This window comes from Chitinophagaceae bacterium, from assembly GCA_016713085.1.
GTDB lineage: Bacteria > Bacteroidota > Bacteroidia > Chitinophagales > Chitinophagaceae > Lacibacter.
Genome location: JADJPV010000002.1, coordinates 749,729 through 807,399, shown reverse-complemented (window position 1 = coordinate 807,399; position 57,671 = coordinate 749,729). Strand labels below are relative to the sequence as shown.

Genomic DNA, 57,671 nt, shown 5'->3' with positions numbered 1-57,671 from the left:
TACCATTCATCTTTACCGGGGATCTGCAGAATAGAATTATGTCCGGTTCCATAAATTCCTCCTGCAGTATCTTTTGCTATCACTAAATTATTTGCAGGAATACTGATTGGGCCAATAGGTGATGAAGATGTGCCGTAACGTACACGATAGTTTTCGCTTCTTGTATCATCTTCGCTCCACATAAAATAATACTGACCATTGCGATAGAATACCGTTGTGCCCTCACGGAATGTTTTATCAGTTGGTGTAATTATTTTTTGCGTTTCCTGCTTCAGCGAAATCATATCATCTTTCAATTCAGCAACAGCCATATAGCCGTTACCCCAATACAAATAACTTTTTCCTGTTTGCGGATCGGTGAATACTTCGGGATCAATTTCCTGGCCACCTTTTATGCCTGCAGGTTTTTGATCGATCAATGCTTTGCCCATATCAACAAACGGACCAGCCGGATCATCAGCAAAAGCCACTCCAATTTTTGTGCAGCAGTGAAATAGTAAAAGTATTTGTATTGTCCGTCGATCTTTTTTTCGATGATACAAGGCGCCCATGCATTGCGTTTTGCCCAGCTAACATCTTTATTCAGGTCAAGAATAATTCCTTCATCTTTCCAGCTTACCAAATCAGCTGAAGAAAATGTTTTGAAATATGTACCCGACCAGTTATTAAACCCATCACTGGTTGGATAGATATAGTACTTCTTTGTTTTTCTGAATACAAAATATCAGGATCGGCATAAAACCTTCCAACACCGGGTTATGATTTTCCTGTGCAACTACTTTCCATGCCTGTGTTTTTTGGCCCGCTATTCTAACAGCATACTTAACTCCTCCTTTGCTGAAATCCTGCACGGCGTTTGGCTTTACCTGCACACCCGGAAAAATTATGAACGAAGGATTGAACGCATTCAGCTTTGTACCGGGCTTTACGGAGAGATAAACAGTTTTATTCACCGTATCAACTTTAGTATTGATCTTTTTTATTTGCTTTGATGAAGCCGAACTGATTGCATCCTCCACACTGCCCCATTTCTTAATCAGTCTTTCTGCTTCTGCAGATGTAACCGGTATCACTGTGCCATGACGTGGATGGAAATTCATAGTTACATCCTGGTCAATAACCGTAAATGTTTTAAGGTCTTTTGTTTTGGTGAACTGATACTTTCCTTTGGTATACACATCGTACATCAAAATATAGCCTTCGCCATTATTCAGTTTAAATACACCGGCACCTTCTACCTGGTCTTTGGTTTGCTGCACATATTTATCCTGCAACACATAACCTTCTGTTAATTTATCTGATACAGCAATTTTAATTCCTGCGCCTTCTCCTTCAGTTTTAAAGAACAAATGACACTTACCTTCTTTAAAAACAATATCGCCATCAATACAGGAACCGTTAGTTGGACTGAAGAATAATTGTTTTGGCGCTGTTTCCAGATCGGTAAACGCTGCATTGGCATAAGCGTAATAAATGATGTCTTTACCTTTACCATGCTTCATCGACCAGTAGATCATGTATTTTTTTGCCGTTGCATCATAAATCGTTTGCGGTGCCCATACACGCAGCAAACTATCATTGCCGGGAAACCGCTTTTGAATATTGATGATACTTGACGTCCAGTTGATGAGATCAGTTGATTTCAACAATACCATTGCCCTGTTAGAGTCCCAACCTAATGCGGAAACCATATCGGTTACCACCATGTAAAACGATTTTCCATCAGCTCCACGTAAAATATGCGGATCACGTACACCACCTGTTTCACTGATTGCAGCTGATTGAATAACCGGCTGGTTACCGTTCAATGCACGGAAATTATATCCATCGTTGCTGATCGCAAACCGAATCTGCTCATCGGCTTTTGCATTACCTGTAAAATAAGTAAACAGGTAGTTACTGTATTTTTCAGTTGTACTTTTTCTGTTGCTGTGCAATTAAATTTATTTGCCAGGAAAAAAGCAGGAAGCTTACCCACAGTATTTTTTTTATCATCGTTCAATAACTTTAAATAAAACATCACTACTACTTCTTCAATTTGTCCAGGATTGGTTCTTCAAGGCCATTTAATTTATTTTCAAGCGGCTTTAATAATTCAAAAATGATTATTTCATTCTTCCCTTTTTTCAGCCACTCTTTGGGAACATACACTGTTTGTTGCGGGCCAACATTCCAATACTTTCCAAGATGATGACCGTTTACCCAAATAACACCTTTTCCCCATGCGCTCAGGTCAAGATAGCTGTCGCCGGTTTCTTTCAAATTGAATACTCCTTTCTTAACAGCAGGAATACCTGCGGTAAGTTTAGCTGTTGCAGTTAACTTTATTTTACCAGGTGCATTAAATGGTAAACCAAACATCTGCCAGTTTTCAACAGTCTTACCATTCAGCTCAACACCTTCAACAATTCCTTTTGTATTCTTCAACAGGTAGGGACCGAAATTAATACGTCCCATATTTTCAACCAGTATATCCAGTGTTTGTGTTTTAGATGAAGCATCGATCAGCAAACTGTCCTGGTATAAACGCCTGTCGAGTGTACCGGCGAGTTTTCCATTCAGCATTACAACAGCATAATCTCTTAGCCCTTTAATTTTTAATACTGCTTTCTCATGGGCATTAATTGTACTTCTGTACAATACATACCCATAAGGCTGTTTCAAATTCTCAAACGTTAAAGGTGTTATATTACTGATGGCTTTAGGTAAAATAGTAAGTATTGAAGCCGCTTCTGTAAACTGAATATTACTGATACTGATCGTTTTTTTCTTTGCAGGAACTTCAGGTAATACAGTATTGGCTGGAAGACTATGCTGAATTGCTTCTCTGAACAGCATGAATTTCGCTGTGGCATTTCCTGCTTCATCCAGTGGCGCATCATAATCATAACTGCTTATCTGTGGCTCATAAGGATTTTTATCATTAAAGTTGGCACCATTCATAAAGCCTCTTGTTGTGCCCCCATGAAACATGTACAGGTTGATTGAAATACCGGCTGCCAGCACAGTATCTAAACGATCAGCATATTGTTTTGCATTAACCGTATGATGTTTAGTCCCCCACCAGTCGAACCAGGCAGGATACCATTCAGCAATATAACAAGGTCCTTTACCATTGTAATTATCACGAACGATCTTTTTTACTTCAGCAGGTTTATCAATACCATTCACGGCAGGCATCAAACCGGGCAGTGATCCATTGGCAACATCTCTTGCAGGATCGCAGGTATACAACAATCCGTCAAATCCTGCTTCAATAAACAGCTGCTTATTCAATGCCAGGTATTCTTTATCATTTCCATAAGAGCCATATTCATTTTCAATCTGCACCATCAAAATATTTCCACCACGATTGATTTGCAAGGGAGCCAGTTGCTTTCCTACTGCCATTAAATAATTACGGTAGGCTTTTGTATAGGATGCTTCTTTACTGCGCACAATCAATCCTTTCTCGTTTTGTAACCAGTAAGGATAACCGCCGAATTCCCACTCAGCACACACATAAGGGCTGGGACGGAGCACAACCCATAAACCTTCTTCCTGTGCAATTTTTACAAAAGCTGCAATATCATTGTTGCCTTTAAAGTCATACATCCCCTTTTGCGGTTCGTGCAGGTTCCAGAATACATAAGTGCCAATGGTATTTAATCCCATTGCCTTAGCCATTTGCATACGCTGCCTCCATGCTTCACGGGGAACCCTTGGGTAGTGCATTTCACCCGAGATCATTAGGAAAGGGTTTCCATCCAGTAAAAAAACTGAATCGCCTAAAGCAAAACTGTGTTTCTGCTGCGCCCAATTATAACTGCTGCTCAGCATACACAGAAAGAACAACACTAAAATTTTATGTTTCATATTCTTAATTAATAAACTATTTTAAAACTGACACTGCACATCCTGCATTATTTTTTCTGATAAACTCTTACATAGTCCACTTCAAATATTCTTGGAAAAACGGTTTGTGACGGATCGCCACCATTCTGTCCGCCAATGGCTAAATTAAGCAACATATAATGCGGTTGTTTAAATGGATTAAATCCGCTTCCATCCTTATTCTCCAGTAATGCAAGGTCAACTTTATTCAGCAGCTGATCATCACAATACAACGCAATCATTTCTTCTGTCCAGTCCATGCGCCAGGTATGAAATTGACTGGCCCATGCAGTACCGCCTAAAGAATCTGTTTGAAATGTGTTGCTGAACCATTGAGGTTTCCGGTCGTTTCCCAGGCAGGCAATGTTGGCCAGCATTTTCCCCCGGTAATATTCCATAATATCAATTTCTCCATTACCGGGCCAGCGTTTATCAACTCCCAATGTCCACCATGCGGGCCACATCCCGATCCTGATATCAATACGGGCACGCATTTCAAAACGGCCGTACTGCCAGGTTCTTTTTCCAGCTGTCAGTAAACAGGCTGATGTATATTCTATGGTTTTTCGTTTTTTCTCCAGTCATTTGCTGCTGCATCATACCGTGGGTTTTCTTTCTGTTCCCGTTTTGCTTCTATTACCAGCAAACCTTTTTCACATGTTGCATTATCGGGTTGATACCATTGCAGTTCTTCATTACGTACAAATCCATGTTCATATTTCCAGTTAGCAGTGTCAGGTTTTCCTTCTTTATTAAACTCATCGGCCCACACAAGCTGATAGCCTTCTTTTTTGTACTGTGCTGATGATACTGAATGCCTGTTACATGCCGTTATAAGCAGCAAAGGGAAACAATACTTTATGAAATGAATACTCATGCAATAAAAAGAAACCCTGTTTTTATTTTTATCTGTAAATTGAATGATATAACTGTACGTATATTTTTTATCAAGTAAACGGTACTGATCGTGCGGTAAAGCTCCCCAGCTGTTATCACCACCAACCCCACGCTGTTTGTAATCGATATTAACTTGCACCCTCTGATCAGTATTAAGATTTGTTGGATGCTGTTGCTTCTTCGTCATGCCCGGATCAAGACTTTCAGTTGAATGATTTATTGCACTGAAACAAATAGCCTGCGCACCTGTAAACTTATATCCCCGGCCATCTTTATCTGTAAGCATAAACCATCTTACATCCGTTTTATAACCGCTTTCCTGCGGACGGATATAATTAACAGCATACTGATTCTTCACATCATCACTGTACAAACCAACAAAAGCTGATTCATTTCTGTCGAATAGTTTTCCCATGGGCCACGACCATAATATTGCAGGTTCCTGAACTGCTGTGGCAAATCCAAACGCATACCAAAGCGTGGAAGTTCAGGCAAATCTCTTCCGGTCATATCCATTGAAGCAGTTACTTTAATACTCCCATCATTTTGTATAAAATATTCAATGCTGTAAGGAACTGCAATACCGGTTAATTCATACTCAACTTTAACTGAAATACCTTCGCTGTTTTGCTCACCTGCAGTTATTGCTTTTATTTTTTTTGTTTGATGTGCTGAACGCCAGATGCCTAAATTGCTGGGCATACCACTTCCAAAATCATTATCGGTTGGGGCACGCCAGAAATAAGGTTCAGGAAACCTGTTCAATTGCATACCTTCTTTTGATTTATAATTTCTTACGGTTCCGCTTTTAAGATCTATTTCGCCGCTGATACTGCCTGATTGAAAACTCAGTTTGCCTTCCTCTTTCTTTATTTGCAATGTGCCGTTTACTGTTTGCTTTTTGCAAAATAATCTCCGCTTAATTTAAATTGTTCGGTTGCAATTTCATGATCTGCTGCAACCAGGTCTGTTGCTTTTTTTGTTGTTGCAATAATGGTTACATAAAATTCTGTTCCTGCTACAGACTTGATCATTGGAATTGCAAGTGTGATATCTTTTTGCTGATGCGGTGCTACTTCAACATTAAAACTTTCTTCTTTTATTTTTTCGCCATTACGTATCAACTGCCATTTAAAATTATATTGATCAAGATTTGTAAAATCAAATAAGTTTTTAACTGTAACTACTCCTGCAGCAATGCTGGCTGAAGAAAAATAAATACTTTGATATACTTTTTTTACTTCAAATAAACCTGGGTGCGGTGTGCGGTTGGCAGCAATTAATCCATTAGCACAAAAATTTTCATCATTACGTAAATTATAACTGCCCAAGTCACCTCCATATCCCCAGTAAGTATTTCCACTTGCATCTGTTGTTTTAAGCCCTGATCAACCCAATCCCAAATGAAACCTCCCTGCATATGTTTGCTGCTCATAATAACATCCCAGTATTCACGGAAGTTGCCATTGCTGTTACCCATTGCATGTGAATATTCACACATAATATACGGTCTTGTTTGAGTTGCATCAGCTGCATACCGTTTCATTGAATTTATACCCGGGTACATGGGACAAACAATATCTGTATTCCAATCCTGTCCTGACTGTTCAAACTGAACGGGACGGGTTTTATCTCTCTGTTTCATCCACAGGTAGGCATCATGAAAAGCTTTTCCATTGCCACATTCATTTCCCATTTACCAGATGATCACTGAAGGATGATTTTTATCTCTTTCAATTAACCGTTCAATACGATCCATATGTGCAGGAGCCCATAGTGGCAAATAAGCAGGGTGAATTGAAGTATCCAGTCCCTGATTGTAGGAAACGCCCATGCCATGGGTTTCAATATTCGCTTCATCAACAAGATACAATCCATACTCATCGCAGAGCTTATACCACATTACATCATTGGGATAATGCGATGTGCGTACTGCATTAATATTGAACTGCTTCATCAGCTGAATATCTTTCAGCATCAGTTCCCTTGAAGGAACATGTCCATTTATATCATCATGCTCGTGACGGTTTACACCCTTCACATAAACAGGAACCCCATTCACGTGTAGCTGTGCATTTTTTATTTCTACTTTACGAAAGCCAATTTTTGATCCTGTGTATATTTCATCAGCTCCGTTTTTTAATGTAATAACACAACTATAAAGGTTAGGAGTTTCAGCATTCCACTTCAATGGATTACTAATCTTGCCATCAAAATGTACCTGCTGCATACTGTCTCCGCTTATTACAACTTTCTGTTGTTTGCTGAATATTTTCTTTCCTGCTTTATCAAGAATATCAACCGAAACAATTGTTGGCCCTGCCTTACTACCTGTAAAATTTCTCAGTGTAATATCTGCACTAAACAATCCATTTTTATACTGTGCATCGAGGTCACTCTTCAAAAAGAAATCCCAGATAGTCGTTGACGGAGCTGCAGATAAAAAAACATCCCGTTCAATTCCGCTTAAGCGCCAGAAATCCTGATCCTCCATATAACTTCCGTCGTGCCAGCGAAACACCTGCACTGCCAGTAAGTTTTTTCCTTTCTTGAGATATTTAGTAATGTTAAACTCTGCCGGCGATTTAGCTACTTTCGACATCCCCACTTTTTCTCCGTTTACATACACGAATGCACAACCTGTAATTGAAGCAAAATGAAGCAATACTTCTTTGCCGCTCCAGTTATCAGGAATGGTAAATTCTTTCCGGTAAGTACCAACAGGATTATTGGGTCCGATAAACGGAGGATTTCTGGGATGCGGATAAGTAATATTCGTGTAGATAGGAATACCAAACCCTTTCATTTCCCAGTTTGATGGCACAGCAATATCATTCCACTTTGAAATATCCAGATCGCTACGATAGAAATCGGTGATACGATCAGCATATTTATCAACATAGGTAAACTTCCAGTTACCATTGAGGGATTGATAATAAGATGACCGGCTGTAATCATCGGCAATAACATCCTGCCGGTTGCTGAACAGCATAAATACAGCATGTGGTTTTTCCTTGTTCAATTCTATGTATGCCGGGTTTTCCCAATCGTTATTCTTTGACTGTGCAGGAACCAATACCGGCAACAGGAGCAATGCAAATAAAAGACTTTTGATAACTGCCTTATTCATCATGATTATATTAATTAATTCTGCCTTTGGTAAATCTCAACCAAAGTTATTCTCTTATACGATTCTGTTTATTCTTTATTCAACTCTTTGTAACGTTTCATTGCTTCAACAAAATAATAGTCTGCATAAGTAAGCGGCACATCCACTTCTGTTTTTTGAGGAATATGCCCTACACCATGCTGCAAAATAAATCCGCCGTTTGTTCCAGCTGCCGCTTTGTAAACGGGAGTTGAAAGGGACTTTAATATAGTTTCAGCAACAGCTACATATTCAGTTGCTTCTGTTTCGCCTACATACATTTTTAGTTCCAGTAATGCCGAAGCAATAATTGGTGCTGCCGAAACATCACGCAGTGCATTGGGAATATCGGGGGCATTAAAATCCCAGTAAGGAATTTTATCAGCAGGAAGATTGGGGTGTTTTAAAATAAACTGTGCAATTTTATTCGCCTGCTCTAAGTATTTTTTATCTTTTGTTTCACGGTACATAACGGTGTAACCATACAATCCCCATGCCTGTCCTCTTGACCATGCTGATTCATCTGCAAATCCCTGAGCCGTTTTTTTCTGCTGTACCGCACCGGTTTCTGAATTATAGTTGATGACATGATACGAACTGTTATCAGCCCGGAAATGATTTTTTATTGTTGTATTGGCATGTGTAACAGCAATTTTATAAAACGAAGAATCGCCCGTTGTTCTTGTTGCCCAGAACAGCAGTTCAAGGTTCATCATGTTATCAATGATCACCAAATATTCATTCTTTCTGCCATCCCATGATTTTATACATCCTACAGTTGGATTGAAACGTGTTACCAGTGATTTTGCACTGCTGATGAGAATTTCTTTATACTCCGGTTTTGGATCAATCTGTAATGCATTGCCGAAGCTGCAATACATCATAAAGCCAAGATCATGTGTACTGGTATTGAGTTTTTCTTTTTCCAGCACCTTCAAAATTCGGTTTGCTTCACTGAGCAATGCATTGTCTTTTGTTTGCTCATACAAATACAATAATGTACCCGGATAAAAACCGCTGCACCACCAGGCAGAATTGCTGAACTCATATTTACCTGTTAATGGAAAATAGGTTTTTGGAAATTTATCAGCCGGTAAATTCTGCGCCAGTACTTTGTACTGCGTATCTGCATCTTTAAAATTTTTTTCAATGATTTCCAGCAACCCTTTATCCTGATTGAATTTTATCTTTTTCTGAACCCTGCATGATTGTGTTGCCAAAGCCAAGCTGATTAAAACAACAATGCAAAGAGATTTACTATGCATGAACATCCGTTTAAATTTTAAACATTAAATTAATTTCCCGGTTTCCACTCTAATACCTGTACCATTTGCGGCTTCATATCCGATTTGCCTTCTCCATCTGCCTGGTCTGTTTTCTGTACAAACAAATGAAGGATACGTTTCTGTTTCCACAACTCTGTATCATAAGATGGTTCCCAGGAACCAACAGGCGTTTTCAGCAAATCTTTAATCACCCATTTTTTTCTATTAATATCTGAACTGACAGCTGCTGATATTTTTCCACCACGTTCTTCATCTCTGAAAATAACTGCTACGCTGATTGTTTTTCCTGATGTCCAGGCAATGATCTGCGGTCTTGATATGGGAATCCTTTTCGTTCCTGCACCGCTGAGGCTGAATGCAGTTTTCCTGAAACCAAGATTCTGTGCCTGCCATTGTTTTCCTTTTTTATAAATAAGATGATACTGCGGAATGCTGTCGCCCTTCTCTCTCCAGTAACTTGCTATATAAGGATTTCCCGAAGCATCAGCAAACATTGAAGTCTGATTGATCAATTCACTTTGCTGAGGAATCTGTAATGCATATTCTGCTGTTGCAGCAGTAATGGGCAGCTGATATTTTTTTCCTACCGAATTCATCCATGTTTTACCGCCATCTGCTGAACGTGCATAACACATATCATGATTGCTGGCAACATCGGGCGACTCACGCCAAACCCATGAAACATGAATGGTCCCTTTTGCATCAACACAGGCCTGCCAGTATGCATTGCGTTTTCCTTCTCCATCAATTAAATTGCTGTGAAGCTGTTTCCACTCTTTTGTTTTGATGCTGTACTGGTTGATGACCAGGTTTCCTTTGCCTGATCCTCCATCCCTGTAAAAAAAAAGCAGATTGCCGCCGGGCAGTTTATAGAATTCAGGATAGCTTACTTTCTTTTCATTTAATCCTGTCATGGAAATTTTATCTGTCATCTCCAGTGAACCGGGCTTATTGCTTTTACAGTAATTCAATGAGTTGTTATGATGATCCCATGAAAGATGCAGATACCCTGTGCCATCAATCATGATACTGATCATATTGTGTGCATCTGCTGTATTGCCTTTATAAACAGTTTGCTGAAGCAGCCAGTTTGCTGTTCCGGTTTTTCTCTTCCCTATAACTACAAACTGCTGTTCATTATAAAATGCAATGAACTGTGTATCCTTCCATGTAACTAATGAATTTTTTCTGAAGACGACCGTATTCACTGAATTATGTGCCCAGCCAAAATCTACATCAACAAGTGTAGTTTTTTTCACTGATTGCGCATTTACAACCTGTATAACAAAAGAGAAAACGGCTATGGCAATCCATTTATTCATTCACGAAATCTGTCTGTTTCAAACTGAACAATAAAAAATACCGGGAAACCAGAAGGCTTCCCGGTTTTTTGACCTAAACGACTGCTACTGATTAATATCCTGTATTTTGGTCCAGGACAGCGTCTTTATTTAAATTTATTTCATTTAAAGGTATTGGCATCAATAAATTTTTTGCTGAAATACCAATCACCGGGTTAATGGTTTGTGTATTGAATCTTGTTACCCTGTCAACAAGAGTTCCTGTACGCATCAAGGTCATTCTCCTGTTTTCTTCTGCCAGCAATTCTCTTGCTCTTTCATCAAGAATAAAATCAAGAGTAATCTGGGCACCTGTAACCGGAGTTGCATTGGCCCTTGCCCTGATAATATTAATGGTTGTGGCAGCTTCAGTTAATTTAGCTTGTTTAAACTGAGCTTCTGCTTTCAGCAAATATGTTTCACCCAAACGCATCAGGATAAAATCTTTGTTCACCATCGCAAAACCAAACACATCATTCGGGTTATACTCATACCATTTGGTTGTATGAGGTGCAATTTTGAAAACAGTATCTGCTCCTGTGTAAGGCACCTGCTGACCATAGTTAGCATTACCAACAGTGTTATAATAAAATTTCCTGCGCAGGTTGTAATGCGAGTTACGCATATCAGTTGTTTCATACAAGTCATAAGCAACCCAGTTGGTTAAGCGCATACGGGCAATACCTCTTCCTCCTAATGAATCGCAAATAGTCATGCCGGTAATCTGGTAATAAGCAGCACCCCAGTTACGGCGTTGCTGCGGGTTATTGGTAATACCGCCCGGGATAGTAGTTGGATTTTCCTGTTCCATTACCCAGATAGCTTCTCTGTTTCCCTGGTAGCGGCGCTGGTTTCCATACCAGAACATATCACTGAAATAATCGCCGTTAACAGTTGCTTTAACTCCATAACGTGCATTGGTAAGTGCATACTTGCCGCTATTGATGATTGCATCGCATTGTGCTTCTGCAAGATCTGGTTTTCCTGCCCTGATATATACTTCAGCTAATAACTGCATGGCCTGGTACCTGTTTGCTCTTGCAGTTGGTTTACCATTGGCATTTGTCTTTGAACCAAAAGCACCCGGCTCAGGAAGATTGGCTGCTGCATAAACCAGATCAGCAATGGTCAGGTTATTTACATCAGCTAATGCAGCCCTTGTAAAATCGGTTTTGGGAGCGGTTAAAGGCTCTGTTACCAATGGTACTTTGCCATAGCAGGTTGCAAGGATATTGTATGCATAAGCTCTGAAGAATTTTGCTTCGGCAGCCATGCTCTTTTTGTTTGCCTCGCTCATACCCGCTACAGATGGGTCTTCAGCATTTTTAATAATAATGTTGGCATTATTAATCATGCGGTAAGCCCAGCTCCAGGTATAAGAAGCTGCACCATCTGTTGAAATCAACTGTGTGTAATCGTAATAAGGAACTTCAATTCCCTGTTTCTGAGTTGGGGGAACAAAGGCAATATCGGTACCGGCATGCCATACACTTGGCCATCCCTGCGGATCACTGTAGGAAAAAAATGTGCTTAGATGATTGTACAAACCAACTGCTGATGCTTCAAAGCCCAGCGAATCGGTGAGTGTTACCGGCGAGTAACTCGAAAACAATTCTTCTTTAAGAAAATCTTTCTTGCAGGAGATATAAAATACCTGCATCGAAATGATTAAGGCGATCAGGATGAATTTATTTTTCTTCATTGTAATAAAGTTTTAATTGATCAATTAACGGAGTGTAACGTGTACACCAAACACAATCTGTCTTGTAATAGGATAGTTATTTGACCAGTCACCTGATCCCCTGAAGGAATAGTTATGTTCCGGATCCCAGCCTATCCAATTGGTGAATGTGTACAGGTTTCTGCCGCTTGCGTAAACGGTAAGATTTGTAAGCTTCATTTTTTCCAGTATTGCTTTTGGAAAATTATAGCTTAACGATACATCCTTAATTCTTGTATAGCTGTTATCAGAAGCATATCCATATCCCCTTGTATTAGTATAAGACAAAGCAGGGCGGGTATTACTCTTGTTCGCTGCTGTCCAGTAACCGGTTTCCTGTGGAATGTTCATACGACCGGCTTCATCGGCATAAGTAAGTGTAACATTATTTTTAAGTGCGCCCTGGAAAGTTTGGATAAAAATATTTAAACTGAAATCTTTGTACTGGAACGTGTTGGTTAAACCGCCAATCCATTTAGGTGCAGTTTGCCCCAGTATCGTTCTGTCGTTGGCATCGATTTTTTTATCTCCATTAATGTCAGCAAATTTCAGGCTTCCAGGTGCTACACCCGGATCCCAGTTAGATGCATCTTCACCAGCCTGCCATACGCCCACCATTTTATAATCGTAAATGATGCTGATGGGATGACCAAGATACCATCTGTTACCTAAATCATCTTTTCCATCTCCATATAACTCAACCAGTTTGTTTTTGTTGGCAGAGAAGTTTGCAGAAGAACTCCATTTGAAATGATTGGTAACTACGTTGTCAGAATTGATCATTACTTCAATACCACGGTTTTGAGTTTTACCTAAATTATCCCACACAAAACTGTATCCTGTTATAATCGGCAAACTTCTTCTCAGCAGCAAATCTTCTGAGTTGGTTTCATACCAGTCAATTGTACCATTGATCCTGTTCTTAAGTACAGTAAAATCAATACCAATGTTGAATGTTTTTGAATTTTCCCAATGCAAATCGCCATTACCAAGATTGCTTGCCAAAACACCAATATTACCCACACTGGTAAACGGATAACGAACCGATGCATCGGTGGTAATTGTCTGGTAAACAGAAATTGCTTCATTGCCTGTTATACCATAAGAAGCCCTCACTTTTAAGTTATCAATAAACTCAACCTTGTTCATAAAGTTTTCACGGCTGATGTTCCAACCCAATGCCACTGAAGGGAACAAACCATATTTAGTTGTATTGGCACCCATTACTGAAGAACCATCACGGCGTGCTGTTACAGTTAACAGGTATTTACTGTTGTAGCTGTAGTTGATCCTTCCCATTTGAGAAGCGATATTATACTTATCCCTGTAAGAAGAGGATGTTTGAGTAGCACCTGCACCCAAGTTATGGAAAGACAGTTCATCATTAATGAAACCTGTTGCAGAAGCCGATGAAGTGAAATAAGCCCGCTGCTGACCGCTGTACACACCTGTAAAATCAAGATGGTGAACACCGAAATCTTTTGTATAAGTGAGAATATTTTCTAATACCCAGCTATTAGTTTCTGAACTGGACACATTGGCATAACCGAGTGAGTTGTCGAAATCACGCCCTTCATAATAACCATAACGGGTGGTGATATAGTTTGTACCTGCATTAAGTCTGTATTTTAATCCTTTTAACAGGCCACTGAATTTTACTTCAGCAAAAACATTGCCATTGAGGTTGTTATTGCGGTCAATCCTGTCGGTATATAAACCAAGCAATGGGTTTTTGTACAGCAACTCAGGCCTCATGGGATATTTTTCATATTTACCGTTTGCATCATACAATGAACCATAAGGACTCATAGCTGCTGCGAGGTAAAAATTGGCCCGGCCCCCGTCGAAATTATTGTTGGTATAAAAGAAAGAAGTTCCTACTGAAAGAAAATCTGTAATATTTACATCAAGGTTTGCCCTGACGGTAGCTCTGTGATACTGGTAGCCTTTAACTGCACCCTGTTGTTTCAGGTAATCACCCGATACATAGTACTTCATATCTTTTGTTCCGCCCGATACACTGAGGTTATGATCCTGCATGATCCCCTGCTGTGTAACTTCTTTCAGCCAGTCTGTGGTTTTGCCTGCATTGTAATTGGCAATTTCATAGGCGTTCCATAAAACAGTCTGTGGTGCTGAAGGCACCTGTGTTTTATAATCAGTATATTTTTGAACATACTGTGCAGGAGTAGACGGGGTTAAGGTTTTTACAATATTGTCAAAACCCATATAACCACTGTAACGGATAACCGGTTTACCGGTTGAACCTCTCTTGGTAGTAATCAGAATAACACCGTTCGACCCGTTCATACCATAAATAGCGGTGGCAGAAGCATCTTTTAGAATTTCAATAGAGGCAATATCATTCGGGTTGATATCATTTGTACCTCCGCCGGTTTTACTCATCGGTATTCCATCCACAACAATAAATGGAGTGGAACTTGCATTGATTGAATTTTGCCCCCTTACCAAAATACCTGCAGAACTGCCGGGTACTGATGAAAACTGTGTAATGTTTACACCGGCTACAGAACCTTCAATAGCATGAAGGATATTGGTTACCGGAAGTTTTTCCAAACGTGTTTTAGGTACTGTAACAACCGAACCGGTTACATCAGCACGTTTCTTTGTACCATAACCAACAACTACCACTTCATTTAACTGCCTGTTGGTTGCGGTGAGTTTAATTTGCATGGATGAGCTGAAATCAACAGCTACTTCACTTACTGCATAACCAACATTTGTGATTTGCAGTACATCTCCATCGGCCGCTTTAATTTTAAATACACCCTGCACATCTGTAATAACCGATGTTTTTTTATTCTTAATGGTAACGGTAGCACCTGCTACAACATCGCCATTCTCTGCATCCGTTATTACACCGGTTACAGTTTTATCCTGGGCAAAAGAAGCCAGGGGTAACATTATTAACAGAAAAAGGCCTGATAAAAGAGAAAGGCTGGCCTGCCTGAGTTGAACACGAGATACCTGCCTGCGGACATTACTCCATAACAGACGGCAGTAGTTTTTGGTCATATGACAGCAATTTTGTTTTGAATGAAACGGAAAAGAAATGATCCTTTTCCCGAATTACATACCAAATTTGAACAAGTATCTCACTTTTTCAGGGGGGACAAATGATAAAAATAGGGGGGTAAATTCATTATTTTGAAAATTTCAAACGTTGTAGATAATGAGAAAAGCTAAGCTTAAGCATACATCATTTCAGATGAATTCAGCCTGAAAAAGCAGTTTCTGTGTGGAAATTTCCCCATTTACACCGAGCCAGCTCCCAGGGCTTTGCGGTATTTTTTTACGTAATCAGATGGTTTCATTTCAAACAGCTTAAAGAACTGTTCCCTAAAATAACGTACATCGTTAAACCCGGTAATATAAGTTACCTCTACAATTGTTTTGTTGGTATTGATGAGAAGCTCTGCAGCTTTTCTTAGTCGCAGGTAACGGACAAATACATTTACCGTGAGCCCAGAAACAGCTTTAATTTTTTTGTAGAGGCTCGGATGACTCATCCCAATCTCTTTGCAGAAGGTTTGAATGGTGAACTCGGGATTATCAAGGTGCTTTTCAACAATGGCAATACAGCGTTCAAGGAATATCTTATGCTCCCCTGCCACTCCTGAAGCCGGTTTTAAGGTGACTGTATTGAAGAAATACTGCTGTAGCCGGTTCCTTCCTTTGAGGATATTTTGTACACGGGCAATAATAATTTCCCTGTCGAATGGTTTGGTAATATAATCCTCTGCCCCGCCTTCAATGCCCTTCAGCTTTACTTCTTCTGATGAGCTTGATGTAAGCAGAATGACCGGGATATGTGCAATAGATGGCATTTCTTTTATGTTCTTCACCATTTCAATACCACCCACTTTTTTCATCATTACATCACTGATAACAATGTCGGGTACTTCCTTCAGCACCAGTTCGTAACCAGTACTTCCATCATCTGCTTCATAGATATTAAAAGAACCTTCAAATACCTGCCTGATGTAAGAACGCAGTTCAGCATTGTCATCCACAATCACCATTGTTGGTAAACCTGATGTGATTTTATCAATAACAGCTGACTTGTTTTGTTTTGTTTCAGTTTCTTCAGCAAGCAGGTTTTCTGAATCGGGATCTTCAACCAGCTCATGCAGGATCGTTTGTGCAGGTTTATATTCTTCACTGATATGCCGTGCCGCAAAATGCGATTTCCCCTTCAGCAGTTTTAAACTGAATGTTGTTCCCTTACCCGGCTCGCTTGTATATGACAGCTGACCCTGATGGGCCTGTGCTAATTTTTGAGAGACATACAAACCAATACCAAAACCTGTTTGAGATGCCTTTCCTGTATTTTCAGCCTGGTAAAATGATTCAAACAGTTTAGCACCGGTTTCCATTGGTATACCACTGCCGGTATCGCTTACAACTATTTCAATTTCATTTTCATTTTGAATAATACCGAGCATCACCTCTCCACCGGCTTCGGTATATTTAAATGCATTCGAAATAAGATTGAACAGGATGATCTCTACCTTTTCTTTATCTGCATAAATAAAAATATTCTGCTCATTTTTTTCATACACAAACCGGATGTTCTTCATTGCTGCATGCTGACTGAAGCTGAGGTACACTTCATTACAAACTTCTGCAATATCAAAATGTTCAATACGCATCTGCTGATCTACCGATTCCACTTTTCTGAACAGCAGTAATTGATCAACAAGGCTCAGCAAACGCTTTGCATTACGGTGAATCATGGTTGTCTTCCTATGAATATCTTCATTTGTATTTTCTTTCACCAGTTCCTTCAGCGGATTAATGATCAGTGTAAGCGGTGTTCTGAATTCATGAGAGATATGTGTAAAAAATGAAATCTTTTTTTCCGTTAACTCTTTTTCCTGTTCACTTTCAAGATGGGCCAGTTTAATTTCATACCGTAAACGTTCCTGCCGTTTATTATATAAGAGATAGAAGTAAACCGCACCAATGATAAACACAGCATATAAAATATATGCCCACCAGGAACGGAACCAGGGAGGCAGGATGGTTATTTGCAGCAACCTGGTTTCTTCACCCCATATACCATATGCATTCATTACTTTAACACTGAATATATAAGTGCCCTCATGAATTCTGGTATAGTTTGCTGTTCGGTTCGTTCCGGTATTGTTCCAGTTTTTATCCCAACCGGTCAGTTGATAGGCATACTGTAATTTATCTGCCAACGAGTAATCCAATGCAAGAAAGTCAAGCGACAGGATAGCTTTATCGTAAGGCACTTTTATTTGCTTCACATACTCCTCCTGTCTTCCGGTTACATAACGGTCTTCTTCTTCAATCGGGGTGTTATCAATTTTTAACCCGATTAAAAATACACGGGGCACTTCTTTTGATTCTTTAATACTGTCAGGATGGAAAATATTAAACCCTTTAATACCTCCGAATAAAAATTCACCTGAACGAAGCGGAAGAGCTGCATTGAAACTGAATTGATTGCTTTGCAGGCCATCAGCATAAGTAAAATTCCTGAAGCTTCTGTTCACAGGATCAAACCTGCACAAACCATTGTAGGTGCTCATCCACAGAATGCCATGCTGATCTTCAAGAATACGGAGTACATTATTATTGGGCAGCCCCTCACCTGTTGTAAAACGTTGAAAAGTACCGTTTGCCCTGTTAAAAAGAAGCAAGCCTCCACCTTCTGTTCCTACCCAGAAATTTTTATGAATGTCCTCATGAATAGATCTTACAGGATATCCAACCGGGTAAATATGATGTGTTTTTTTATTTTGATTGATGCTGATTAAACTGCTGTAATTACCTGCCCACAACTCCCCATTACGATCTTCTGTTAAACATTGTACGTCTACAATCCTGTCATCAAAAATTTCAAATTGATTCGTTTGCCTGTTAAACGTATAGAGTGTTCCGTTGTTTACGGTGCTTGCCCAGATATTTTTAAACCGGTCACGGTAAACCAGCCATACATTATATTCTGTTTCTTTTGTCTTTGGATTATAACAGGAGAAACGTTCAAATTTTCCTGAGCCCGCTTTCAACCTGTTAACTCCATGAAACCAGGTGGAAGCCCAAAGATCGTTGTACTCATCTTTCATTACACCTGTTACATAATTACTGCTGATAGATGCATCATTGCCGGTATTTACGTACAGATCATATGTATTGTTCGACCTCTTCCAGTGTCTCAATCCGGCACCGCTTGTACCAACCCAAATATTCCCTTTATGATCTTCGCAAAAAGAATTGATAAAATTATTACTGCTGTTATTTCTGAATGGACTATTGTAAAAATACAGTTCTGAATGAACTTGTATTCGGATAAAGAATATTTACTCCGCCCCTTAATGTGCCGATCCATTTTCTGTCTTTTTCATCAATAAAAATAGCATACAACGCAGTGCTGTTAATACTGGGTTGCTGTTCATTTGACTGATAAGCCTCAGCCATTTCATTACCTGACTTCAGAATCCATAAGCCACCGCCATCTGTAGTTTCCCGGAACATACACCCATACTTTTTTACTTACACTGTCATATTCAATTGCTGATATCCTGTAACTGGAAACTTTTGTTTTTCCAATGAACAATGGAATCTGCAATCCGCTGCTGCTGCTGCGTTTAAAATAAAGTAATCCATGTGTATCAGTTCCGGCAAATACAATATCACCATTGAAGGCAGATTTTATGATATTGGAGTTTCCGGTTAAAGTGTTCCTGTCATCTTTATCAAATGAGCGGAAAGAAGGCGTGTAAAAACGTCTGCTTACCGGATCAAACACGCTGATCCCTTTTGATGTACCGATCCACAAATAATCAGCAGCATCGCCGGTAATAGAATTGATGTGACTGTGACAAAGGGAAGTAGTATCGCCAATAATATTCCTGTACACTTTGAAACCATAACCATCGTAACGGCTCAACCCATCATAGGTGCCGAACCACATGAAACCATCATGATCCTGGTAAATACTTGTAACAACATTATTGGAAAGTCCCTGTTCAATTCCGAGATACTGCACGGGTATAGAATCAGAAGCATGTATCAATGAAACAGCAGAAACCTGAAAAAAAACAGAAAGTATAATATAATTGAAAAAAAGCCTTCTCCTCATATAATAAAAGGAATAAAAAATCTTAATGAAACAAACATCCACCGCCTGTCAAAAATAGTCACTAAACTTCAGGTTACAGAAGGAAATAATCCCCAAGTATATTGGGGAAAGCTGAAGATGACTTTTTGCAGCTGAAATTATTTCTTTATTTAATTTCCTTTTATCCTCCTGATAAAATGTAACTCTTTACTTACCTGCTTCAGCCATTCCTTAGTAATTAATTCATGCCCGGAATATGTTGGATGAATACCATCCCACATCCAGTATTCGGCGGCTGCTCGCTTAACTGCATCATTGAATATTTTTTGCAACGGAATGAAAACTGCGTTGAACTCATTTGATAAACGACTCACTGCCAGCTGTCTTTTCTGAAGGTCATCATGAAACAGGTTCCAGTTTTCTTTTACTTTACCCACTGGAAGAATGAATGGTTCACAGAGAACAAACATACAATCAGGTAACTGCTCATGTGTTTGTTCCAGTAACGAACGATATACTTCCTCATATTGTTCAGCCGTAACAATATTCTGCTGTCGTATTACTGAGTCTGTATCATTTATTCCTATAAGAATACTGAGTACATCCGGTTTTAAGTCGAGTGTATCAGTTTGCCAGCGTTTGGCTAAATCTGTTATTTTATTTCCACTGATACCCCTGTTATAAAACTGATTTTCTTTTTCCGGAAAAGCCGCACCTACCCTGCTGGCAATACTAAATGCATACCCATGACCCATGATGTGATTTGGATCTTTACTTCTTCCACGGTTGCCATCGGTGATTGAATCGCCCTGGAATAAAAAATTCAAATGATCGGTTTTACGTTTCTGTTCAACACTGCCTGCAGCAAAACTTTCTATCCCTGTGAAGCCTGTTGCAGCAGCACAGGCCATTGCAGCTTTTGCAATAAAATTTCTGCGGGAATTATTTTGTTCTGACATTATTATTTATTGCTTTGAAAAATTAAACAGCAGCGTTCCTGTTACAGGTGCAGGAGCAATTGCATTCAACTGACTTTGCGGCCCCATCACTTTTGCATCCTGAAATTTTGTGCCGATAGCGCTGATACCTGTAAAGAATCCAATTGTATTTCCGGGAAATGCCGGAAGCGTATTCATGTTTTTAATCCCTGCCTGTTTTGCAGGCTGCAGCATCTGGAAGAATACCTGTTCATCTTTTGCATACACTGTAAAATCAGTTTCCTTATTCTGAACTGTAATCCAATACAATTCCGAATGCCATCCTTTAAATTCAGGATAATTGTAAGACTCCCCGGTAATAGTATTATTATATTTCTTCTCCCACACATTCAGTTGATTTCCTTTCAACCGGTTCTTCCACACATGATAAGGGCCACGACCAAGCCATTTCATACCGGTAATTTTTTCTTCGGGATATTGAAATGTAATTCCCAGGTACTCCATTTCTTTTTGAATGCTGTATTGATAATCTAATTGCGGCAGTTTTCCCTTTGCAAAGGTCCACTTTACTTTAAACTGATCATCTCCCTTATAAACAGGTTCAACAATATACTCATCGCCCTGCTGATAGGTTTTAAATTCAGCTAATGATAAACTTACACCTGCCAATGAAGGACCATTGCTCAGTGAAATTTCTTTATTCCCATTCAACACCTGTTGCAGAAAACCGGTTTGTTTATTAAACCTGTACACAATTCCATCACAGGCTACAGAAAAATTAATTTCATTATCCTCAGTAGTAATTATTCCTGACGACAGAAAAGCATTCGCCTTCTCTGCAATTTGTTTTGGAGAATGAATTGCCCAGCTCCATGTATAAATTTCTTTTCCTTTTGGATCTTTTGCAGTAAGATAGATTGCATCGGCATTACTGAAATTCTTATCCAGTTTAAGATTCAGGCTTCCCTTTTCACCGGGCAGTAAAGAAATTGCTGCAATTCCTTTTGAGAGAATAGTTGCTGCTCCTTTTGCAGAAGCAGGGAATTGTATTAGCTGCCATTGAAAGCTGCATTGATTTAAATTGGTAAAGCTGTACAAATTTTCAACAGGTATTCTTCCATCAAAATTTGCAGGTAATTTTTCCAGATTAATTTGTACGGGGCTCCAGATTTCTTTAATGGTATAATAACTGCCTTCCTTTTCACGGTGTGGCCCAACAATACCATCAGGTGCCTGGTTACCCGCCACATCCATTTCATCATTTTTATCTTTACGCATAATGCCTTCATCATGCAGTGCCCATAAAAAACCACCGGCAAAATAAGGATGCTTTTTCATCTCATTCCAGAAATCATCTAAGGCTGCACCATGTCCTCCATCAAATAATCCATGCATAAATTCAGTTGGAAAAAAAACTCAATTCGGATTTAATACTTCATTCTGCACATACTTGTAATCTGGATAATGTTTGGTATTGGTTTCATTAAACCTTTCCCATGGATGAATGACCAATCTTTTTTGCGGATCGTACAAAGCATAATCATTATCCAGTCCCCTGTTCCATCCACCTTCATTTCCATTATCCCAGATAACGATCGATGGATGATTTACATCCCGAATAACTAACTCTTTAACTAATCTTCTTCCAACCAAAGTATCATAAGCAGCCTGCCATCCGGTTAATTCATCCAGCACATATAAACCAAGCGAATCGCATAAATCCAAAAACTCTTTATCAGGTGGATAATGACTCATGCGTACAGCATTCATATTCATATCCTTCATCAACGCAATATCCATCAGGTGAATGTTACGACTTAATGTTCTTCCAGTTTCTGGCCATTCACTGTGCCTGTTTACTCCTCTGAAAATTACTTTCACACCGTTTACATAAAAGCCATCTTTTGGTTTTAACTCAGCTGTTCTGAAACCGAAACGTTGCTTGATTGTATGAATGATCTTTCCATTTTGTTTAATGGAGATAACAACCCTGTATAAATTAGGCTGCTCGGCATTCCATGTTTTGATATTGCTGAAATGGTTTTGCAAAACAGTTTCACCATTCGCACTTAGAGCAAACGGTTTACCAACTGCTTTTCCATTTAATTCCTGCACCTGTGCTTCAACTGTTTGCTGTTGTTTGATATTATTGGCGAAAACGTTTACAGAAAAATCACCATTGGCTTTTGCATGTATGGCAACCCGTTCAATATGTGTGATTGGTAAAATTTCTAAATACACAGGCCGAAAGATTCCACCAAACAACCAGAAGTCGGCTTTTCGTTCGGCACGGTTCACAGATTCATTGGAAGATTTCTTACTCACTGTTACTTCCAGTAAATTTTCTCCGGATGGTTTCAGCAGCTTTGTAATATCATACTTGAATTCATAAAACCCTCCCTGATGAACTGCACCTGCAGACTTCCCGTTTATCTTCACTTCTGTATCTGTCATGGATGCTTCAAATACAATTACTACTTTTTTATTTTTCCACGAAACCGCTGTATTGAATCTGTATTTATAAAACCCCTGTTCATCGGGGTTTACAGAATCTTTAAAATAATTATAAGTACCAAAGCCCTGCTGTTCCCAATTGGAAGGAACCTGGATCTTTGTCCATTTGCCACTGTTCATTCCTTTGCTGCACATAAAATCCCAACTTACAGTATGGTCTTTATCAATGCCGGATAAATACTGAATGACCGTTTGCTGTGCATGTAAAAAAATGAAACTAAAAATGAACAGGAGAAGCAAGCATGTTTTTTTCATACAGCCTTAGATTTGAAATTATTTTTTGTTATAGCCTGCTTCTGTTTGTAACGCTTCAATGGCATTGAGTAAATACACAACCGGAGCATTCCAGTTAATGGCAATTTCATTGGAAGCATAAGAACAATCATGATCTGTATATGCAGTTTCAGGTTCAGTAAATTTATAAGTACACTTATCCTGCCTTGCAGGATTAGGACCGCCTGCTACCAAACCCGGTACCGGTTCAGCAATAGCATCAGCTGTTGACTGACGATGGTGAGGAAACATTGTTGGCTTACTTCCAATGCCAGTTATAAAACAATAGCCGGTTGCATTTCTGCCAAGTAAATAATCGACATTTGTCAGAGAATAGTCAACATACTTTTTTTCTTTGGTTAAAAGATAAGCTTTGATTAAAAGCATTCCCTGGTTAGCTGCATTGGAATTACTGCCCCAGTTAAAATCTCTTACCGATTGCCCCATTACTGTATGAAATGCATTCACATTTGTTTTATCAATATAACTGTCTGCAATGCTGATGATTCGGTTCCTCATTTGAGTAAGTGTTGCAGAATAGGTAGCAGGAAGTTGATCTCTAAAATGCAGGAAAGAATAATAAGCCATCATGCCCACACTTCCCCAGTTGGGTAAATTGACGTTATCTTTTAAATGATCTTCTACCACTTTATAAAAACGATTATCTCTTGTGGTTAAAAATAATTCTGCAGCTGCCCAAAGCCATTCATCGCTAAAATTTCTGTCGCCATAACCGCCGGTAGTAATAGCAGGTGTAAACTTTTTATTGATACTGTTCTGGTCATATTCCAATGCCGGATTCAGTAATGCCCATTCCCATGCTTTTTTTGCAGCAGTAATACAACTGTCTGCCAGTCCGGGAAATTGTTGTTGAAAACTTTTCAGGATACGGCCTGCCTGTGCAGTTACTGCTGCAAAATCAAGAGTGGCAGCAGTTCCTTTCTGTACAACATATCTTTTTGATTTTGTAACACCGGGCATCACCATTCCATCAAAGGCTGCATTGGTGCATTTATTATACACACCTCCATCATTTGGATCCTGCATGGTCAGCATCCAGCGAAGATTATAAATGGCTTCATTTAAAATATCAGGAACAGCATCCTCACTTTCAGGAATATTTGTTTTGAGCTGTTGAAAGTATTCCAGAAAATCTTCATACGCTGAGAAGATTGTACCCATGGTAATACCGGAGTTAACAATGTACTTGTTATAATCACCTGCATCGTACCATCCTCCCGGAGTTGAAATGATTGTGCCTTCAGGCCGTTCCTCACCTGCAGCTGAGGGATGAATGTATACCACATCATCGGGATGAAAGCCTGTACGTTGCCACTTACCAGCATACTTTTCCTCCAGCGGCATAGAAGTCCGCTGAAAGTAATAGCCTTTCAGTACAGCAACGGCTGCATTGTGATTTACATTGTTTTTTATTTGAAATGGATATGAATGATTTAATCCATTAACGACCCTGTATTTTCCGGGCCTTGTAAAAGAAGAAAAATCAGCGATCCTTGTTTTGGTGGAAGAATAGGCCGACTGCTTTACTGCACTCAATACACCTGTAAAGAAAGTGTCCTTTAAGTTTTCCGTTGTGAGGTAGAATTCTTTTGAAGAAAAATGGTTTGTTATGACTGCTGATTTTGGTGCATTGGGATAAAACCCCTCCTGGTTCAGTTTAATATCATTAGATAATGATTGGGAATGTATCTCTTTGCAGGAAACAAATTGCAGTGTAAAAAAAATCAGTACTATTTGACCTTTCATCATCCACACCCTATCCGTACAATTCTTTAAAAAAAACATGTCTCTCTTTTTTAAGCTGTAAAACGATACCTGTTTTGCAAGTAACTGTTTAATGTACAATGAGAATTGAAGATACCAAACCCGCAGCAGTTGCAGTAATACTAATTCTGCATTTTATTGTATTAAATTCAGCAGTATGTTTTCAGAAAGTACCCGTGTAAAAAGATAATTATTCCGGTATTAATTTCCTTTCCAGTTCTTCCAGTGATACTCCTTTTGTTTCGGGAACTTTTGTGAATACCCAAATCATTTAAATTTAACGAAAAAAAGAGCTTTAACTCAATCAATTCAGTTTATTTCGGAAACATTGTGAAAATGTTCTTACTTTATCGCCTGATTACTGCAAATACAATTGCTTCGAATGAAATCTGATAACATAACCATCAAAGATATTGCACAGGCGCTCGGGCTTTCCAATTCAACTGTATCCAGGGCTTTACAGGACAGTTATAAAATCAGTGAGGCCATTAAGAAGAAAGTGCAGGATTATGCACGTGAAAAAAATTACCGGCCCAACCTGGTAGCACAAAGCCTCAGAAGTAACAAAACAAGAAGTATCGGCATTTTAATTCCTTCCATCCCCAATATTTTCTGGGGTGAAGTGATTAACGGAATAGAATCTGTTGCACACGACAAGAATTACCATTTTTTGATTACACAAAGTCTCGAATCGTATGAACGGGAGCTGGAGAACCTGGAGCACCTGATGTGGCGCTCGGTTGACGGGCTGATGATTTCTCTTTCAACAGAAACAGAAAACCTGGAACACTTAAAAAAAGTACACGAAAAAAATATTCCGATTGTATTTTTCGACAGGGTAACCGATGCCATTGAAACACACCAGGTAAAAACAGATAATGCTGACGGAACTTACAAAGCAACAAAGCATTTAATCAATAATGGTTATAAAAGAATTGCTCACATTACCAGTCCGCCAAACATTTCCATAACAAAAGAAAGGCTGGAAGGATACTACAGGGCATTAAAGGAATTCAACATAGAAGTGAATCCTGATTATGTAAAATACTGTTACCACGGGGGAATGGAAGTAAATGAAGTGGAAACAGTTTTGGACGAGTTGTTGAGTTTAAAAAAAGCGCCTGATGCTGTGATTGCTGCATCTGATCGTATTACCATTGCAGTACTGGCATTGCTGCAAAGAAGAAAAATCAGTATTCCAAAAAAACTGGCAGTAATTGGTTTTACCAATTTTACTGCACCTGAAATTTTTAATCCGCCGCTTACTACGGTAAGACAACCTGCCTTTGAAATGGGGAAACTGGCAACAGAATTACTAATCCAGCTAATTGAAAGTAAACGGCCCGTAACAAGCTTTGAAAAACGGATTTTACCAACAGAAATGTTTATCCGTGAATCAACCAGCAGAAAAAAATAGTTGTTTATCTTAAACGATATATACAATTAAACTTCTTGCACCATGTGCACCAATCACCAATGACTGTTCTATATCAGCTGTTTTAGATGGGCCTGCAAGAAAAACACCGAATCCTTCCTTAGCTGTATCAACCTGTTTATATGCATGATGCATGGTTGTAACAATACTGTTTCTGTCAATTACTATAACGAGATGCTGACAAATAAACGGCAGTAACCTGTTACCCATCTGGCTTTCGTATAACCATACTGAACCATTTTCGGCAACGCCCAATGTTGCTTTGAGATAAGCAACTTCAACTGCTGCCAATTCAGTTGCAGTTAATGCAGCAATAGAATTATCCACTGTTCCAATTTCTGCAATTCTGTTCACCACCACTTCACCTGCTGCTTTTTTAGCTTCCAATTCTGTCTTTAATGCATCAAGATCAGTTAGTTCAATTGCAGTGCCACCAATACTTTGCAATACAGTTTTGAATTGCTGCACAATGTCATTATACTGAATCACTTTAGCACTGTCAATTACCGGTAATTCAACAAGTGCCGGTTTATTCGCTGTAATGGCTTTTAATATATCTTCTCTTGCACTCATGATTTTTTATTCTTGATGTACCAATCTCTGAAACTTTGTTTTGGCGGAGCTGGCATTTCCCGTTGTTTGTACCAGGGATTAAGTTTATTGTTTAATACAAAAGGAAATAAACGCATTACTGCCCTTCCTGCTCTTCCTGCAAAACGATAGATAGCAGGATGTGCCAGTACAAAAGCCATTCCTTTTAATCCTATTTTTTTAGTTGTATCCACATAACCTTCTGCAACCAGTACCTGCCGCCATTTCCATAACTGTTCATGGATATCAATCTTCACCGGGCATACATTGCTGCATGATCCGCAGAGTGTAGATGCAAATGGAAGATCAGCGTTTGCACGCATATCAATATTTGGATTGAGAATGGAACCGATTGGTCCTGCAACTGCAGTATGATAACTGTGGCCGCCGCTTCTTCTGTAAACAGGACAGGTATTGAAACAGGCAGCACAACGGATACACTTCAATGAATTTCTGAAATCGGCTCTGCCCAATTGTTTTGTTCTTCCGTTATCAACAATTACGAGATGCATCTCCTGTCCTTCTCTCGGCTTCTGAAAATGACTTGAATAAGTTGTGATCGGTTGACCTGTTGCGCTTCTTGCAAGCAAACGGAGAAACACAGCAAGATGTTCAGCCTTAGGAATAATTTTTTCAAAACCCATGCAGGCAATATGAATCTTTGCAGCATGTGTGCCCATATCTGCATTGCCTTCATTGGTGCAAACAACAAAGCCCCCTGTTTCTGCAACAGCAAAATTTACACCTGTGATTGCTAATTCTGATTCAACAAATTTTTTACGGAGATGCTGTCTTGCTGCTTCTGTTAAATATTGCGGATCGTTATTTCCTTTCTCTGTATGCAGGTGTTCATGAAAGGTATCACTCACATCTTTTTTCTTGAGATGAATAGCGGGTAATACAATATGACTCGGCGGTTCTTTTCTGAACTGTACAATCCGTTCGCCCAGATCTGTATCCACAATATCAATTCCTTTTCCATGCAGAAATTCATTCATGCCGCATTCTTCTGTGAGCATGCTCTTGCTCTTCACTATTTTCTGAATCTTATTTTTCTGAATGATATCGTATATGATCCGGTTATGTTCTTCACCATTGGCAGCCCAGTGAACAGTAATTCCGTTTGCAATAGCATTCTTTTCAAATTCAACTAAGTACTGATCAAGATTGGAAAGTGTATGATTCTTTATTTGTGAGGCCCATTCTCTTAACTGTTCCCATTCAGGTAAGCCATGAGCAGCTTTATCTCTTTTCTGTCGTACAAACCATAAGGTATCATTGTGCCAGTCGGTTCTTGGCTCATCAGCAATGAATTGTTCCGCAGCTTCTGCATGTGTTAATACTTTACTCATGCGTTGCCGTTTAAAATTTCTGCAATATGAATGGCTTTGATCCTGCTGCCATCCCTTTTTAAGATTCCTTCCAGGTGCATTAAACAACTTTCATCATAACCGGTGATATATTCAACGCCGTTTGCTTCATGTTCTGCAATCCTGTCCTTGCCCATCTTCACACTCACTGCTTCTTCAAATACACAGAAGGTTCCGCCAAAGCCACAGCATTCATCCGGTCTTGCAGGTTTACTCAACTGCAAACCTTTCACCATACTCAATAATTTTTCAGGCTTTGAAAATTCAGGGGCAACCAGTTCACTCATAGAAGCAACATGCAATCCACGCTGGCCGTGACAGCTTGTATGCAATCCAACTTTATGCGGAAAGGAAACATCGAGCTGTTCAACTTTTAAAATATCCACTAAAAATTCTGTGAGTTCATATACATGTTTACGGATATGTTCTGCTTCACCGGGAAACTGATCATCCTTTAAATGTTCTTTGAGATGCAGTACACAACTTCCTGATGGGCCAACCACATAATCGAAGCCACGGAAATTGGCAACAAAATTTTTATCGCAATCTTTACTTAAGGAAGCAAAACCGCTGTTGGCCATTGGTTGTCCGCAACAGGTTTGGTTCAACGGAAAAGAAACATCACAACCAAATTTTTCCAGTAACTCAAGTGTAGCAATTCCTATCTGTGGGTAGAACTGATCAATATAGCAGGGTATAAATAATCCAACTTTCATGTGTTCATTTTTAACTGCTGAAATCTATGCGAACTCAGATATGCTGTAATCCTGAATAATATTTCAATTCAATAATATCAGATGGTAATGGTTTGCTGTTCCAGTGTTCATGCATCACCAATGCTGCACCCAATGAGGAAGCCTGTGCAACTGATGCTGCAAAGATTTCAACTTCAGGAAAGAGATCTGCCAGCATGTACATAAAGATCGGGTTCTTACTGAAGCCCCCATCAACAAATATCCTTTTCACGGTAGTCCCTTTCAGGACCAGGCTGGTGCTGTAATATTGCTGAACAATAATATCAGCAATCAGCTGATGGTATGCCTGCTCATAACTTTTAAAAGAGCGCAGATCCCTGCCTTCAAAAACAGATTGCTGAAGCATCACATCATTATTCACTTTTTTTAAATAATCTTTTAACTCATCCGGACGTTTCATCAGTTTCACATCGCACTCAACCTGTTTGTAATGATCAACCGCAACACTAAAATGTGCTGCCAGCCGTTTCGTTTGCTGTTCATGTTCATACCCTGCAAACAAACGGGAAGCCTTAATAGACTTTGCCTGGAAAGATAGATAACTCAAACAATCATGATGTAATTCATAATCACTGAGCTGTGAATGATTAAACGGGTTTAATGTAATACACCATGTACCTGTTGAAAGCAGGATAAATGGTTCATGAAGAGAAGTGAGATAAGGAATCAATGCAGAAGAACTGTCGTGCAAACCAATCCCAACAGGAATTTTTTTATTGATATAACCTGCAATGGAGTCGCAGGGAACAATGGGTGGCAATTTTTCAGCTATCCCCTCCTTCTTTACCCATTGATGATATTTTTTACCCTGGAAATTCCAGAGATTGGTATGACAACCAACGCTGGTAATATCTGTATTTACCTTTCCTGAAAGAATGAAACTCAGGTACTGCGGAAGATGAAGTGCATATTTAATTGCAGCAAACACTTCAGGCTTTTCATACTTCAGGCGGTACAACTGCATGCCTGAATTAAGATTACCTAAAACAGGTGATGCTGTATCCTTCGACACTTTGCTTTCTCCTCCGTAGGTATCATAAAACTGTTTCTGTAATTGAGGCGAATAGGGTTTGAGATAATTATATAAAGGCGGAATGACCTTCAAATCTTTATCGAGATAAACAAAACTTGCTCCATAGCCGGAAAAGTTAACGGCTTTAATATGAAAGCGTTCATCTTTTGTTATCGCCTCAAAAGAATCTTTAATCCATAGTGTAAGTGCTGAAACATCCTCGCAGGGAAAACCATCTTCATCTGTTGTTTCACTGAACTGCTGACTTTTTTCAAAGACTACTTTATAATGCTCATCAAACAGTAAAAGCTTTTTATTGGTTTTGCCAATATCAAAAATTGCTATGACGGCCTCTCCGTTCATTATAATCCTGTTGCTACAGTTTTGCTGCCTCTTTCTTTTATTAACTGATCCCTTAATTTCTGTTCACGGAAATATTGTAAAGGATATAATGCAGCGCCGCTTCTTAATCTTGCTTCTGCAACAAGCGCCCTTAAATCAGTGCGGAAAGTATGCTGTAAAATTTCCTGTGCTGCCACCACATCATTTGCATCCTGGGCCGCATTTAATTTTTTACGGTCAACCGTTAATGCCTGTGCATAAGAAATCATAATGGCTTCAACTGATTGTAATAAATCTTCCAGTGGATCTTTTACATTATGACTTGCATCAATCATCCAGCCAAGATCAGTTGCATGATCCATTCCTCTTGCATCCATTCCTTCAACCAATTCATTGAAAATTAAAAACAACTGGTATGGTTTGATGCTTCCGCATGTCAAATCATCATCACCATATTTACTGTCGTTAAAATGGAAACCGGCAAGTTTACCTTCCATCAAAAGAAGAGAAACAATCTGTTCAATATTTGCATTCGGCAAATGATGACCAAGATCAACTAATGTATATGCTTTCGGTCCTAATTTATTAGCGTATAATAAAGACTGTCCCCAATCTCCTACTGTCATTGAGTAGAAGTTTGGTTCAAATGCTTTGTATTCAACAAACACTTTCCAGTCAGCAGGTAAAGCTGCATAAATTTCCTGCAGGCTCTCTAATGTATTCTGAAATGCTTTTCTGAAATTCAACTGGCCCGGGAAGCAGCTTCCATCGCTTAACCAAACTGTTAAGGCTTTTGATCCAAGTTCAACGCCATGTTTAATTACTTCAACATTATGTTCAATAGCCTGCTTACGTACAGCTTTATTTACATGCTGTAACGAACCAAACTTATAACTCAGTTCCTGGTCTTTCTGATCCTGAAATGTATTGGAGTTCACTGCATCAAACTTTAAACCCAGTTGTGCAGCCATTGCTTTAATAGAAGCATAGTTATCAGGAATATCCCATGGAATATGCAGGGAGATAGCGCCACTTGACTGGTTCAAAGCATGGAGCAATCCAACATCTTCTAATTTCTGTTCTAAACTGCCCGGCTCACCTGCTCCTGCAAAACGTCCGAATCTTGTACCACCTGTGCCCAGTGCCCAGCTTGGAATTGCTACCTGGAAGTCAATCAGTTTCTGTAAAACCTCTTCAACATCTTTTATTTCTGAAGCAATGAAATCAAATTTCCGTTTGTGATCAGCTGCATGCAATCCATTGAATTCAGCGATCTTGTTTTTTTCTATGAACATACACTCAATTTTATAATATCTAAGTTAGTCAATTTAGAAAAGGGGGCCGAAAGGGAACTAACAACCCGTTTGTAAACGAAAGGACTATGAGAAAACTGTTTAATTATCTTACACACGCAGTTGCTACACCGCCATCTACATTCAATACATTTCCGGTTGATTTACCTAATAAACCACCTGCAAAGGCAAAACATGCATTCGCAATATCTTCCGGCAAAATAATTTCATTCAGCAAAGTTCTGCCTGCATAATAGGCCGGCAATTCTTCAATGCTGATACCATAAGCTTTTGCCCTTCCTTCGGCCCAGCCACCGCTCCAGATATTACTGCCTGAAATCACTGCATCAGGATTCACCACATTCACACGAATCTTATCTTTTCCCAATTCAGCTGCATTCAATCTGCTCAAATGTAATTGTGCAGCTTTTGCTGAACCATAACCGGCATTGTTCGGGCCGCTTACCAATGCATTCTTGCTGACGATGTTAAGAATATCTCCACCAGTACCCTGCTTACGCATTACTTCAACTGCTTTTTGAGTAACCAGGAACTGGCCCTTCACTAATACATCATATAATAAATCCCAATCTTTTTCTGAATGATCTTCGATAGATTTGGAAATAGACAATCCTGCATTGTTCACCACAATATCTACACCTCCAAAAGCCAGTGCTGCTGTTGCCAGTGTTTGCTGAATGGTAGCATCGCTTGTTACATCCAGTATATCAGCAGCTACAATATCTTTTCCAAACTGTTTTACAAATTCATCTTTCGCTTCTGCTAAACGATCTGCATTCATATCGTTTAAAATTACACAGGCACCTTCTTCAGCAAATTTTCTTGCAATAGCTTTTCCAATGCCGCCACCGCTGCCGGTGATCAATGCAACCTTTCCGCTTAAGGATTTAGGTTTCGGCATACGCTGCAGTTTTGCTTCTTCCAGTAACCAGTATTCAATATTAAATGCTTCCTGGCGTAGTAATGAAGTGTATTCAGAAATGGCTTCTGCACCCTTCATTACATTAATGGCATTGATATAAAATTCAGCTGCTACCCTTGCAGTTTGTTTATCCTTTGCAAAGGTGAACATACCAACACCGGGATACAGAATCACAACCGGGTTAGGATCACGCATAGCAGGACTGTTTGCATGCTTACAGCCATTATAATAGTCAGCATACATTTTACGGTATGCTTCAAATAAAGGAGCAATTTTTTCTTTGATCTTTTTAACATCACTTAAATCTTCAGCTGCTGTAAGATTTAATACCAGCGGAGAAATTTTGGTACGTAAGAAATGATCAGGGCAACTTGTTCCCATAGGAGCCAACCGATCCAGGTCATTGGAGTTGATGTATTCCAGTACTCTTGCATCATCTGTAAAGTGACCGATCATTCTGTTCTCTGATGAACAGAAACCTCTTAACACAGGAGCTAATGAAGCAGCCTGTTTTTTACGATCTGCTTCCGGTAGAGAAGCTAATTTTTCACCACCAAATACAGATGCCTGTTTTTTAATATTATCCTGCAGGTATTCAGCACAACGCTCAATAACTTCCAGTGTGTTGATATAAGATTCGTATGCAGTATCGCCCCAGGTAAATAAACCATGTGAGCCGAGCATGATGCCACGGATACCTGGATTTTCATCAAGGCATTGTTTTAACATCAGCCCCAGTTCAAAACCGGGCTTCTGCCATTTTACCCAACCTATCGTTCCGTTGAATAATTCCTTGGTGATCTTTTCACCATCCTTTGCTGCTGCAATGGCAATGGCTGCATCGGGATGCAAATGATCAATATGTTTAAAGGGAAGAAAACCATGTAATGGCGTATCAATGGACGGAGCCTTTGATGAAAGATCATAAATGCAATGATTGAAGAGTTCAACCATTTCATCTTCATGTTCCAGCCCACGATAAATATTTTTTAAACTGCGTAAACGGTCAACATACAATGCAGCTAATCCATTTCTTTTCATGGTGCCGAGATCGCCACCGCTGCCCTTCACCCACATTACTTCCACTTCTTTTCCTGTTAACGGATCTTTGGCCATTGCTTTACAGGAAGTATTACCTCCGCCATAGTTGGTTAAGCGCAGATCGGCGCCTAATAAATTAGAACGGTAAACCAGTAAGGCAACTTCATCACCTGCTAAGCTTGCTGCTTTCGCATCATCCCACAAATAGCTTACGTGTTTATAATTTTTTGTTTCTACTGACATAACTGATTCTTTTATGTTTATTAATGCAGACTGTTACCATACCCTACCAGTAATACGGATAGAATAATAATGATAATTCCCGCTGTTACGGTTGTTATTGTTTTTTTGCTCACGCCTTTCCATTCTTTCAATACAAGACCCCACATATTGGCAACGAGAATAATAAAGGCCATATGGAGTATCCATGAACTTGGTCCATTTCCTAATTTACTTTCGCCCATACCATAAAAGAAGAACTGCAAAAACCAGGTTGTACCTGCCAATGCTGAAAACAAGTAGTTTTTCAGCAACGGTGTTTTCTGATTGGTATAATCGCCGAATGTTTTGTTCCGGGCATTGAGAATAACACACCAGATAAAATTAGTGGTTAACCCTCCCCAGAGCAAAACAATATAAATAACATTGTTGCGGTATAGGAATTCACCTTCACCGGGATTAGCCGCTTTCCACGCTTCATTTGCTACAGTTGCCATTGACTGACCGGCTTCCAGTCCAAAGTTAAAACATGCACTCAATACACCCGATACAATGGAAACAAACATACCCAGTGCAAACTTGTATTCAGTTTTCACTTCTGCACCATGCGGATCAGTTACAGTCGTACTGATCTGTTTTTCTTTCAGCATACCGGCCCTGCCGCTGATGATGATACCTATAATACAAACCAGTAAACCGGCTAAAATGGTTAAGCCCCAGGTGGAGCCAATCATTGCGCTGAACGTATCTTTTCCCTCAACCGGATTGAAATCATAATAAATGGCAGGAATAAGAGCTCCAAAAACCATACATAATCCAAGGATAATACTGCTGCCAAGCGATACACCGAGATAACGCACTCCCAACCCATAAGTTAAACCGCCAATTCCCCAGAGCACACCAAACATGTAAGTGAGTCCAAGAGCCGAACTGGCAGAACCTCTGATAATATCAGCAAAACCGGGAATTGTAAGATATGCTGCAACGGGGGGCACAATCAACCAGGAAAACAAACCACCAACAATCCAGTAGCTTTCCCAATGCCAGCCCTTGACTTTCTTGTATGGAATATAGAAACTTCCTGAAGCAAAACCGCCAATGAAATGAAAGATAACGCCTAATAGAACCTGCATTCGTTAATTTTTTATATAGCAAAGATGAATGGGATAAAATTACCGTCTCCCTTTCCGATTACTGTCATGTACCATCATGTTTCTTTTTTGATTTACAAGCGGGATTGAACCTTTTCGATTTTATACTTACCTTTTGCCCTTAAATAACCCCGGCAAATAACCGGATTCTGTAATTACTGACAAAACGTTCCGGCTTCATGTCTACTGACAATATATACAGGCATATTCTGATTGATGAACAGTCCATCACTCCAAAATATGTGCAGCTGATCAACTCCATTTTAAAGGGAATTGAACAGGGTAATATTGGCAAGGATTACCAGCTCCCTTCAATTAATGACCTTAGTTATGAACTTGACATTTCAAGGGATACAGCAGAAAAAGCCTACCGGCAGCTGAAACTGCTGGGTGTGGTTGGTTCTGTTCCGGGAAAAGGATACTTCATTTCCAAAATAGATGTGAAGCAATCCATCAGGGTATTTCTTCTGTTCAATAAACTGAGCCTGCATAAAAAGATTATGTATGATTCTTTTGTTGAAACACTTGGCGACCAGGCAGCCATTGACTTTTATATTTACAACAATGATTTCGGGCTGTTCAGAAAACTGGTTCAAAACAGAAGAGAAGGTTATACGCATAACGTTATTATTCCCCATTTCCTCGAAGGCGGTGAAAAAGCTTTTGAAGTAATCAATGAAATCAAAGAAGGGGAACTGATCTTATTAGACAAACTCATTCCGGGAATCAGTACCGGTCATGGCGCTGTATATGAAAATTTTGAAAAAGATATTTTTGAAGCCCTGAAAGAAGCCCTTCCCAAACTCAGCAATTACCATACACTGAAACTGGTTTTTCCTTCCTATACCTATTTTCCGAATGAAATATTAAAAGGATTTGAACACTTCTGTATTGAATATGCCTTCCAGTACAAAATTGTACATAATGTGGAAGAAGAAGAAATTGTGGATGGCGATGTATTTGTGAATATGATGGAAGACGACCTGCTGGTATTGCTTGATAAGATACAGGCTACCAAATTAAAAGTGGGAAAACATATCGGCATCATTTCTTATAACGAAACTCCCTGGAAACGCTTTTTAATTGATGGCATCACCACCATTTCCACTGACTTTAAAAAGATGGGTGTACTGGCAGCACAAATGGTTCTGCAAAATGAACGGAAGCTTGTTGAAGTGCCGTTTTCGCTTACGCTCCGGAATTCTTTATAAGCAGCAAAACTTTTTATAAAAAACATTTACATCACATTGTAAATTCAATATATTTACAATGTCTCATTGATGTATACCGGCACACAACAGTCTTCCTGATATTGCCTCTCCCAGTTGCCGGTTGCAGATAAGTCTCTGTCTTGCCAGTTAAATTTTATTGTTATCGTCCGGATCTGTATAAGATCATCAGTTATTGATTCAGGCCTCTATTTTTAGTAAGTATTTATTCGTTAACACTTTTAAAATTAGTACTATGAAGCTTTCTGATTTTATTGTATTGAATGACAAAGAAAAGACATCAGTAGTTCTTCACATGGGCATCCTCGTTGCGAAAAGACGTTTACAGCATTGCATCATTTTCCTGTTTCAGCTTGAAAACTATTATGTAGAAACCTATTGCAATTATGAAGACATGGCAGTACTGGAGTTCAGAATGTTTGACAGCACCGGGCTTTTAGAGCCTTACCTGGGAGCAATTTCCATTCAGGAATTAATGAAAGGAGTATAAGCCTTTCATTCTTCTCTTACAGCAAACAGAAGAAACAAAGGAAAAACCAGCTGGTACTTTTCATCAATGTTACTCAAATGACTAAAAGCAGATGATGTTTCTATTCTCAGTCAACTAATTTTGCATCTCAACTGTTATTAACAAACAGCCGCATCAATTTGCAAACATAAAATCTAAATAAACAACGAATGAGTAAAGTTTGGCTAATTACAGGATGTTCTACAGGTTTTGGAAGAGCACTGGCAAAAGAAGTACTGGCAAAAGGTTACAGGGCAGCAGTTGCAGCAAGAAACACAAATGATGTACAGGATATTATTGAAGGCTATCCCTCAACTGCAATTGCAGTAAGGCTGGATGTTACTGTGCCTGAACAGATCAAATCAGCGGTACAGACAACCATTGATCAATTCGGACAGATTGATGTACTTGTTAATAATGCCGGCATTGGTTATTTCGCTGCAATAGAAGAAAGCGAGGAAGCTGAAATACGCCGCATGTTTGAAATTAATTTCTTTGGCCTTGCACATATGACACAGGAAGTACTGCCGCATATGCGCAAACGTAAAGCAGGTCATATCCTGAATATTACTTCTATTGGCGGGCTTCGTTCTTTTCCCGGCATAGGATTTTACAACGCCACTAAATATGCCGTTGATGGGTTGAGTGAAGCCTTATCGAAAGAAGTTGCACCATTAGGTATTAAAGTAACGATCATTGCTCCGAGTGGTTTCCGTACTGACTGGGCAGGACGTTCAGCAAAAGATACCAGTATTAAAATTGATGACTATGCAACTACTGCCGGAAAAAATGCCGGCGATATACGTGGCTACAGCGGCAACCAGGCCGGCGATCCTGTAAAAGCAGCACTTGCAATGATACAGGTAACAGAAACAGAAAATCCTCCGCTGCGTTTATTATTAGGAGCAGCAGCACTCAAAGGCGCACGCATAAAAATCGAAGAACTGAAACATGATTTTGAAGCATGGGCTTCTGTTACTGAAGGAGCTGACTTTCCAAAAGCATAATTTATTATTCAAATAAGAAACGCTCCCTTTTTCTTGAAAGAGGGAGAGTTCTTTTTATTTAAGATTGACAGCAACCTATTTTACCAAATTCAGTTTGCGTGGAATATATTTAAAATCAGTCTGTCCTTTTACCAGCCATGAAATACCAAAAGCAATGAGGGCAATGGCTTCAAAACAAAACACAGGATGACTAGCATCAAGCCAGCTGATTTTATTCTGCAGCCATACACTGTACACCGTAATCAATACAAGACATGCAATCATAATAATTCCGCAAACAAGAAACAGCTTATGATTTTCTTTTTTACCAAACGAAACCCTGTCGCCCGTTCTTCTGAAATTAACCATCGACATAATGGCTAATGAAAGAAAAAATAAAGTTGCCATACCAAAATGAATGTAGCCCACATTCATTGTGCTTGCGAAAGTTCTGAGATTATCTTTAATAACGATATTTGAACCTGTTGGAAAAATAACAATCCCTAATGCAAATATCCCGGCAAGTGTGGTGGTTGTTTTATCAGACAATCCTTTTTCTCCTTTACGTAAAGGATGACCATTGTAGCTGAACATAAATAAGGCAACTGCACATAACACACTGGTAAATAGTTCACCAACCGTACTGTAATAGTAATGACTTACTGAAAATTTATAAGAACCCTGATTAATATAAGGTGGCAACCCTTTCGTTAATACAAAGAATGAATTATTGAGAATGTCCATTTTGTTAATAATGAAATTGCCGATCAGTAACAGAAAAGGCAGGAGCATTCCGAGCCAGCCGATGGCCTTCCTGGTTTGCAGATAGGAGATAACTAAATCGCTGTTGGGATTGGGGTTGTCCATTTGATAAAATTTATAAGCAGTTTACTGTTTTATGAACTCTGTAATTATTCTTACTGTTTCTGCCAGTTGCTCTTCCCTGCTGATGGTTGCTGGATGATCACCTAATTGAGATCCGTAATAACCAAACTGCGAATGATTGGCTCCTTCAATACGTACGAACTTTGCTGTTTCTGGCAGCTTCGGTTTGTTTTTTATAATGGTTTCTTCATCGGCAACTCCATCTTTAGAGCCATAGATTTTCAGCATGGGCATTTTGCTATCAACAAGTGAAACATCCCTCGGGTGCGTAGTTGCTATCAGTATTAATTTGTCAATTAATGACGGGTTTTCATATACAAACTGTGCAGCCATTTTTGCTCCCTGCGAATGTCCCGACAAAATATAAGTTTTCGTTGTATCGGCAAACAGCTTTAAATCCTTTGGTTTGTTATAACCTTTTGATGCAAGCCGCCAGGGCATTTTTACCAGGTACACCTGTATACCATTGTCTGCTATTTTTCGGCAAAGAGGAACATAGGCTTTTGGATCAACCATTGCACCGGGATAAAAAATAAACACATCTTTAAACGGTTGAACCGGAGTAAATAAATAAAAGCCGCTGCTTTGCTCAACCTTGGTTGTATTGCTTGATTTCAATAACTCATTATCGACACCCTTTGCCTGAAAAGAATAAAACTGCAATACTATAAAAAACAATCCGGCAGTAATCCAAATTGTTTTAAGAATTCTTTTTACGGTCCATTTCTTCTTCATGAGAGTAAATGTATTTCAATTTGGATTTGGATTACTCTTTCGTTTTTATTCAGGAACAGTTGTTATGCAACAACCGGATCAATTCCAAAAGAAAATCTACTCCTCATCCATCTCCAGTAATAAATTGGCAATTAATGCTGTCCATCCTGTTTGGTGAGAAGCACCAAGTCCCTGCCCTGTATCGCCATGAAAAAATTCATAGAAGAGATGATGTTCTTTAAAATGTTTGTCTGCCCACTCAGGCTGTTTACTGTCGTGATACTGAAAAGCACCTGTATCATTCCGCTCAAATATTTTTAATAAACGTTTGGTCAACTGGTTGGCAATTTGTTTCAGGTTCATCTTAACACCTGATCCGGCAGGAAATTCATAGGTATACGAATTGCCATAATACTGGTAATACTTTCTGAGTGAATGAATGATTAAATAATTTAACGGAAACCAAATTGGTCCACGCCAGTTGGAGTTACCGCCAAACATGGAGCTGGAACTTTCACCCGGTTCATACTGAATAGAATAATTATGACCCTGGTAACCGAATACATAAGGTTTCTCCTGATGAATTTTTGATAAAGAGCGGATGCCATAGTCAGATAAAAATTCAGCTTCATCTAACAACCGTTTTAAGAGATGTTCCAACCGGTCTCCAATCATGATGGCAAATAAATAATTACCCTCCTTATTCTTTTGTTCAATATCTGAAATGATTCTTGTTAAGTCGGGCCTTGTTAATCGGATGACCTGTAACCTTGTATTAAACTGCCGCAGTTTTTCAAAAATATCCTTGTGCATAATTTCTACAGCCAGCAATGGAATGATGCCAACAATGGAACGGATCCTCAAACGTTCACTGCTTCCATTTTCAAACTGAATGGCATCATAATAAAATGAATCCTTCTCATCCCACAGTGAAATATCTTTCTTCCCGATATGATGCATGGCCCATCCAATATTCAGAAAATGCCGGAAGAATTTTGCAGCTGATTCTTCATACGCAATATTATGCTCTGCTAATTCAAGCGACATGCGTAACATATTAATTGCATACATCGCCATCCAGCTGGTAGCATCGGCCTGCTGTAATTTTTTAATGCCCGGTGGCATATGATTCCTGTCAAACACACCAATATTATCCAAGCCAAGAAAGCCGCCTTCAAAAATATCTGTACCGTTTGAATCTTTTTGATTCACCCACCAGGTAAAATTCATGAGTAATTTCTGGAAAGCTCTTTCTAAAAAATCCCAGTCAGCAACGCCTGTTTTTTTCTTATCGGCTTCAAACACATACCAAACTCCCCATGCATGCACCGGAGGATTTACATCACTGAAATTCCATTCATAAGCAGGAATCTGTCCGTTGGGATGCATATAGTATTCTCTCAACACAACTAATAATTGCTGCTTGGCAAAATCAGGATCAACATGTACAAAACTTGCGGCATGAAAAGCAAGATCCCAGGCTGCAAACCAAGGATACTCCCATTTATCAGGCATGGAAATAATATTGCGGCAGGTAAGATGCTGCCAGTCATAATTCCGCTGATAGTTACGGTGAGGAGCTGTTTCACCTGGTTCACCAAACAGCCATTTAAATACATCGAGATAATAAAATTGTTTTGTCCAAAGCAAACCACTCAGTGAACTGCGTAGAAGAGTTTTATGTGGAGCTGATAATTTCTTTGGAGTAAGCTCTTCATAATATTTATCATTCTCCAACTGACGCTTGCTGAAGATCGCATCAAAGCCTGTCCATGGATCAGCTAATTGATTTTTACTCAACCTCACTTTAAATACTGCAGATGATCCGGCCTCAATTGTTTGCTTTAACCAAACAGCCGACTTGGTGCCCTGCTTTTTCAGGTTAACCGTTTGTTCTTTATTAACAACATAATTATTGATACCGTCTTTTACAAAAGCTGAATCGTTCGACCTGCTGTACATCCGTTGATTATTGGTTTCATTATCGCAGAACAACTGTTCACCACCTTCATGATAAAAAAAGAAACTGCCATTGCGTGCAGAATTTGTTTGCAGGCATTCATTGTTAAGCGAAATAATTTCAGGTTTTGTGAACCGTGGATTATGTTTCCAGAAATTACGGAACCAGAGATGCGGCAGTACATGAATAGCAGACGGCTGAGGCCCACGGTTATACACCGTTATCTTCATGAGAATGTCATTGATTTCATCCTTTGCATATTCAATATAACAATCGAAATAACGGTTGTCTTTAAAAATGCCGGTATCGGGCAATTCATATTCCGGGCTTAAACGATCCCTCTTATTTTCCTTCACCAGTTCGATATAAGTAAATGCTTCCTGCGGATACTTGTATAAAAACTTACAGTAAGAATGTGTGGGTGAAGAATCGAGATGGAAATACAGTTCTTTCACATCCTCTCCATGATTTCCTTCATTATTGGTAAGGCCGAAAAGCCGTTCTTTTAAAATAGAATCCTTCCCGTTCCAGAAAGCAGGAGCCATGCATAAAATCTGATCAGCATCACAAAATCCCGCAATACCCTCTTCGCCCCAGCGGTATGCATAGCTGCGGGCCAGATCATGATTAATAAAGCTCCAGGTATTTCCTTCTGCACTATAATCTTCCCGAACGGTACCCCATTGACGGTCGGATAAATAAGGCCCCCACTTTTTCCAGTTTTTATTGTTGTTTGAACGGGCTAACCGTCCCCTTTCTTTTTCATCCGGCATTATACATTCAAAATATTTAATCTATTTACAAAAACGGCAAGCCTGCTTAAAAATACGGCAGTTCTGCTGCATAAAAAATATTAAACAACAGAGATTCTGCATTTTTTGCAAAAATTAAATAAATTGATTGCTTTATTAAAAGAATGACAGGCAAACAGTGTTTGATAAAAACCCGCAGAAATGCCTGTTCTGCCAGTGAGGTACACTTTTTGACCGCTGCTTTAAATAACCCCTGAGTTTTGGCTGTTGTCAGTTTTTCTTTTAACGAACTTCCCCTCCTTCTTCGAAAGATGAAAAAACACAATACCAACCATTGACAAAAGAATTATTGCAAAGATGGAACCTTCAATTCCTGTTTTTCCACCGGTTAATAACAGGGGTCCATTAAATTTCGATTCAATAATGGTTCCCATGTCTTCCAGGCCTGAGAGGTTTGAACCATAAAACGGTTGAGCAAAGTTCCAGCCCACATGAAAGAAAAACGGAAGCCAGATTCTTTTTGTGTACACATAAAGAATGGCCATTGTAAACCCCCATACTAAATCCATAAAACCACTGGCGATACTTGAATTTGGATTGAACAGATGCCAGGTTTCAAAAAGCATGGCAATAATTAATGTGATGTACGTACCCAGCCAGTTTTCGAGCACTCTTATGATTAATCCCCGTATTAATAAATCCTCCACTAAAGCAGCTGTAAGCAAAAGTGTAAATAACTTCAATGAATAATTTGCAGTAGATACACTGATTATTCGATAGCAGCCAAGCAAATACAAAATAAAAATGGATACTGTAATGGTGAAGAAACCAAGAGTTAAACCACCAAACATTTCCCCGGTTAAGTTTTGCACAGACAGTTCAACCAGTTTTTTACGTTCATAATATTTTGAAAATAAATAATAGCTTATCAGCAATACGGAAAATGAGATACAGTTCTTAATTGTATCGGCCAGTATTTTGTTATCAAGTAAACTGTATAATACTGGCTGTGCTATGAAGTTCTTAATAAGAATCACAGCACCCATACAAACAGTGATACCTGCAATTATTTTTACAAGAGGGAATTGTAGAAAGGATTTCAGTGAAGCATTCATGAGTTATCAGAGTAAAATGATTCGCAAAGAAAACCGAATAATATCTTTGTAACAAGTACGTACTGATTAGTATCCTGCGTACTAAAACTATACTAATGATGATTATCAGGAGTTTAAATTTCAGAAAATGAATAAAAAAAAGAAAAGGTATATTGTGCCGTTGATTATGCGTTTCAACGGATTGGAGGAAAATATAAAGGACGGATATTGTGGGTACTCAGAGATGGACTGATGCGCTATGGGGAATTAAAAAAAGCCATCATTGGCATTACACCAAAAATGCTTACACAAACGCTCAAAGAGTTAGAAACAGATAACCTTGTTTCAAGAAAATCATACCCGGAAGTTCCACCCAGAGTTGAATATACACTTTCCGATACAGGGAAAGAGTTAATTCCTTTCATTCAACAAATGCAGAGCTGGGGTGAAAAACAAATGGTACTGAATAAAGTTAAGCCAGCTGTGCAATAAGTACAATTCTTACAAACTCAGCTCCGCCCTGAAAACCCAATCGGGTGCATTATTTATTTCCTGTTATAAGATGAGGTTTAATTGATCTGCATTGTGATGCACATGGCTTTATGTTATAAAGCAATATTCAATTACAGGATGCTATACTGATCAGGAATTTATATCCAAACGTTCATACATCCTCAGGCAGGGCATTAAATTCTTTTCTTTTTGTTTCAAACCAAACCTTCATTGCATCCGGTGTTTGCATGAGTTCCTTCATTTCATTCATTGCTTCAAGATGATCCTTATCCCCAATTTGAAACATTTCCATACCATGTTTTTTACTCATGTTTGCAATTTCTTCAAAACTGCTTGCATGAAAGGCCTGGCTGCATGCTCCACCTAATTGTTTACAGGTCATTGTTTTCATTTCGAAAAATTTATTGATTTGATAAAAATGATGACTTCTTTACTTGGCAAATTCTCCAATATGCCAGAGAATGCCCGAAGGATCATGCAAAAAACATTCCTTACCCCAGTCAAGTGTACGAACCGGAACAAGTTTTACATGCTCATATTTAGCAGGAAGATTTAACGACAACAGCTCATTCCAGTAGGCATCAACATCTTCCACTTCCATAAACAGCATGGTATTATCAATCCAGTCTTTAACATAAGCATCCTGTAAATAAAATGCAAGACCCTCCTTTTTGAAAACAGAAAAATTATTGGCTAAAACACTTTCCTCAAAACCCAGGTCTTTGTAAAAACTTCTGGAAACTGCAAAGTCCTTTGCACCAATGAATGGCCTTAAGGATAAAGCTTTTTGCTTCATACCGGTTGATTATTTGTTCAGCTAAATTTACGCAATAATCTCCTATTCCTGTATCAACCATTATTTCCGGTTCTATAAATCCGTTCAAGCATTTGAAACAACTCAGGATGATTCGATTGTAATGCCTCCGGCTGCTCAAAAAAGTATTCTGAAATTACTGCAAAGAATTCTGCAGTATTCGTTGCTCCGTACATATCAATGTCTGATCCGTAAGTTTTCATTTGCAGAATGGTTGCCTCCATCATATTCCGCCATTGCTCCATGTACTTTCTTTCTAAAATAATTTCAGGAACACCATCCTTGTTCCATCCATTTTATCTACCAGGTGTACAAACTCGTGTATAGCAGTATTGTTCGCATCATTGTGATTAATGAATCCCTGTCTTAACTGCCATTTGGTAATGATCATTACATGCTGCATGGCGCCCGTACCCACCATGCCTGCAATATTCCTGTCTGATCCGTGCTGATCAAATTCTGAATTAAATGCACCGGGGTATAACAACACTTCATGCAGGTTAATATATTGCCAGTCGGGAACAGCGTACACCGGTATAATTGCACCCGCTGCAATTAAGAGCCGGTCGAGATCTTCGACAACAGCATTTACCCCGGTTATTTTTACAGCCGATAAAAAATGATCTGCCCGTTTTTCAAATTCTTCTTTTGCTGCATCTTCAAGTTGCCGGTAAAATTTTACATAATCATTCAATAGCTCTTTGTAATTCTCCGGCAGCTGACTGATAACCTTTGGCCTGCTGATTCTGAAAACAAGCAGAATGATTAAAATAATCAACCCCAGGATAAATAATATTTGAAAAACTAATACCATAATAAGATGAAGATAAAACTTCTTCCGGCGAAGGTGCTCCGGAATATCAAACGGCATCAGGTAATTCCGGCCAGATATCTGCCGCATTGGGTTTTAGCAGATTAAAATCAAACAAAACAACCAAGCTATTTGCTATTTGAAAAAAGAATATAATCGGCCGGCGTGTAACCCCTTACTGAAAAAATCCAATTGCTGTAGTTCGTTCCCTGTCTTATAAATTCTCCCTTCCTCGTATAAATGGCAATAACTCCGCCGCTGGTATTGCCGGTACGGCCTGCCCATACAAATGTTGGGAAGAAGTTTAATGAGTGCAATACTGCCTACATCCAGCGATTCAATCTGCTGAATATCCACTTCCATTTCATCAATATAATATGCCCTGATCTGTTCTCTACGCCACAATAATGCTGTTTGTCCGTCCCGATCTGTTCCTTTTTGCAAACCAGGCACCCTGCTTATAAGGTAAGTTAAACAATCAGGGTAAGAAAGAATATCATCATTGCTGAGGCAATCATATTCCTTTTCCATAATATCCTGGAATGCAGATGTTGTGTATTGCTCTTTGTATTTCTCCGCTTTGGTTTTTCTTGTGCCCGTTACAATGATCTGCTGCAGTTCTTTTCCTTTACCCTCAACTGCAACTGCATTTGCAGGCAGCTTACCTTCTCTTTTTAAGGAATCATACTTCATACCTGTCAATAAATGTGAAGAAAAATCAAACCGGGCATAGAAAACAGAATCAGTAAAGTCCTTTGCTTCCGGAAACTGTGAAATGCTGATATCAGGTTTTACTTTCCGTTTCGTATTTACAAAATTAAAAAACAGGCTCGCCTTATTTTCAAACACAAGCTTCGGCAATGCAAAGCCTTTCTCTGTATTAATATTTACAATCTTATTGTAAATGGTATTGTTCCGGGCAAATAAAAACACCAGCATATTCTCCGAAATCATTTTGCTGTTTAATATACCCCTGATCTGGAAAATGGCCGGATAATAATATCCTTTAATGATCAATGTGCTGTTTTCAAAACTACCGGGTACAATCAGTTCAAATTCATTCTTATATTCTACAAGAGGATAATACAATGTATCAGCAAGGTTTGTATTCTCATCTGTTGCCACAACCATTAAGGACCCCGGCTTTGAGCCCTGCTTTAAAATGGCCGTGAGCCATAGCGTGTCAGACTCATTCACTCTTTCGCAGGTAACCAAAACAGAAGAATCCTGTCCGTACAGTTCCTGATGCAGCAAAGAAATAAAGAAGAAAAGAATCAAAGAAATTTTGCACCTCATTGAACACATTTTTTGCCTTGTTGATAACAACTGACAGTGAGCCGCTATTTCTTGCTGTTGCCTGCATAGCTGCCAATTAACCAATTTTGTTTGTTATTGATTTACCGTAAATATAAGCCTGGCCCGTTATACTGAGCAATGATCAACAGCAATTAACAATTGATTGTTTGGTATAGGCTCCTGTAAAAAAATTATTCATCTGCCTGGCTTTCTTTCCGAAGATTTTCTTCAGCAATCCTGCTTTTGTATTTCCTGTACGACCTTACCACCGACCATGGATAAAGAATAACAAAACATGCAAACGGAAACAAAAACCAAACGTTATTAAACATGCTTAAAGGGAATGAATAAATGATTCGCAGCAGCGGCAGTAATAAAATCAAAAAGGCAGCAGCTTCAATAATGAGCCTTGTTTTTGATCTTTTGAACACTGCTATAAACAGCAGCGTAAGCAGGGCAATATCTGCCATTACAATAAACACACCGGTTAAGGGCTCAATACTCCGTAACCCTGCAACTAATAAAAGCGCAAAAGGAACCGGGATCATTGATCCCTGTAAGAAAATGAAAAAATAAGCAATGATTGAAAGTTCACGCATTGACCGAAAAACTTAAAAAGATGATGCAAAGAAAAGACAATCATTTTGCATTTACAGTACATCCCGGATGTTTACGTCACTTTTGCGGGTTTGAATTTTAATTATTAGAATTAAACAGCATCAGGTGATCCTCAGAAACCTTACTGATACAGATAAATCACTTATAATTTCTTAATCACAACTTTTCTGAAATCTATTGGATAGCCTTCATACTGCAATAAGATCCGTCCTTCTGAAACAGAAGCTTCAGTTCCTTCATTCACTAATTTTCCATTCAGTTCCTGTTTCACTCTGCCATTTACTGATGTAATAATAATCGTATTCCATTCACCAACAGGTTTTGCTGCATCTTCAAAACGGGCCGCTACCACACTTCTGCCCGGCACGGTTGTTTTTCCATTGATTTGCAGAGTAACATCCTGCAGCAAAACAAAATCTCCGGTAGCTCCTTCTTTGATCTGAAACTGAATACCCTTTGGCCATAATGTATCAGAAGTAGTTGAAGGAACCAGGTACATGACACCGCTATTTTTACTGTTCGATTTCCTGGTAAATGTTGAATCAGTATTCCATCTAAACTCAAGAGTTAACTGAAAAGTCTGAAACGATTGCTCACTCATCAGGTAACCTGCCTTAACTCCATATAAACGAATCATCTGCTGATCAACCTTAAAGACTTCCGAAGCATTTGCATGTTTCCCCGAGCCCGGTTCATAGGCATACCAGCCATTTAGATTCTTGCCGTTAAAAAGTTTTCCTGTTGATTGAGCCTTGGTAAGAAATGGACAGATCAGAAAAATGAAAACAAATAACCGGTATATATAATTCATAATATTAAGTATTTCGGCAACATCGCTGGCGCAGCTGTTCCGCAACAGCGGGTTTCCTGTAACAGTTAAACCTTTTCCGCTTCAGCCGTGAAAGAGTATTACTGCTGCTAATGTAAAACTAATTTTGCCCTTTCGATTTTGTGTATTATAAAATCTTATGTAAGATTATTTTTATCGTCAATGATGAGTCAGGTGACACATTTGACGGATATGATTTACGCCTCACTAAATTGGGCGGTGCAATCAATTGGCGTATTTCTCCTTCTTGCATTCCCCTCAGTCCTTCGTCAACAGCGTTCGTTGCCTGGTTTCCACCAATTAATACTTTCACAGGTGTACCCGAATTTTCATTTGAGTATAAAACTGTGCCGTTTAAATACGAAGTTGTTTCACGAATCAAAACTTCCTGCCCGGCTTTTGCTTTTTGGCCACTGCCATTTTTCAGAATTTTATATTTAAGCCCCGTTCCCGTGGTTATGTAACCTTTGTCTGATTTTTTTGCTGTCAGTCTGTTTTGACCAGAGCAACATATAAAAATATATGAACTGAATAGAATTAATAAATAGCGCATTTTCTTTGTTTTGTCAGTTTAAGAGAACCTGTATTTGTCATTTTGTATTACTGCCTTTATAGCACAAGCGTCCCGCTTGTGCTTTATGAATGATATCAGTTATTCCTGTTGCAGGGCATAAGCGGGGAATAAGCTGCCTGGTTCTTACACAATTCATGTTGTGCGCAGATCTATCGATTATTTGGGATAACCCTTTTCGCTTTTTATGCGTAGTATCTGTTTCAAATGTCGATCAGTATGACCAAAATGCACTACCATTAAAGCATGAATACTTCTTCGCTTCTCCTCACCCCAACGAAATGTAAAATGTGAGTTCAGGTCGTAAGTTGTATTCCCGATAAAACTTATCAGGTGATCTCTTCCAAAAAGAAAAAACCGCAGATTGTCGTCACCTTTCATGAATCCAAGTGGTTCCGCATTCCATTCCGCCTTGTGAGGACTCGGATCACTCATCCAGTTTAGATATAAGCTGTCAGGTTTTGAAAAACTGTTTAACGTTGGGTCTGGAGCTGTACTCAGCATGATGTCAGCTTCCTGTGCAAAAATCCTTTCGTACAATCCGAGATGTTCAAGAACTTGTGCAATTGACCAGTTGGAAGAATCCTGTTTAAATGACCATTGCTGTATGGTCAGATTTTGAGTCTCCTTTATAATCGCCAGTTTAGTTCGTTCAAGATTTTCTACAAGGTATTGTCGATCTGCTTCTGTCCAGGGTTTTCCAGATTGGCTGTATGCCGGCTGCAAAAAAAGCAGTATCAATGAAACAGAACCAGCAATGAATATCCGTTTAATAATAGTCATCGGTAAATGGTTAAAAAATGTTTTATTAGTGAATGAACAATTTACTTGCGCTGGTATTCCAAAACAGCGGGTCCCTTTATAGCGCAAGCGCCCAGCTTGTGCTTTATGAATGATATCAGTTATTCCTATTGGAAGGCACAAGTGATACGCTTGCACCAACCGGAGGCTTTGTGCCTTTACCGGCACCGGCAACTGTTTATCATTTATTTTCTCTACAGACACATTCGTGATACTCATTAACATAAGCAATCGATGTTTTACATAGCTTTTCCAGGGCCGAAATATTGATGTCGTTCAGTTTCTTTACATAAATACAGGCTTTCCCCATTTTAAATTTTCCCAGGTCATTTAACAGGTGTTTATTCTCTTCTGTTGGTGAGAACACATACAGGGAAAATTCCGCTTTACGTGGTGAAAAACCAATAATGGGTGCATCACCTTCATGACCACTGGCATACTTGTAGTGATAGCTGCCAAATCCAATAATTGTTGGCCCCCACATTTTGGGTTTAAACCCTGACCATTTTAACATCAGTTCAATCAGTTGAAAACTGTCGGCCTTCTTTTGTTCGTTGTCAACCCATGAGTTGATGAAATCTTTTACGTCAACTTCCGTTTCCGTTGTTTTGTTTTTAACTGCCATACTTTTTATGTCAATTTATTGTTTGTGCCTTCCATTGTATTTACCCCTGTTATTTATTTACTGGTGCCCACATATTAAAAGTTGTATAATGTTATTGAATTATTCTAATCTCTTCGTCTTGGTTCCTGGCACAGGAAACAAACTTACATATCCATTTCCGGCTCGTTAGAACAGAGGCCTGCCCCGAGGGAATTAATCTCTTTCCATTATTCGATACCAATTTCCCTCTAATTGCCAATTATATTCAGGTTTTGTTCTAACCAGTTCTTGGTAATATTTCTTTGCTTCATTGTCATTGGTGAATATGAAATAGGTTTGTGGTGAATCAAAAAATCCCCTTGAAATCCAAAATTTAATAGTCTTTGTGTTATCGTTCTTATTTTCATCAATCCAAATATCATTTCCTCCATTTGAAATAATTGGATAATCGAACGGAAGTTCACAAATTCCGTTATTCATATCTTTATTAGGTTTCAATTCTTCTTCTAAAACTTTATTTACTATTTCACTGCGTTTATTATAAGAAATTGTCCAATCAACTTTTTCAATAATTAAGTTTGGTATTTTATTGAAATTATAAAAAGTTAGAAAAAACAGGATTACTGCAGTTGAAAGATGTACTATTCGGTTTGTTCTTAAGTTTTTCCGTTCTTTAAATGCTTTTATTATTTGCCTTATTAACAGAATTAGTAAAACGAAGCATACCAATAACCAGGAAACAGGTTGAACAAAATATGGTAAAAGGAAATATTCAACAAAAACGAAGACAACCCATATTAGTATAAAAATCAGAATCTTCATTGTTATTTATTTTATTCCGTTTTTTGCCGCAAGCGTTTCGCTTCTGCCATACTCTAATAAACTACTTATTTCCTGAAATAATAATCTGCAAGAGCGTTTGCTATGGCCCGCGGATTTGCTTCATCTGTATTCGTAAGAATGATAATGGAAAGTCCGTCATTCACAAAACGTGTATATACAGACCGAAACCCGATATTAGAACCTGTGTGAACAATTAACTGATGTCCCTTGTATTCATCGATTGCCCAGCCAAAACCATAATATTCCTTTGACTCTGCTTTATCTGAAGTTTTAATAAACGGTTGCCACAGTTGTTCCCAATGGTCTTTTGTAAGAATCATCTTTTTCTCACTGATCGCCCTCTCCCATTTAATCATATCTGAAGAAGTAGAAAGAAATCCACCGCTGGGTCGTATGGCATACATGGCTGTGGCGTTAATCAGGGTATCATGCCTATGCATATACCCATCGGCCCGGTTGGGAATGATGACATAAAAGTCTGTGAGATAACTGTTATTCATTCCTGCCGGTAAAAATAATTTATCACGAATATAATCCTGCCAGGGCATGCCGCTTACCTGTTTGATGATTTCTGCCAGCATGAAATAAGCCAAATTACAATACTGGTATTTTTCCCCGGTTTTAAAAACCAGTGGTAAACTGTATGCAGACTTAATAATGTTTATATCGGGTTGAATTTTAAAATTGTTATAGGCAGGCCCTTCTCTCTGCAAGCCCGATGTGTGAGACATCAGGTTTTTGATTGTTATCGGCCGCCATATTTCCGGTGCATCTGGGAAGAATTTATGTACCGAATCATCAATACTCAGTTTTCCTTCTTCCATTAATTTCATAATGGCTGTTGTAAAAAACTGCTTACTCACAGAACCAAGTCTGATCACCGTTTCGGAACTTACCGGCACTTTCAGTTCTGCATTGGCCAGTCCGTAACCTTTGTTTACAAGAGGCTGTCCGTTCTTTATGACAGCCAGTGAAAGCCCAATAATTTTTTGCTTCTCCATCATTTGCCTCACGATGATATCAGTACTGTCAGTCTGTGCAAATAAGAGAGAGGGCAGAAAAAGACAAAGCAATAATTTATTCATTGCAGAAGAATTGTTTTATGAATGAAAATCGAATTTACTAAATCTGTGTTGCTGTGAATTTTTCAATGGAGCAGGTGTTCCGCAACAGCGCATCCTTTATTGGCACAAGCGTGACCCTTGCCAATCTGCGAAAAAATAAACAGCATGGGGTAATGCTTCGGAACACTTACCACAGACGATTACTTTATTCCAAGGCATATTATAAATTCTCCGGGAATAGAATAGCCTTTCCCTGTTTTATATTTTTCAATAGAAACAAGATATTCTTCGCAAACTTCTTTTTGTACATTTTCAGGGAATTTAAAATACGCCAATGCAACCGGCCCTCCTTCAAATGCAGCAGCACATGCAGCTTCAGCTGAGTCATAGTTAAGAGAAGATTGGATTCTTTTGACTTTGCCTTTTGAAAACCCTGCCAATTCAAAGCTCTTTTCAAGCACACTCTCATTCCCTAAATTGAAGAAAATCGAGCCCACTTCCGACGACACCCGTTTGTCAACAATTTCAAATATATCTGCCCAGCCACAATGACCTCTCTTTCCCCAAACAGCTGCAATACATACCCCTCCTTTTTTCAAAACACGGTACATTTCTTTCAACGCATTTACAGGACCCGGCGCATACATTAACCCGAGTGCACAAATTGCCACATCAAATTCTTCATCATTCACTTTTAACTCTTCCGCATCCATCCGTTCAAACCTGGCATTGCTGATGCCGTTTTCTTTCGCTGTGTTATCAGCAATCTCAATCATCTTGTCTGAAATATCAGTACCCAGCACAAACCCTTTACTGCCTGTTGCCTCTGCTGCCCGAAAACTGGCAAGCCCTGTACCACAGGCAATATCAATAATTTTTTGCCCTTCCTGAATGCTGGCAAAATCAAACAGACAGTCATGCGCAGATTTCAGTTGCTCCTGCCAGGTATTTTCGTAATGTGCGGCAGCTTTATCCCATCCATATCGCTGTACTCGTCTTTGCAGGGCTGGTTCCATCAGTTATTAATTTTAGCGGATACAATATTTATTTTTCTTACACATTTTTGCGCTCTTGAAAATACATCCAGGTAAGGGCTGTGTACATCACCGTCATCCAGCATCTGCATAATTTTTTCTTCCGGTGCATCACTTTCAATCGTTATGGTATAACGCACTTCAAGATAACCCGGAGGAATCGTCTTATCTGCGGTACCTAATAAAGCACCATCGTCAAAATCAGCCTGTACTTCTACTTCTAAATTTTTAACAGGGATGTTTAATTCTGCAGCTTTCATCATATAGCCAATGGCAAGACAGGAACCCAGTGCCGCCCTTCCATATACGCCGGGTGTGGGAGCAGTATTGCTGCCGCCAATTCCTTCGGGCATATCAACAGAAAACTTCCAGTTGCCTTCACTTACTTCGCAGCTTAGCCCGTTTACCATGCGTACTTTAGAAACGGCCGTATCCCTTCCCATCGCTGGTTTCAGGGTAAATGCTTTTTTGCATCTTTCTAAAGCGTTCTTAATTTTTTCTGTCTCTTTTATCATACAATTTTTTAAAGCTTGAATATGTCTGTAAAGTGCTGTCGATGTACAGGCTTTGCAAAACTGCGGAATAAGTATTCCCTCCTCTGACTGGCGGGGCTGTTCCGTAGCAAAACAGGTTACCTGTAACAGTTAAACCTGCCCGATCTGATAGTTATCTGATTAATTGTGGAAACAGTATTGCTGTTGCTAATATAAAGCTAATACCGAACAATTGTATTTCAAATGCTCCGCTACATCCAATAGCTATCGGATTATGAAGGAACTAAACGGCTCAGGATTTTGCAATCTCAGTATTGTCAAATGATAGTGATGCTGTTTACTTTTTTGGTTTCACCAGCTTCAGGTTCCAGGTAATTTTTGTTTTTCCATCAGGCATAGTTTTAGAGCCTGCTAACGTATCCCGGTTTTTTGAATCGGTTTTTCCAGTAACATCAAAACCTGATGCATCCATTTTTTGTTCAGGCATACTTACCGCCTCCTTGCTGGGGGGATTTACCGGGCCACAGCTTGATTCCGACCTGTTTGTCTCAATTTTGCTCAAAAGGGTTCCGCCTGGTGTGTTTACAACAATTTTATAGTTACCATCACTGTCAAGCGAAATATAGACAGGAAGATTGTCTGATCCTCCGCCCAGTTGCGTTATGGTTTCGGAATACTGTAAGTTGTAACCCTTCCAGGTAGGATTTTCACCTTTCAGTCGGCAATAAACTTCACCAACCGTTTCCTGTTTCTTTTCAGAAATGATTTTCGATCTCATCCACACTCTTGCTATCGATTTACCGGCAGAAATAGTGCTGCCTGGTTTAGGAGGTAATAGCGTAGCAACAATGCTGTTTTGGGCAGAGTAAGTTACGGTACTTGTTCGTTTGGTATTTCTTGTGCTGGCATGCATTGCCCCGGCATCGTTGGTTACTTTTGTTTCATTCGAGGAAAACTCATATTTCACTTCCCCCACCCAATGCGGTTTGCAGTCATCCGGAAGACTGGAACCCATCTGCCTCACGATATTATCTGCCATTTGTTTGGGATCTGATCCCGTTTGCCGGGCAATGGTATTTCCCGTTTGCGGATCCATTACAAAAACCGTGTAAGAAGTGCTTCCTCCGGGTCCGGGCATTGCAGAAACGCTCATGGCATAACTGGCTCCCATCAGGTTGGCGATATCGGTTAATACCTGCTGCGGATCACCGCCTTCCAGTAAGTTCTTTTCCCGTTCACTCTCCAGCATATTCCGGATATCCTGATCGTCCATAAGATCCACACAGGGTTTTTCACGGTTTAATGCGGATGCTATTTCCTTCCGGAGATTCGATGTGGCATTTTCCCCTCCATTTGTTTGACTTGTGTTATCGTGAATGACGATGGAAGACCCTTTTTGCGCCATTGCAAACTGGGAAAAAAAGGCAAAAACCAGTACAAGTGATGTTTTAAAAAATGTTTTCATTGTTTACCTCCTTTGATGTTTAACAGGTGAAACAATACAGTCGGAATAGTGAGGTTCGGCAAACTTCAGCCCGAGAGTGTTTTCAGATATGCGTACATAGTATTGCGTACAACACTCTAATTTATGCTATAAGATGTAACACTCAAAAATGTACAGCATGACAGTCATCAGTAGAAAAGAATTAAATGGCAACAGGTGATCCTGCGAAACATTTACGCAAGTCATTCAGTCGCCCTGGGGGTCTGGCTATAAAAAAAATAAACCCATAAATGATGCCAATGCCGACCCCGGGATTTCAACAACTGCAGCAGTTTTTTTATCATCAGCCTGTTTAGGTGATAAGTTCAAAATAAGTTCTAACTCCCGGGGTCGGAAGCCAGACCCCGGGCCGACGGAGGATAACAAGACGATGCTGCTGAACAAATCGGGCAGACCGCTAAGGCGGGCCGACCGGTTTGCATCCCTCACATCAAAAACGAAAGATCATCCTGATCCATGATTTCTTTTTTCAGCACCTGCTGTTCTTCTTCGCCCGATGTAAATAAGACTCCGGGCTGTTCACCAATGTACAGCAATACATCATTCTCTAATTTCAAAGCAGTTCCTTCAGGTAAGGCAACAATGGGCACACCATAATTGAGCTTGCTGAATTCTATCAACCGCTGATCACGGGTTTCACCGTTATGTCCTTCAGGTTTTGTATTGATATAATGCGGGTTGATCTGGAAGGGCAAGATGCCGAGTGCATTGAGGGTCTTGGGTTCAATGATGGGCATATCATTGGTAGTGCCGATGGTGGGGCCTGTAATATTCGATCCTGCACTCCAGCCGATATAGGCAGCGCCCTTGTTTACTTTATCACGGATGAGATCGAGCAGTTTCAGTTCATAAATATCATGCAGCAGTTTAAAGGTGTTGCCACCTCCTACCATGATAACTGTTGCTTTGTCAATGATTTGTTTTGCATTGGCAGGGGTTACTGTTTCTATTGTATATGGCAAACCCTGCATGGCTGTTTTAACCATGTTGGTATAAGCATCATAGTCATTGTCTACCGATGCAAAGGGAACAAAGGCAATGGTTTGTTCTTTATCGCCCAGAAATGTATGGATGATGGGCAAGGCTGTTTCAAGGTATGCGCCATTCCCTGCTCTTGAACTGCTGAATACAAGAATACGGTTGAAAGACATGAATTGATTTGATTGAACTAATAATGAATGGGGTAAAGGTATTGAATGATTTGTTGGGATGTCAAGGTCGGCCCACGCCTCGTGGTCTGACCGGGTAACAAACCTCCGGGGTTTTCAACAAGGTTTTATAAAATGAACAGAGCAGCAGTAAAACCCCGGAGGTTTTATTCTGCTCACTCTATTTCGAAAACTTCAGCATATTCAGCAACAGTTGCCTGCCAACCATATTGGCCCTGTTTCTGGATGAAGCATTGATGGTATTCATCGCTGCATTTTCACCATCACCCTCTGCCCTTTCTTTTTGCATTCCTTCTGCGAGGCATGAAAAGATATCGAGTGTACAGATGATAATCTTACCACGGCCATGCGGTACAACACTCAATGCGCTGTACACTTCTTTTGCATGATCGGCTACACAGGCAACAACGGTTTCACCATTGAACAGTCGAAGCCCTCGCCTGCTTTTATTGTAAGTGGCAAAACATTGATACTCCCAGTTAAATACAGATGCCTGTGGTAAACCATTCAGCAACGCATGTTCTTTGGAAAAGAAATTACCACCATACCAGGTTGTCCGCAGTTCTTTTGTTCCCCTGTAGTCCAGCACTTCTTTCTGTGCAAGATGTGCGGCCCACGCATCGGTATTCTGTACAACGATTAATGTATTGCCTTCATTCACCCATTCAAGAATATCAGTGACTAACTGGTTACCTGTTTGCTGTGGCTGGAATGCTCCAATCACTAAATACTTTCCTTCAGGTCTTCCTGATTTATATTCTTTAGCGGTAAGTGCTTCTGATTTAAAGAATGATTTCAATATGCCGCTTGTATCAGCAAACATTCCTTCCGTTGGTATACCAGCTGCATCATGTGCAACAGCAAAGATCTGATCATCCCCTTTTGTAACAGTCTTGCCGTTTTGTACTAACTGTGCTTCTACTGTTGTATAACCTGCAGTGCTTACAGCAATGGGTAAACCTGCATGAAGCAGTTCACCGTAAACAGTACCGCCGCTAACGGTGACAGGTATCGTTTTTGAAAAACTCACTTGCTGATGATCATCCACAACCTTAACCTGTAATTCATAGTTGCCTTTCAAGTTCACGGTGTTTACGATATAAAAATCAGCAATGGATGTATCGCCTGTTGCCAGTACTTTACGGTTGAGCTTTACTGCCACATAAAGCGGAACAGTGTAACGGGCAATCAATGCAGGGTCGCCTTTCAGGTTACGGTAATTATCTACCACGCCTGAATGATTTTCCAGCTTCATACTCTCCCATCCGTTAATGGCATATCCATCAATGGTATTATTGATGCGGATATTTTCAATGGTACGGCCCTGGTAATAGTAGGCCACATTTCCCATGGAACGGGTTAACTGATCAACAGTAGGAAATGCTTTATGAAATGCAGGATGTGTTTGCAGAAAGTTGTTGTATGCATCATACCATTTCAGATAATCAGCAGCTTCCCATCCTGTTGTTTTTCCTGTTTTGATGATTTCATTGCGGATTAATTCAAGACGTGGCGGAGTACCGATCGCTCCTTCTTCACCGT

The 57,671-nt window shown here is 39.4% G+C and carries 42 protein-coding genes and 4 pseudogenes (2 of these 46 running past the window's edge); 5 read left to right on the top strand and 41 right to left on the bottom strand.

All coding sequences use genetic code 11. The features are described from left to right. The 13 genes and pseudogenes from IPK31_16335 to IPK31_16275 form a co-directional block, all read right to left on the bottom strand. Positions 1-1,937: pseudogene (locus IPK31_16335) on the bottom strand (family 43 glycosylhydrolase) (it extends 157 nt beyond the left edge of the window). Positions 1,938-2,025: 88 nt separating this feature from the next. Beyond that, positions 2,026-3,855 (bottom strand): beta-galactosidase, encoded by a 1,830-nt coding sequence (locus IPK31_16330; GenBank protein MBK8089374.1) that lies wholly within the window; start codon positions 3,853-3,855, stop codon positions 2,026-2,028. 47 nt (positions 3,856-3,902) lie between these two features. Further along, a pseudogene (locus IPK31_16325) lies at positions 3,903-4,750 on the bottom strand (glycoside hydrolase family 16 protein). 39 nt (positions 4,751-4,789) lie between these two features. After that, positions 4,790-7,900 (bottom strand): annotated as a pseudogene (locus IPK31_16320) (DUF4981 domain-containing protein). A 68-nt stretch (positions 7,901-7,968) separates the two neighbouring features. Further along, positions 7,969-9,183: a glycoside hydrolase family 88 protein gene (locus tag IPK31_16315; protein MBK8089373.1), complete on the bottom strand. Its 1,215-nt coding sequence runs from the start codon at positions 9,181-9,183 to the stop codon at positions 7,969-7,971. A 29-nt stretch (positions 9,184-9,212) separates the two neighbouring features. Next, entirely contained in the window at positions 9,213-10,526 is a 1,314-nt protein-coding gene (locus tag IPK31_16310; GenBank protein MBK8089372.1) for a BNR repeat-containing protein, read from the bottom strand. 91 nt (positions 10,527-10,617) lie between these two features. Beyond that, positions 10,618-12,246, bottom strand: a complete 1,629-nt coding sequence (locus tag IPK31_16305) for a RagB/SusD family nutrient uptake outer membrane protein (GenBank protein MBK8089371.1) — start codon at positions 12,244-12,246, stop codon at positions 10,618-10,620. A gap of 24 nt (positions 12,247-12,270) precedes the next feature. Then, positions 12,271-15,189, bottom strand: coding sequence for a TonB-dependent receptor (locus tag IPK31_16300; protein MBK8089370.1), 2,919 nt, complete (start codon positions 15,187-15,189; stop codon positions 12,271-12,273). A gap of 350 nt (positions 15,190-15,539) precedes the next feature. Further along, positions 15,540-19,396, bottom strand: a pseudogene (locus IPK31_16295) (response regulator). A 149-nt stretch (positions 19,397-19,545) separates the two neighbouring features. Continuing rightward, entirely contained in the window at positions 19,546-20,334 is a 789-nt protein-coding gene (locus IPK31_16290) for an SGNH/GDSL hydrolase family protein (GenBank protein MBK8089369.1), read from the bottom strand. 6 nt (positions 20,335-20,340) lie between these two features. Next, complete coding sequence (locus IPK31_16285; protein ID MBK8089368.1) at positions 20,341-21,708, bottom strand: hypothetical protein; 1,368 nt, start codon at positions 21,706-21,708, stop codon at positions 20,341-20,343. A gap of 21 nt (positions 21,709-21,729) precedes the next feature. Beyond that, entirely contained in the window at positions 21,730-23,082 is a 1,353-nt protein-coding gene (locus tag IPK31_16280; protein ID MBK8089367.1) for a hypothetical protein, read from the bottom strand. A gap of 18 nt (positions 23,083-23,100) precedes the next feature. Then, a complete protein-coding gene (locus tag IPK31_16275; protein MBK8089366.1) occupies positions 23,101-24,867 on the bottom strand; it encodes a glycoside hydrolase family 9 protein in 1,767 nt (588 codons plus the stop codon). A gap of 400 nt (positions 24,868-25,267) precedes the next feature. Here IPK31_16275 and IPK31_16270 point away from each other — a divergent pair, with 400 nt between their 5' ends. After that, entirely contained in the window at positions 25,268-26,302 is a 1,035-nt protein-coding gene (locus IPK31_16270) for a LacI family DNA-binding transcriptional regulator (protein MBK8089365.1), read from the top strand. Between the two features lie 9 nt (positions 26,303-26,311). Here the strand turns inward: IPK31_16270 and IPK31_16265 are convergent, their stop codons facing one another. The 7 genes from IPK31_16265 to rhaT form a co-directional block, all read right to left on the bottom strand. Then, positions 26,312-26,893 (bottom strand): LUD domain-containing protein, encoded by a 582-nt coding sequence (locus tag IPK31_16265; protein ID MBK8089364.1) that lies wholly within the window; start codon positions 26,891-26,893, stop codon positions 26,312-26,314. Then, positions 26,890-28,263, bottom strand: coding sequence for a lactate utilization protein (locus IPK31_16260; GenBank protein ID MBK8089363.1), 1,374 nt, complete (start codon positions 28,261-28,263; stop codon positions 26,890-26,892). Before IPK31_16260 ends, IPK31_16265 begins: the two co-directional genes overlap by 4 nt. Beyond that, positions 28,260-28,997, bottom strand: a complete 738-nt coding sequence (locus IPK31_16255; GenBank protein ID MBK8089362.1) for a (Fe-S)-binding protein — start codon at positions 28,995-28,997, stop codon at positions 28,260-28,262. The genes IPK31_16260 and IPK31_16255 overlap by 4 nt, the downstream gene beginning before the upstream one ends. Positions 28,998-29,031: 34 nt before the next feature. Further along, complete coding sequence (locus IPK31_16250; GenBank protein MBK8089361.1) at positions 29,032-30,411, bottom strand: carbohydrate kinase; 1,380 nt, start codon at positions 30,409-30,411, stop codon at positions 29,032-29,034. Beyond that, positions 30,411-31,685 (bottom strand): sugar isomerase, encoded by a 1,275-nt coding sequence (locus IPK31_16245; GenBank protein ID MBK8089360.1) that lies wholly within the window; start codon positions 31,683-31,685, stop codon positions 30,411-30,413. The genes IPK31_16250 and IPK31_16245 overlap by 1 nt, the downstream gene beginning before the upstream one ends. 103 nt (positions 31,686-31,788) lie before the next feature. Continuing rightward, entirely contained in the window at positions 31,789-33,909 is a 2,121-nt protein-coding gene (locus IPK31_16240; protein MBK8089359.1) for a bifunctional aldolase/short-chain dehydrogenase, read from the bottom strand. 20 nt (positions 33,910-33,929) lie between these two features. Further along, positions 33,930-35,018 (bottom strand): L-rhamnose/proton symporter RhaT, encoded by a 1,089-nt coding sequence (rhaT, locus tag IPK31_16235; GenBank protein MBK8089358.1) that lies wholly within the window; start codon positions 35,016-35,018, stop codon positions 33,930-33,932. A 197-nt stretch (positions 35,019-35,215) separates the two neighbouring features. Between rhaT and IPK31_16230 the strand changes: the two genes are divergently transcribed. From IPK31_16230 to IPK31_16220, 3 genes are all read left to right on the top strand, one after another. Beyond that, the gene (locus IPK31_16230; GenBank protein MBK8089357.1) at positions 35,216-36,247 is read left to right on the top strand and encodes a GntR family transcriptional regulator; all 1,032 of its coding nucleotides are present in this window, start codon (positions 35,216-35,218) and stop codon (positions 36,245-36,247) included. 253 nt (positions 36,248-36,500) lie between these two features. Then, a complete protein-coding gene (locus IPK31_16225) occupies positions 36,501-36,755 on the top strand; it encodes a hypothetical protein (GenBank protein ID MBK8089356.1) in 255 nt (84 codons plus the stop codon). Between the two features lie 188 nt (positions 36,756-36,943). After that, a complete protein-coding gene (locus tag IPK31_16220; GenBank protein MBK8089355.1) occupies positions 36,944-37,780 on the top strand; it encodes an SDR family NAD(P)-dependent oxidoreductase in 837 nt (278 codons plus the stop codon). A gap of 75 nt (positions 37,781-37,855) precedes the next feature. Here IPK31_16220 and IPK31_16215 read toward each other — a convergent pair whose 3' ends face one another. From IPK31_16215 to IPK31_16200, 4 genes are all read right to left on the bottom strand, one after another. Further along, on the bottom strand, positions 37,856-38,626 hold the full coding sequence (locus IPK31_16215; GenBank protein ID MBK8089354.1) for a hypothetical protein: 771 nt from the start codon (positions 38,624-38,626) through the stop codon (positions 37,856-37,858). A 21-nt stretch (positions 38,627-38,647) separates the two neighbouring features. Further along, the gene (locus tag IPK31_16210; protein MBK8089353.1) at positions 38,648-39,379 is read right to left on the bottom strand and encodes an alpha/beta hydrolase; all 732 of its coding nucleotides are present in this window, start codon (positions 39,377-39,379) and stop codon (positions 38,648-38,650) included. 96 nt (positions 39,380-39,475) lie between these two features. After that, positions 39,476-42,091: a glucosidase gene (locus IPK31_16205; GenBank protein MBK8089352.1), complete on the bottom strand. Its 2,616-nt coding sequence runs from the start codon at positions 42,089-42,091 to the stop codon at positions 39,476-39,478. 221 nt (positions 42,092-42,312) lie between these two features. Further along, positions 42,313-43,185: a CPBP family intramembrane metalloprotease gene (locus IPK31_16200; protein MBK8089351.1), complete on the bottom strand. Its 873-nt coding sequence runs from the start codon at positions 43,183-43,185 to the stop codon at positions 42,313-42,315. Positions 43,186-43,365: 180 nt separating this feature from the next. On the opposite strand from IPK31_16200, the gene IPK31_16195 reads away from it, so the two are divergent. Beyond that, positions 43,366-43,656, top strand: a complete 291-nt coding sequence (locus IPK31_16195; GenBank protein ID MBK8089350.1) for a winged helix-turn-helix transcriptional regulator — start codon at positions 43,366-43,368, stop codon at positions 43,654-43,656. A 172-nt stretch (positions 43,657-43,828) separates the two neighbouring features. Here the strand turns inward: IPK31_16195 and IPK31_16190 are convergent, their stop codons facing one another. From IPK31_16190 to IPK31_16110, 17 genes are all read right to left on the bottom strand, one after another. Further along, positions 43,829-44,068, bottom strand: coding sequence for a DUF1059 domain-containing protein (locus tag IPK31_16190; protein ID MBK8089349.1), 240 nt, complete (start codon positions 44,066-44,068; stop codon positions 43,829-43,831). 39 nt (positions 44,069-44,107) lie between these two features. After that, positions 44,108-44,473 carry a glyoxalase gene (locus tag IPK31_16185; protein MBK8089348.1) on the bottom strand — a complete coding sequence of 122 codons (366 nt, stop codon included), beginning with the start codon at positions 44,471-44,473 and terminating at the stop codon, positions 44,108-44,110. Positions 44,474-44,526: 53 nt separating this feature from the next. Next, the gene (locus IPK31_16180; protein ID MBK8089347.1) at positions 44,527-44,736 is read right to left on the bottom strand and encodes a zinc-dependent peptidase; all 210 of its coding nucleotides are present in this window, start codon (positions 44,734-44,736) and stop codon (positions 44,527-44,529) included. A gap of 11 nt (positions 44,737-44,747) precedes the next feature. Next, on the bottom strand, positions 44,748-45,392 hold the full coding sequence (locus IPK31_16175; GenBank protein MBK8089346.1) for a zinc-dependent peptidase: 645 nt from the start codon (positions 45,390-45,392) through the stop codon (positions 44,748-44,750). 45 nt (positions 45,393-45,437) lie between these two features. Then, positions 45,438-46,598, bottom strand: coding sequence for a hypothetical protein (locus IPK31_16170; GenBank protein ID MBK8089345.1), 1,161 nt, complete (start codon positions 46,596-46,598; stop codon positions 45,438-45,440). Positions 46,599-46,789: 191 nt separating this feature from the next. After that, the gene (locus IPK31_16165) at positions 46,790-47,197 is read right to left on the bottom strand and encodes a hypothetical protein (protein ID MBK8089344.1); all 408 of its coding nucleotides are present in this window, start codon (positions 47,195-47,197) and stop codon (positions 46,790-46,792) included. Between the two features lie 161 nt (positions 47,198-47,358). Continuing rightward, positions 47,359-48,027, bottom strand: coding sequence for a DUF1080 domain-containing protein (locus IPK31_16160; GenBank protein ID MBK8089343.1), 669 nt, complete (start codon positions 48,025-48,027; stop codon positions 47,359-47,361). A gap of 145 nt (positions 48,028-48,172) precedes the next feature. After that, positions 48,173-48,598, bottom strand: coding sequence for an FKBP-type peptidyl-prolyl cis-trans isomerase (locus IPK31_16155; protein ID MBK8089342.1), 426 nt, complete (start codon positions 48,596-48,598; stop codon positions 48,173-48,175). Positions 48,599-48,775: 177 nt separating this feature from the next. Next, positions 48,776-49,636 carry a DinB family protein gene (locus IPK31_16150; GenBank protein MBK8089341.1) on the bottom strand — a complete coding sequence of 287 codons (861 nt, stop codon included), beginning with the start codon at positions 49,634-49,636 and terminating at the stop codon, positions 48,776-48,778. Next, positions 49,599-50,042, bottom strand: coding sequence for a DUF1801 domain-containing protein (locus tag IPK31_16145; GenBank protein ID MBK8089340.1), 444 nt, complete (start codon positions 50,040-50,042; stop codon positions 49,599-49,601). The genes IPK31_16150 and IPK31_16145 overlap by 38 nt, the downstream gene beginning before the upstream one ends. Positions 50,043-50,234: 192 nt before the next feature. Next, positions 50,235-50,843: a hypothetical protein gene (locus IPK31_16140; GenBank protein MBK8089339.1), complete on the bottom strand. Its 609-nt coding sequence runs from the start codon at positions 50,841-50,843 to the stop codon at positions 50,235-50,237. A 65-nt stretch (positions 50,844-50,908) separates the two neighbouring features. Then, the gene (locus tag IPK31_16135; GenBank protein ID MBK8089338.1) at positions 50,909-51,949 is read right to left on the bottom strand and encodes a beta-lactamase family protein; all 1,041 of its coding nucleotides are present in this window, start codon (positions 51,947-51,949) and stop codon (positions 50,909-50,911) included. Between the two features lie 179 nt (positions 51,950-52,128). Beyond that, positions 52,129-52,944 (bottom strand): class I SAM-dependent methyltransferase, encoded by an 816-nt coding sequence (locus IPK31_16130; protein MBK8089337.1) that lies wholly within the window; start codon positions 52,942-52,944, stop codon positions 52,129-52,131. Continuing rightward, positions 52,944-53,477, bottom strand: a complete 534-nt coding sequence (locus IPK31_16125) for an OsmC family protein (protein ID MBK8089336.1) — start codon at positions 53,475-53,477, stop codon at positions 52,944-52,946. Before IPK31_16125 ends, IPK31_16130 begins: the two co-directional genes overlap by 1 nt. A 316-nt stretch (positions 53,478-53,793) precedes the next feature. Next, on the bottom strand, positions 53,794-54,921 hold the full coding sequence (locus IPK31_16120) for a hypothetical protein (GenBank protein ID MBK8089335.1): 1,128 nt from the start codon (positions 54,919-54,921) through the stop codon (positions 53,794-53,796). A 464-nt stretch (positions 54,922-55,385) separates the two neighbouring features. Next, on the bottom strand, positions 55,386-56,111 hold the full coding sequence (gene pepE / locus IPK31_16115; GenBank protein ID MBK8089334.1) for a dipeptidase PepE: 726 nt from the start codon (positions 56,109-56,111) through the stop codon (positions 55,386-55,388). A gap of 178 nt (positions 56,112-56,289) precedes the next feature. Next, on the bottom strand, positions 56,290-57,671 hold the 3' end of the coding sequence (locus IPK31_16110; GenBank protein ID MBK8089333.1) for a beta-glycosidase. It continues 1,675 nt past the right edge of the window; the window shows 1,382 of its 3,057 coding nt (coding positions 1,676-3,057); the start codon falls outside the window, past its right edge — the gene reads right to left on this strand; its stop codon occupies positions 56,290-56,292.

Bases quoted from the DNA above. Each gene is read 5' to 3' on its own strand.
- IPK31_16330 (MBK8089374.1), bottom strand. From the start codon at position 3,855: ATGAAACATAAAATTTTAGTGTTGTTCTTTCTGTGTATGCTGAGCAGC.
- IPK31_16315 (MBK8089373.1), bottom strand. From the start codon at position 9,183: ATGCATAGTAAATCTCTTTGCATTGTTGTTTTAATCAGCTTGGCTTTG.
- IPK31_16310 (MBK8089372.1), bottom strand. From the start codon at position 10,526: ATGAATAAATGGATTGCCATAGCCGTTTTCTCTTTTGTTATACAGGTT.
- IPK31_16305 (MBK8089371.1), bottom strand. From the start codon at position 12,246: ATGAAGAAAAATAAATTCATCCTGATCGCCTTAATCATTTCGATGCAG.
- IPK31_16300 (MBK8089370.1), bottom strand. From the start codon at position 15,189: ATGTTACCCCTGGCTTCTTTTGCCCAGGATAAAACTGTAACCGGTGTA.
- IPK31_16290 (MBK8089369.1), bottom strand. From the start codon at position 20,334: ATGTCAGAACAAAATAATTCCCGCAGAAATTTTATTGCAAAAGCTGCA.
- IPK31_16285 (MBK8089368.1), bottom strand. From the start codon at position 21,708: ATGCATGGATTATTTGATGGAGGACATGGTGCAGCCTTAGATGATTTC.
- IPK31_16280 (MBK8089367.1), bottom strand. From the start codon at position 23,082: ATGAAAAAAACATGCTTGCTTCTCCTGTTCATTTTTAGTTTCATTTTT.
- IPK31_16275 (MBK8089366.1), bottom strand. From the start codon at position 24,867: ATGAAAGGTCAAATAGTACTGATTTTTTTTACACTGCAATTTGTTTCC.
- IPK31_16270 (MBK8089365.1), top strand. From the start codon at position 25,268: ATGAAATCTGATAACATAACCATCAAAGATATTGCACAGGCGCTCGGG.
- IPK31_16265 (MBK8089364.1), bottom strand. From the start codon at position 26,893: ATGAGTGCAAGAGAAGATATATTAAAAGCCATTACAGCGAATAAACCG.
- IPK31_16260 (MBK8089363.1), bottom strand. From the start codon at position 28,263: ATGAGTAAAGTATTAACACATGCAGAAGCTGCGGAACAATTCATTGCT.
- IPK31_16255 (MBK8089362.1), bottom strand. From the start codon at position 28,997: ATGAAAGTTGGATTATTTATACCCTGCTATATTGATCAGTTCTACCCA.
- IPK31_16250 (MBK8089361.1), bottom strand. From the start codon at position 30,411: ATGAACGGAGAGGCCGTCATAGCAATTTTTGATATTGGCAAAACCAAT.
- IPK31_16245 (MBK8089360.1), bottom strand. From the start codon at position 31,685: ATGTTCATAGAAAAAAACAAGATCGCTGAATTCAATGGATTGCATGCA.
- IPK31_16240 (MBK8089359.1), bottom strand. From the start codon at position 33,909: ATGTCAGTAGAAACAAAAAATTATAAACACGTAAGCTATTTGTGGGAT.
- rhaT (MBK8089358.1), bottom strand. From the start codon at position 35,018: ATGCAGGTTCTATTAGGCGTTATCTTTCATTTCATTGGCGGTTTTGCT.
- IPK31_16230 (MBK8089357.1), top strand. From the start codon at position 35,216: ATGTCTACTGACAATATATACAGGCATATTCTGATTGATGAACAGTCC.
- IPK31_16225 (MBK8089356.1), top strand. From the start codon at position 36,501: ATGAAGCTTTCTGATTTTATTGTATTGAATGACAAAGAAAAGACATCA.
- IPK31_16220 (MBK8089355.1), top strand. From the start codon at position 36,944: ATGAGTAAAGTTTGGCTAATTACAGGATGTTCTACAGGTTTTGGAAGA.
- IPK31_16215 (MBK8089354.1), bottom strand. From the start codon at position 38,626: ATGGACAACCCCAATCCCAACAGCGATTTAGTTATCTCCTATCTGCAA.
- IPK31_16210 (MBK8089353.1), bottom strand. From the start codon at position 39,379: ATGAAGAAGAAATGGACCGTAAAAAGAATTCTTAAAACAATTTGGATT.
- IPK31_16205 (MBK8089352.1), bottom strand. From the start codon at position 42,091: ATGCCGGATGAAAAAGAAAGGGGACGGTTAGCCCGTTCAAACAACAAT.
- IPK31_16200 (MBK8089351.1), bottom strand. From the start codon at position 43,185: ATGAATGCTTCACTGAAATCCTTTCTACAATTCCCTCTTGTAAAAATA.
- IPK31_16190 (MBK8089349.1), bottom strand. From the start codon at position 44,068: ATGAAAACAATGACCTGTAAACAATTAGGTGGAGCATGCAGCCAGGCC.
- IPK31_16185 (MBK8089348.1), bottom strand. From the start codon at position 44,473: ATGAAGCAAAAAGCTTTATCCTTAAGGCCATTCATTGGTGCAAAGGAC.
- IPK31_16180 (MBK8089347.1), bottom strand. From the start codon at position 44,736: ATGGAGCAATGGCGGAATATGATGGAGGCAACCATTCTGCAAATGAAA.
- IPK31_16175 (MBK8089346.1), bottom strand. From the start codon at position 45,392: ATGCGGCAGATATCTGGCCGGAATTACCTGATGCCGTTTGATATTCCG.
- IPK31_16170 (MBK8089345.1), bottom strand. From the start codon at position 46,598: ATGAGGTGCAAAATTTCTTTGATTCTTTTCTTCTTTATTTCTTTGCTG.
- IPK31_16165 (MBK8089344.1), bottom strand. From the start codon at position 47,197: ATGCGTGAACTTTCAATCATTGCTTATTTTTTCATTTTCTTACAGGGA.
- IPK31_16160 (MBK8089343.1), bottom strand. From the start codon at position 48,027: ATGAATTATATATACCGGTTATTTGTTTTCATTTTTCTGATCTGTCCA.
- IPK31_16155 (MBK8089342.1), bottom strand. From the start codon at position 48,598: ATGCGCTATTTATTAATTCTATTCAGTTCATATATTTTTATATGTTGC.
- IPK31_16150 (MBK8089341.1), bottom strand. From the start codon at position 49,636: ATGAGTATCACGAATGTGTCTGTAGAGAAAATAAATGATAAACAGTTG.
- IPK31_16145 (MBK8089340.1), bottom strand. From the start codon at position 50,042: ATGGCAGTTAAAAACAAAACAACGGAAACGGAAGTTGACGTAAAAGAT.
- IPK31_16140 (MBK8089339.1), bottom strand. From the start codon at position 50,843: ATGAAGATTCTGATTTTTATACTAATATGGGTTGTCTTCGTTTTTGTT.
- IPK31_16135 (MBK8089338.1), bottom strand. From the start codon at position 51,949: ATGAATAAATTATTGCTTTGTCTTTTTCTGCCCTCTCTCTTATTTGCA.
- IPK31_16130 (MBK8089337.1), bottom strand. From the start codon at position 52,944: ATGGAACCAGCCCTGCAAAGACGAGTACAGCGATATGGATGGGATAAA.
- IPK31_16125 (MBK8089336.1), bottom strand. From the start codon at position 53,477: ATGATAAAAGAGACAGAAAAAATTAAGAACGCTTTAGAAAGATGCAAA.
- IPK31_16120 (MBK8089335.1), bottom strand. From the start codon at position 54,921: ATGAAAACATTTTTTAAAACATCACTTGTACTGGTTTTTGCCTTTTTT.
- pepE (MBK8089334.1), bottom strand. From the start codon at position 56,111: ATGTCTTTCAACCGTATTCTTGTATTCAGCAGTTCAAGAGCAGGGAAT.